The organism is Mannheimia haemolytica (assembly GCF_004342115.1).
Classification (GTDB): Bacteria; Pseudomonadota; Gammaproteobacteria; order Enterobacterales; family Pasteurellaceae; genus Mannheimia; species Mannheimia haemolytica.
Window position 1 is genome coordinate 1 of sequence record NZ_SMAC01000004.1, and the last position, 57,671, is coordinate 57,671.

Sequence of the window (57,671 nt, forward strand, 5' to 3'; positions counted from 1 at the left end):
ATCTGAGCCATGATCAAACTCTTCAATTCAAAAAGTTTAATCGCTCAATACTGCTGACATAAAATCGCACTTCCAAATTTAAACCTAATTAAAATCAGGTTAAAAGAAAGTAATGAATTTCTAGTTAGCACCTATTAAGACTTCAAAATTAAAAAAATATTTTTCAATCAAGTCAATCAACAAGTGCCCACACAGATTGTCTGATAAATTGTTAAAGAACAAAAAGAAACGACGCACTGGAAATCAATTTTAAATCGTTCACAACAGTGCGTCGTTGTGTGCTGCGTATTATAGGGAAAAACAAAAACAACGCAAGCGGTTTTTGTAAAAAATTTGAAAAAAAATGACCGCTTGCTTGTTTTTATAACAAAGCGCTAATTTTATGTTCAAAATATGGCTAAATTTAATCTCAATTCAATAATTTTCTGTCAATCAGATCAAAATAAACATTCGCAATTTTTGGTTACAAGCGGTAAAATTTTATCCAACTTTTACCAATTAAGGAGTAGATTATGGAACACTTTATCGGTTTAGGCGTGGCCGGCAATTTTGCTGGACATTTAGAACAAGCCGGAGAGGCGGCGGATTTTGCGAAAGTGGAAGCAGTGCAGCCAAAGGCGATTTTCCCGTTTTATGTGCCGGCGGAAAATTTGGGGGATTATCAGTTTTTATCCACCTATCCGCTTTCAAATACTGCGATTAATTTCCCGAGTGATGCTGATAATCTGCAAATTGAGCCTGAAGTGGCGTTAATTTGTGAAATTGGCTACCAAGATCAGCAAGTGGTTTCGCTCACGCCAACCCATTTTGCGGCTTACAATGACTGCTCTATCCGCCGTCCGAATGCGAATAAAATCTGTGAAAAGAAAAACTGGGGGGCTTCGTCTAAAGGGCTTTCGGCAATTCATCTTCCATTAGATAACTTCAACAAAGGCGGCACGCTGGATAATTACAACATCGCTTGTTTCCATAAACGTAATGGCGAGCTGAATACCTACGGCATCGACAGCCCTGCGGTGGAGTACAGCTATTTCCATCAAAAATTGCTCGATTGGATTGTAGAGAGAATGAATAATCAGCCCGATGAAGGTCCGATGAACAACATTTCCGAAATGTTAAAACAGGCAAACTACCCAACTAAAGCGATTATCAGCATTGGGGCAACACGCTACACGCCTTTTGGCGAAAGTAATTTATTGCAAGTAGGTGATGTAAGTATGGTGGTCGTTTACAATGTGAAGAAATATTCTCATAGCCAAATTGAAGAAATGGCGAAGTTGGAAACCTTTAGCGAGGATATTTCTGCTTTAATTCAAACAGTACGTTAAATTTCTCACTCAAGCGATCAGTTTTTCGGAAAATTTTGCGATCTGCGTCGAAAAATTGAGATTCATTTCTGACTGTTTGCACGCTTTCCTTTATAGTGCCTTGCATATTCGGAGGCACTATTTCGGAGAGACTATGAAAAAACTGCTCTTATTCCTACTCTTCATTGGTAACCCTATTTTTGCCAAATCGCCCGAGTTAATGCTCGTTGGGCAATATCAAGATCAAGACATCAGTGGCTGGGTAATGTCAGAAAAACTCGATGGCGTGCGAGGTTTTTGGGACGGTCAACAGCTCATCAGCCGCCAAGGTTATCCGCTCAATCCACCCGACTATTTTATTCAAGATTTCCCTCCTTTTGCGATTGACGGCGAACTGTTTAGCGAACGGGGCAAATTTGAGGAAATTTCAAGCATTGTGCGTTCCGCTCAGCCCAAAGGTTGGCACAAGCTGAAATTACAGGTGTTCGATGTGCCAAATGCACAAGGGAATTTGATTGAACGGCTGGCGACCTTAGAGAATTATCTGAAGCAACATCCAACGCTCCATATCGCTATTATTGAGCAAATTCCGATTAAAGATAAAGCCCACCTTCAACAATTTTACCAATCTGTGCTGGAACAAGGTGGCGAAGGGGTTATCGTTCGCAACCCGAATGCAGGCTATATTCAAGGTCGTTCTGCCCAAATTTTGAAAATCAAACCGGTTTTAGATGAGGAATGCACTGTGGTTGCCCATCATAAAGGCAAAGGGAAATATACCGATAAACTCGGGGCAATCACTTGTGAAAATCAACGTGGACGTTTTCGGATTGGCAGCGGTTTTAAAGATAAAGAACGAGAAAATCCGCCACCGATTGGCTCAATCATTACCTATAAATATCGAGGTGTCACAGAATCAGGCAAGCCCAGATTTGCAACGTTTTGGCGAATAAGAAATGATCAAATTTCTGAAAATTAAGAGCTATTTCACATTTTCAACAAAATAAAATTGACAGTCTGGATATATCAGCGTAAAAAGTTGTTACCTTTTTGTAACAATTTGAGGGCAATTATGCTGACGATTCATCATACCAGCGAACATTCCCTGCTCTGCTTAGCCGAACCGCCTGCAGAGCTTGCCAAACAGCAACAGATTTGGCGGGTGGCAGAACAGGCAAGAGCCTTAGATGGCGTGTTGGAAGTGGTGGTAGGAATGAACAATTTTACCCTATTTCACGCCATTGGCACCGATAGCACACGCCTTATCCAAGCGGTTCAACAACTCTGGGAAAACGACCAAGCCCAAGCCGCACAATCCCCACGCCTGATTGAAATCCCTGTCCATTACGGCGGTGAATTTGGCGAAGATCTGTTTGAAGTCGCCCAATTCCACAATACCACTCCCGAAGAGATTATCCGCCGTCATACCGAACCGACTTACACCGTGTTTATGATCGGCTTTCAACCCGGCTTTCCTTACCTCAACGGCTTACCGCAAAATTTACACACCCCACGCCGAAACGTGCCTCGCACCAAAGTCCCTGCCGGTTCGGTCGGCATCGGCGGTAGTCAAACAGGCATTTATCCCTTTACCTCACCAGGTGGCTGGCAACTGTTAGGACGAACCGAGTTACCGTTGTTTGATATTCAACACAATCCGCCAACGCTACTTACAGCCGGCGATAATGTTAGATTTGTGGCGGAGAGTATAACGCTATGATTTATATCGAAAAAATACAGGGTTTTGCCCACATTCAAGATTTAGGGCGTTATGGTTATCGCCATTTAGGCGTGAGCCACGGCGGTGCGATGGACAGCCTTGCCTTACAAGCGGGTAATTTATTGTTAAAAAATGCAAATAATGCACCTGCGATTGAACTTACCCTTGGCGGAATGCGGATTACCTTTGATTGCGACACGCCATTTTGCCTCACCGGTGCATTGGTGGAGGCGGAGCTGGACGGCACGCCGGTTTTTTCCTATTACCGCTACACTGCCAACGCCCGTCAAACGCTGACGATAAAACGGATTGTTCTCGGCAATTACGCCTATTTATGCGTGGCAGGCGGTTTTCTGGTGCCGCAGGTGTTAGGTTCGGCAAGTACCGATCTCAAAGCTCAATTTGGCGGTTTTCAAGGCAGAATGTTAAAAGCCGGCGATAACATCGCCACAGGCCGCAGAGACAGCCGACTTTCTTTGATGTCGATTGAGCCGATTGATTTCACCTCACACATTCGGGCAACCGCTTCGAGCGAATATGAAGCCTTTACCGCAGATAGCCGTGAACGCTTTTGGCAACAAGGGTGGCAACTGCAAAACAACAGCAACCGTATGGGCTACCGTTTTGCAGAAAAAGCGTTGGAATTGACCGCTTCCCTTGAAATGCTCTCCTACTCAGCCCCGAGTGGTACGGTGCAAGTGCCGCCGGACGGCCAGCCGATTGTGCTGATGGCAGATGCCCAAACCACCGGTGGTTATCCGAAAATTGCCTGCATTATTCAGGCCGATCTCGGGCGGTTGGCACAAAATCCGTTCGGCTCAACGGTGCAATTTGAGCAAGTAAGCCGTGAACAAGCGGTCGAAATTTATCAAAAAGATCAAAATTATTTGGAAACAATTCGGAGAAAAGCGAATGAATCACGTTGATTTAAATGTCGATCTTGCCGAAGGTTGTGGCAACGATCATTCATTATTACAGCTCGTTACTTCGGCGAATGTCTGCTGTGGCTTGCACGCCGGTGATTACAATGAAATGCGTAAAGCGATTAACTGGGCGAAGGAAAACAGCGTGCGAGTTGGCGCTCACCCGAGTTTTCCAGATAGGGAAAACTTTGGGCGTACCAATATGCAACTGCCCGATGATGAACTTAAAGCCTGTCTGCTCTACCAACTGGGAGCCGCCAAAGCCTTATGTGATGCGGAAAATATGCCGATGAGCTACGTTAAACCGCACGGCGCTTTATACAATATGGCCGCCAAAGACCCTCACCTTGCCACCCTTATCGCCAATACGGTCAAACAGTTCGATCCCAACCTCAAACTGATGGGCTTATCCGGCAGCCTGATGTTGAGCATTGCCGAGCAGCACGGTTTGGAAACCATTTCCGAAGTCTTTGCCGACCGCCACTATTTAGCTGACGGCTCGCTCGTGCCTCGCACCCGTGATGATGCAATGGTAGAAAGCGATGATGAAGCGATCAGCCAAGTCTTGCAAATGGTGTTAGACGGCACTGTACCAACCGTTGATGGTGGTAATGTGGCGATTAAAGCCGACAGCATTTGCTTACACGGTGACAGCGAACACGCCGTGGTATTTGCCGAGCGAATTAAAAAAGAGTTACAGGCAAAGGGGATTTTGGTGAAAGCCTGATCCTGTTTTAGTCAAAATGGACGGAAAACCAGAAATAAAACTCTTGGAGATCGAACTCCCCTCTTTAGAAAAGAGGGGCTGGGGGAGATTTGACAGAAGCGATTTACGGAGAAAATAAGTAATTTCAAGAGGTTAAATTGAGCATTATTAACTCTCTCACTTCGATGAGTTCTACTGCCAAATCTCCCCTAACCCCTCTTTGCTAAAGAGGGGAATATTACCATGATAAATCCACGAATAATGACTCATTAACAACAAAAAAGGAACCAACACAATGTCAAACAACAACCGTAGCGCCCTACTCGGGGCAGCATTTTTAATGGCGACCTCCGCCATCGGGCCGGGGTTCTTAACCCAAACAGCCACCTTCACCCAAACCCTACTTGCCAGCTTCGGCTTTGTGATCTTACTCTCGATCTTGCTTGATATCGGTGCTCAACTGAATATTTGGCGAATTGTAGCAGTATCGGAAAAGAAAGCTCAAGACATCGCCAATGCCGTATTGCCGGGGGCAGGTTACTTTCTGGCTCTGCTTATCGTGATGGGCGGTTTAGCCTTTAATATCGGCAACGTGGGCGGTGCAGGTTTAGGGCTAAACATTCTCACCGGACTTTCCCCTGAAATGGGTGCGGTGGTCAGCGGTGCGATTGCCGTGGGCGTGTTCCTGTTCCGTGAAGCTGGTAAAGTGATGGACAGATTTGCACAAATTATGGGCTTTGTGATGATTGCTTTAACCATCTTCGTTGCCGTAAAAGCCAATCCGCCAATCGACGATGCGGTGGTGCATACCTTTGTGCCGGAAAAATTAGACGTGATTGCGATTGTCACGCTAGTGGGCGGAACTGTTGGTGGATACATCACCTTTGCTGGTGCGCACCGTTTGCTTGATGCAGGCATTAAAGGCAAAGAGAATTTAAAAGAGGTGAGCAAAAGCTCGGTGTCAGCCATTTTAATCGCCTCAATTATGCGTGTGGTACTGTTTTTAGCGGTGCTGGGCGTGGTGTCAATGGGCGTGCAACTTGATCCGAAAAACCCTGCGGCTACCCCATTTGCCCACGTTGCCGGCGATGTCGGTTTGATGATCTTCGGCGTGGTGATTTGGGCAGCCTCCATTACCTCTGTGATTGGGGCGGCTTATACCTCGGTTTCCTTCATTACTTCATTCTCGCCATTTATCGAAAAACACAAAAACTGTTTCATTGTCGCCTTTATTGTGGTTTCAACCGCCGTGCTGGCAACCATCGGCAGACCGGCACAAGTCTTGGTGTTTGTAGGGACGCTTAACGGCTTAATTCTACCGATTTCCCTCGGGTTAATTCTGCTGGCAGCTCACAAAACCAAGATTGTGGGCGACTACAAACACCCTGTGTGGATGACCGTTTCAGGGGCGATTGTGGTGATTCTAATGGCGGTGCTAAGTGCAATGACCCTTTCAAAATATATTTCGGGGCTAATGGCATAACGACTTAGCTTCAAGCTAACCTAAGGTCAGGTTTTGCAAATTTTAACTACTCTTGTAAAAAATTTGTAAAATCTGACCGCTTGCGTTTAAAGTTTGTGATCTACCACTCATTTTGAGGCTAAATAATTTGAAATAAATCTGAATTTTTTCTACATTTTCTTCATCATTTCTACATTTTAAGGATAAATTATGGCACCTGCAGAACTCTTTGCGGAAGGTATAAATTTAATGGTAGCCGGAATGGGATTTGTTATGCTGTTCCTGCTGGTTTTAATTTATGCCATCAGCTTTATTTCCAAGATTATCAATCAATATTTCCCCGAACCTGTTTCTATTCCAGCCTCTAAAACTGTGCCTCAATCTCCCCCAGATGATTTAGAGCGTTTACGCCCTGTGATTGCCGCTGCGATTGCTCATCATCGTCGAATTAACGGGCAACATTAACAAGATTTCAAAAATAAAATAATTAGAAGGAATTTGATTATGACAACTCAACCGAAAAAAATTGCGATTACCGATGTGGTTTTGCGTGATGCACACCAATCCCTTTTTGCGACTCGTTTACGCTTAGACGATATGTTACCGATTGCCTCCGAGCTGGATAATATCGGCTATTGGTCGTTAGAAACTTGGGGCGGGGCAACTTTTGACAGTTGTATTCGTTTTTTAGGCGAAGATCCGTGGGTGCGTTTGCGTGAGCTGAAAAAAGCAATGCCGAAAACCCCAATGCAAATGCTGCTACGTGGGCAAAACTTATTGGGTTATCGTCATTATGCCGACGATGTGGTAGATAAATTTGTCGAGCGTTCGGTGGCAAACGGTATGAGTGTGTTCCGTGTATTTGATGCCCTCAACGACCCTCGCAATATGCAAGCCGCATTACAAGCGGTCAAAAAACACGGCGGGCACGCACAAGGTACTTTGAGTTACACCACCAGCCCTGTTCATACCCTACAAACGTGGTTGGATGTAACCGAGCAATTATTGGAAATTGGCGTGGATTCGTTGGTGATCAAAGATATGTCGGGCATTTTAACCCCAATGGCAGCCTATGAATTAGTCAGCGAAATTAAAAAACGCTACGACGTTGAGCTACATCTCCATTGCCATTCAACCACCGGTATGGCTGAAATGGCGTTGCTCAAAGCGATTGAAGCCGGTGTCGATGGTGTCGATACCTCCATTTCATCAATGTCCGGCACTTACGGTCACCCGGCAACCGAGTCTATTGTCGCCACACTTCAAGGCACGCCGTATGAAACCGGCTTGAGCATTCCAGCTCTGGAGAAAATCTCTGCCTACTTCCGTAACGTGCGTAAAAAATATGCAAAATTTGAAGGACAGCTCCGTGGTATAGATAGCCGTATTTTGGTTGCCCAAGTGCCGGGTGGCATGCTGACCAACCTCGAAAGCCAACTCAAGCAACAAAATGCGTCGGATAAATTAGACTTGGTTTTACAAGAAATTCCTCGTGTGCGTGAAGATTTAGGCAATATTCCGTTGGTGACACCAACCTCACAAATTGTCGGCACACAAGCGGTGATGAACGTATTAATGGGCGAACGTTATAAAACTATCGCCAAAGAAACTGCAGGTATTTTAAAAGGCGAATATGGTCGCACACCGGCACCGGTAAACAAAGCCTTGCAAGACAGAGTGCTTGAGGGAGCAGAGCCGATTACCGACCGCCCAGCCGATCATCTTCCGCCGGAACTGGAAAAATTAGTGGCAGAAGTGACTGCAAGTGCAAAAGAAAAAGGCATTACGCTATCTGAAAACATGATTGATGATGTATTGATTGTGGCACTCTTCCAACAAGTGGGCTGGAAATATTTGGAAAACCGCAATAATCCGTCTGCCTTTGAGCCAGTGCCAAGTGCTGATGAAGCAAAACCGGCACAAGCCTCCGCTGCTTCTGCACCAAAAGCCCAAACACAATCCGGTTCAGCCATTTATACCGTTGAGCTTGAAGGCAAAGCCTTTGTGGTGAAGGTGAGTGAAGGTGGCGATATAACCAATATCGCTCCAACACCAGCAACACCGGCTCCGCAAGCGGTCGATTCTGCACCAAAATCTGCAAATACGCTATCAGCCAATGCCGAACCGGTGAATGCTCCAATGGCAGGGAACATTTTGAAAGTGGAAGTGAAAGAGGGGCAACAAGTTGCTGAAGGCGATGTGTTACTGATTCTTGAAGCAATGAAAATGGAAACCCAAATTTGTGCGGCAAAATCCGGCACGATTCAAGGCATTAATGTCAAACAAGGCGATGTTGTGGCGGTAAATGATACTTTAATGAGTATTGCCTAGGAGTCCGGTATGGAAAGTATTATTGCACTTTTTAAAGGTATGGGGCTAATGCATTTAGAACTGGGGCAAGCGATTATGATTGTCATCAGTTTAGTGTTGCTTTGGCTTGCCATCGCCCGAAAATTCGAACCGCTTTTACTACTGCCTATTGGCTTTGGTGGTTTGATGTCAAACATTCCGGAAGCAGGTATGGCAATGACGGCATTAGACAATTTACTCCACAGCGGTTCTGCCGAGCAACTGGCAATTATTGCTGCTAAGGTAAATAGTACAAGCCTTGATCTGCATTCGATTAAAGATGCCATCGCACTGGCTGCTCCCTCTGTTCAAAATGAGCTTGAAGTAATGGCTGGCGATATGGGCTATACCGCCGGTGTGTTGGCATTATTCTATAAAGTTGCTATCGGCTACGGCGTTGCTCCGCTTATTATCTTTATGGGTGTCGGGGCGATGACTGATTTCGGCCCTTTACTTGCCAACCCTCGAATGTTAATGCTTGGGGCTGCGGCTCAATTTGGGATTTTTGCTACCGTACTGGGTGCATTAGGGCTAAACTGGTTAGGCATTATCGACTTCACATTGCCACAAGCCGCTGCGATTGGGATTATCGGCGGGGCAGATGGCCCGACCGCGATTTATCTTGCCAGCAAACTTGCCCCTGAATTATTAGGTGCGATTGCGGTAGCGGCTTATTCTTATATGGCGTTAGTGCCACTGATTCAGCCGCCGATTATGAAAGCCTTAACCACCGAGCAAGAACGTAAAATCCGAATGGTTCAGCTCCGTAATGTAAGCAACCGTGAGAAAATTATTTTCCCTATCGTGTTGCTATTATTAGTGGCACTCTTACTGCCGGATGCTGCACCGTTATTGGGAATGTTCTGCTTTGGCAACTTACTGCGAACCAGTGGCGTAGTAGAACGCTTAAACGACACCGCCCAAAATGCGTTAATCAATATCGTGACGATTTTCTTAGGGTTATCGGTGGGGGCAAAATTGGTCGCAGACAAATTCTTACAACCGCAAACACTAGGCATTTTAGTATTGGGCGTGATTGCCTTTGGGATCGGCACTGCAAGCGGTGTGATTATGGCGAAAATAATGAACCGCTTTAGTCAGCACAAAATCAACCCACTTATCGGCTCAGCGGGTGTTTCTGCCGTGCCGATGGCTGCACGGGTATCAAACAAAGTCGGACAAGAGTACGATAAACAAAACTTCTTGTTAATGCACGCAATGGGCCCAAACGTTGCCGGCGTGATTGGCTCTGCGATTGCAGCGGGGGTGATGTTGAAATACATTTCAACGATGTAAATCCTCATTTGCAAAAAACCTCCGAAAAATAACCGCTCTCGGAGGTTTTTTCTAAAAATACCGCTTACCAACACTCTTACAATACGAAAATTCCGCTGTACATTCTTCACTAATTGCCGTAGTATCCATCTTACTTAATTGATGAGAATAATTCTTATTGAAAATTTTCAAAAAAAGTATTGACTTAACAGATGATAATCATTATCATTAAATCACTTCAAAAATAATAGGTAATCACTCCAACTCTTTACGCCGTATTCCCCCACAAAATACGGCGTTTTTTTTCGCCTATAGCCTATCAATTTCAATTCATACCGCTATAATAGATCCATTTTTTATATTCAAGACTAAAAGGAAGATAAATGACTCAAGCTATCGAATCAGTCCTTGCCGAACTTAAACGTGGCGTGGAAAATATTTATTCAGAAGAAGATTTAATCACCAAATTAAAAGAAAACCGCCCATTGCGTATTAAATTAGGGGCAGACCCAACTGCACCGGATATTCACTTAGGTCATACTGTTGTGCTGAACAAACTTCGTCAATTCCAACAATTCGGGCACGAAGTCTATTTCTTAATCGGTGATTTCACCGGTATGGTAGGCGATCCATCAGGAAAAAACTCTACCCGTCCGCCACTTAGCCGTGAAGACGTGTTACGCAATGCCGAAACCTATAAAGAGCAGATCTTCAAAATTTTAGATCCACAAAAAACCAAGATCGTATTCAACTCCGAATGGTTAGGCAAGTTAGGTACGGAAGGTATGATCCGCTTAGCCTCCAACTACACCGTTGCTCGAATGTTAGAACGTGAAGATTTCAAAAACCGTTTCACGAACCAACAACCGATCGCAATCCACGAATTTATTTATCCGCTACTACAAGGTCACGACTCGGTAGAACTGAAAGCTGACGTGGAATTAGGTGGTACAGACCAAACCTTTAACTTGTTAGTTGGACGTGAGTTACAAAAATCAGCCGGTCAAAAACCACAAGTGGCAATGACACTCCCACTACTTGTCGGCTTAGACGGCGAGAAAAAAATGTCGAAATCTCTCGGCAACTACATTGGTGTAACTGAAGCTCCAAGCGAAATGTTCGGCAAAATTATGTCGATTTCAGACGATTTAATGTGGGATTGGTACAACCTGCTCTCATTCCGTCCATTAGACGAAATTGCACAATTAAAAGCGGATGTTGAAAATGGCAAAAACCCGCGTGATGTGAAAATTCTACTGGCAAAAGAAATTATCGCTCGTTTCCACGATGAAGCGGCAGCAGATGCAGCAGAGCAAGAGTTTGTCAACCGTTTCCAAAAAGGGGCAATTCCTGATGAAGTGCCTGAATTTACCTTTGAGGGTGAAATCGGCCTAGCGGCTCTACTGAAAGAAGCCGGCTTAGTACCGTCCACTTCAGAGGCAATTCGCTCAGCCCAACAAGGCGGGGTTAAAATTGATGGTGAAAAAGTGGAAGATGTGAAACAAACTGCTCAAAAAGGCACTTTTGTTTACCAAGTCGGCAAACGCAAATTTGCACGCATTACCGTGAAATAAGCCTCTTAAACACAAGCAGTCATTATTTGCAAAAATTTTGCAGATAATGACCGCTTGTTATTTTTCACTAGTGCAATCTTATTTAACAATCGGCTCTAAACTTAAAGATAAATCTTGCTCAATTACCCTAAATAATAGATCAATATTCGGGTGCTTACCCACATTATTTTTCGCATCTTCAACGTGTTCGGCAAACCATTCCAACCCTTGTTTTGCTGCACTAGCGGTTAATTTCCCATCAAATTTCGCAAACAGTGCATTGTAAAGTTTTAGTGAACCTAATTTACCTTCAATCGCAGGAATATGTTGAATCACTTCACCGCTATTTATCACGTTTAAGCCGGCTAGATGATCAATAGTTGGAAAAGTGGCTAAGTAATCTTTAAATTGCATGTTATTCTCCCTATAAATAAAAGGCAGACACAATGCCTGCCTTTGGATTATATGCTGTTATGCTTAGAATTTGTAGCAAAATTAATGCCACTGTAATTGCCCGTTTACAGCAGTCGCTTTTACTTCAAATTGATTATCGAAAATCGCAAGGTTGGCAATTTTGCCGGCTTCAAGTGAGCCGAGTGTTTCCTCTACCCCAATCGCTTTTGCCGGGTAAAGGGTACTCATTCGGATTGCTTCATTCAGGCTAATATCGCAATGTTGCACTACGTTGCGAATGGATTCGATCATCGTGATTGCCGCACCGCCCAATGCTCCGAATTCATCGTAGCATTTGCCATCTTTCACCGTGACTTTTTTACCGACAAAAATAAACGACTCAATATCACTTCCTGCGGCAGCAACAGCATCGCTGACAATCACTAATTTATCGCCTTTGGCTTTTTTGGCAATGCGAATGTTGCCCCATTCAACGTGCAAGCCATCGCAAATAATGCCGGTGTAAATATCGCTATCCAACACCGCCCCTACTACACCGCCTTCACGCCCGTTGCTGACCGGCGACATTGCATTGTGTAAATGCGTAGCAAACGCTGCCCCTTCGGCAATTCGCTGTTTGGTTTGAGCAAAAGTGGCATTGGAATGCCCGATAGATACAATAATTCCTGCATCATTAAAGCGTTTGATATGGTCTGCGGTCGGGTTTTCTGCTGCAATCGTGATTTTCGTAATTACATCGCCGTTATCGCATAAGAAATCTAACATTTCAGGGCTGATTTCACGGATAAATTCCGGACGGTGTACTCCTTTCTTTGCCACACTTAGATAAGGTCCTTCCAAATGCAAGCCGAGTGCTTGGTTTTTGTGTTTCGACAAATACTCACGCATTACCGCCACCGCTTGTTTCACTCCCTCATCAGGCGAGGTAATAAAAGTCGGTAAATAGCTGGTTGTGCCTGAACGCAGATTGGTTTCCTGCATAATTTCTAAAGTGCGGGTAGTGATTTCTTCATTAAACATCACCCCACCGCAGCCGTTCAGTTGCAAGTCAATAAAACCGGCTGAAAGATTCGCTCCTTTTAGGTCGATTTTTTGCAGATCCAGCGGTAAATTTTCTTCCAAAACAATGGAGTCGATTTTATCTTCTTTCACCACTAATGCGTGTTGGTAAAGCACTTGTTCACCGGTGTAAATCACACAGTTTGTTAAGGCATAATGGTTCATTTTCTCTCTTCTCTTTAAATGCTAACAGGCGGTCGTTTTTGTAAAAAATATTACAAAATTAACCGCTTGTAAAATCAGAATTAGCGAGCTACGTTTTTCTCTAACTCTTTGAAATACTTAACTGTTTTAACTTTCAGCTCTTGGGTTGCCGGCTCATCACACACCACTATACCACGGCGATGTAATTGTAAGCAACTGATGGTCCAAAGATGATTTACCGCCCCTTCCACACACGCCTGTAATGCTAAGGCTTTGTTATGGCCGGTCACTAAGATCATCACTTCTTCGGCATCAAGCAACGTACCAACCCCAACGGTTAAAGCAAATTTCGGCACTTGGCTTACGTCATTGTTAAAGAAACGTGAGTTTGCAATGCGAGTATCTTCGGTAAGCGTTTTAATTCGAGTGCGGGAAGAAAGCGAAGATGCAGGCTCATTAAACGCAATATGCCCATCCACACCGACCCCGCCCATAAACAGATGGATTTTACCATAAAAACGGATTTTTTCTTCATAACGTTCGCATTCTGCATTCACGTCTTCCGCCATACCGTTGAGGATATTGATATTCTCAAGCGGAATATCAACGTGGTCAAAAAAGTGCTTGAACATAAAACTGTGGTAGCTTTCAGGGTGTTCCTTAGGTAAGCCGACGTATTCGTCCATATTGAAAGTCACCACATTTTTAAAGCTCACTTCACCAGCTTGATATAATTTAATTAATTCTTTATAGGTTTTTTCAGGCGTACCGCCGGTTGGTAAGCCAAGCACAAAAGGTTTTTCTTTGGTTGGTTGGAATGCATTGATACGATCAACAATATAACGAGCAGCCCAAACACTCACATCGTGATCAGTTTCTAACGGAATTAAACGCATAGTCTCTCCTTAAATATCAATTCTGAATAAATCACTTCATTTTTTATTATTTTAATGAAATACAACTTCAATTTCTATTTTTTCTGCTATTTTTGTGATCCTGATCACAGAAAATTTATCGATTGAAAAATCAATACCCAAAAATCATTTTTGGGATCGAGATCGAAAAAATCACTTTTGCTACTTGCTGAAAAGCTGACAACTGTTATACTTTTCTTGTTTTTATATACAGTATTTTTATTATGCAAGAAATTAAACTTTTTGAACAGAAATCTGTACGCAGTCATTACGATGAAGAAAAAGATAAATGGTATTTTTCTATTATTGATGTGATTGCTATTTTAACCGAAAGCCTAGATCCCTCTGCTTATTGGCGTAAGCTAAAACAGAGGCTAAAGGCAGAAGGCAATGAAACCGTGACAAATTGTCACGGGTTGAAAATGCCCTCTGCTGACGGAAAAATGCGTTTGACTGATGTAGCAGATACCGAACAACTTTTCCGACTTATTCAATCTATCCCTAGTCCGAAAGCAGAGCCCTTCAAACAATGGTTAGCAAAAGTAGGTTATGAACGCTTACAGGAAATAAACGATCCAAGTCAAAGTCTAGATCGAGCAAGGGAGAATTGGCAGAAGATAGGACGAAGTGAAAAATGGATTCAGCAAAGAATGATGGGACAAGAAACCCGAAATAAACTGACCGATTATTGGAAATCGTCAGGGGTTGAACAGCCACAAGATTTTGCATTTTTAACCAATGTGATTCATCAAGAATGGAGCGGACTATCTGTACAAAAGCATAAATCGCTTAAAGGTTTAAAAAGCCAAAATCTGCGAGATCATATGAGCGAAGCTGAATTGTTATTTACAGCACTTGCTGAACTTTCCAGTCGGCAAATTGCAGAAAGTATGCAGGCAGTTGGGGTTGATGAAAATGCCCAAGCAGGAAAACAAGGTGGCAATATTGCCAAAAATGCCCGTCAGGAATTGGAGAATAAAACAGGTAAATCAGTTGTTACCGGAGAGAATTTTTTACCTCCAGCTAAAAATGAAGAAGAATAGACACAATAGATGTTCTTAATTAGTCAAGGTCGAGCCTCCCCCAACCTTGACCACAAACTTGCAAAAAATAGCCAAAATCACACCGCTTGCAAGTTAAATAGATTGTGCCGCTACCGCATTTTGGTAGCCGAATTGTCGCCACGCCTCATACACAACCACCGCCACCGAGTTAGATAAATTCATACTGCGGCTGTCTTTGCACATCGGAATGCGGATTTTTTGCGACATCGGCATTTCCGCTAATAATGGCTTTGGAATGCCTCTGCTTTCCGGCCCGAACATTAAAAAATCGCCAAGTTCATATTTCACATCACTGTGGTTCTGCTCCCCTCTGGTGGTTAAGGCGAACAAGCGTTTAGGCTTAGCACGCTCAAGGAAATCTTCAAAATTTTTATATTTTTGAATATCCACAAATTCGTGATAATCCAGCCCCGAACGGCGGAGCTTTTTATCGTCCCAACCAAAGCCGAACGGTTCAATCATATGCAAACGAAAGCCACAGTTGGCACAAAGGCGGATAATATTTCCGCTGTTTTGCGGAATTTCAGGTTCGTATAAAACAATATCTAACATTTTTTAGCCTTACTCTCTCCCCTTGTGGGAGAGAGACCGAAAAATATTTCGTTCAGAAATATTTTTCAGAGAGAGGGGGAAATAACTCTTTCATCAGTAACTTCTTACCCTCTCCCTGATTTTTCTTCTGAACGAAGAAAAATCTATCCCTCTCCCACAAGGGTCGAGGGTATTATCTATACATTCTTCACAATCCAACAATTATGGATTTGCGGATTGCGTTCAAAATCCAACGGTAAGGTTTTATGCGAAATATTTTCCGCCGTTAAGCCTAATGCTGCCAAACCGTCAAAATCCATTTTAAAGCCACGCTTATTGTTCGAGAACACAATGGTACCATCAGCGGTTAAAATACGTTTAAGCTGTTTCATTAACTCAATATGGTCTCGTTGCACGTCCCAACTGTTTTCCATTCGTTTTGAGTTGGAGAAAGTCGGCGGATCGACAAAAATCAGCTCAAATCGCTCACGGCATTCTGCCAGCCATTGCAAGCAATCGGCTTGGAACAAACGATGATGGCGAAGTGATAAATTATTCAGCTCTAAATTTTGCTCCGCCCAGTTCAAATAGGTGTTCGACATATCCACTGTAGTGGTCGATTTTGCCCCATTAAGAGCAGCGTGAACCGTAGCTGAACCCGTGTAGGCAAACAGATTCAGGAATGTTTTGCCTTTTGCCATTTCGCCCACCATTTTACGGGTTAAGCGATGGTCTAGGAACAAACCCGTATCCAAGTAATCGGTTAAATTCACCCACAGTTTCGCCCCATACTCGTTCACATAGAAATACTCGCCTTTATTGGCAAGTTTTTCGTACTGATTCGTGCCTTTTTGTTTTTGGCGAACTTTCAACACTAATTTATTAGTTTCAACACCTGTCACATAAAGCGTAGCAGAGACTGCATCTAACAAGCGTTGGCGGGCTTTTTGCTCATCAATATTTTTCGGGGCTTGGTATTCCTGCACAACAATGTGGTCGCCATATCTGTCCACCGCTAAATTATATTCAGGCAGATCGGCATCGTATAAACGGTAGGCATCAATGCCTTGTTGTTTCGCCCATTTTTCGATCTTTTTGATATTTTTGGTTAAGCGATTTGCAAAATCCGGAGCGACTTGAGCATTCTGTTCAAATTGTAAATTTTCATCTAAATCTGACCGCTTGTTATGCTCGCTGATGGAGTAATTTTTCTGCACACAATCCAACGGACCGTTTTTCGCTTTGAATTGACGGGCTGAACGTAAACGCAGGCAATTTAACAATTCAGGCTCGCCGCTAAAAATTGAGGCATTCCAACCGGCAAATTGCTGTTTTAGGCGTTGCCCGAACACCGAATAAAGAGCAATTAACGCCGGCGTTGTGCCTAAACGTTCACCATAAGGGGGGTTACACACCACCGTGCCGATTTTTTCCGGAATCGGATTTTTTAACGCAGCCACATCACCTTGTTGCCATTGAATGAGATGATCTACCCCTGCATTTTTCGCATTTTGCTTTGCTTTAGTCAGCACACGATGATCGAGATCAAAACCGAAGAACATTTTTTGTAGGGACGAATTGCAATTCTCCCCTACCGCACCCAATTCAACATTTCGGAATGCCTCATCTAACACGGCTTTCCACATCGCTTGTTGATGCCCTTTCCACGCATTAAAGCCCCAATGTTTACGGTGAAGTTGAGGGGCAATATTCGCTGCCATTTGTGCTGCTTCAATCAGTAACGTGCCTGAACCACACATCGGATCAACCAATGGCGTGCCGACTTTCCAGCCGGAACGCAAAATAATGGCTGCCGCCAATGTTTCACGCAACGGAGCTTTACCGGTTTCTTCCCGATAGCCCCGAATATGTAAGGCATCTCCACTTAAATCAAGCGAAACCACAACATTTTCACGATCCAAATAAACATGAATGCGAACATCCGGATTATCTTTATCTACTGTTGGGCGGGCAAAACCTTTGCGTTCAAAGTAATCCACAATGCCGTCTTTCACTCGCATTGCCCCAAATTGGGTGTTGCGGATTTCTCGGTTAGTGCCGCTGAAATCAATGTAAAAGGTATCACGGGGATCGAATAAATCCGCCCAGTTAAATGACACGATGGAAGCATATAAATCGCTATCACTAAAAATTTTGGTGCTGATGAGCGGCAGTAAGATCCGAGAGGCTAAACGGCTGTGTAATAATGCCTGATAAGCCCCTTTTTGCGTGGTGGTAAAATGCACACCGCCTTGAGCGACTTTGCATTCTGCCGCACAAATCTGCTCCAGTTCGGTTTTTAGTATTTCCTCAAAACCACGGGCTGCCGTGGCAAAATAGGTTGTTTGATTTGTCATTCTTTTCACACTTGAAATAAAAATTGGCAGTAATTATAGCCGAACAAGCGGTCTTTTTCTTGCAAAGTTTTGCAATTTCTTTTTTAGTTAAAAATTAGCTAAGATCAAAAAAGCGGCATTTAGTAAATCCCTAAACTTGCTATTTTGAATTAATAATTGCAAAATTAACCGATTAAGAGAAAGGAAAGGAGAAATAAATGACAGCTCCAACTCAAATTTTACTCATTGACGACCACCCATTAATGCGTCAGGGAATGCGTCAACTATTGGAATTAGATCACCAATTTAGTGTAGTGGGTGAAGCAAGCAACGGCACCGACGGTATCAAACTTGCATTACGACTTGAGCCGGATGTGATTATTCTGGATTTAAATATGAAAGGGCTTTCAGGGCTAGATACTTTACGCTCATTGCGCGCTCAAGGTATAGATGCCAGAATCATTGTTTTAACAGTGTCAGACGAGCAATCCGATGTATTTGCATTAATGGATGCTGGTGTGGACGGCTATTTATTAAAAGATACCGACACCCCGGAACTACTAGATAATATCCGTAAAGCGGCTGCCGGTGAAGTGGTATTAAGCGAAACCGTTCGCCAACATTTACTCAACCGCCAGCCAGAAAATGATCCTTTAAGTTGCTTAACAGATCGTGAACTGGATGTTTTACAATGGCTCGCAACCGGTATGTCGAACAAACAAATTGCGGCTCAGCTCTTTATTTCCGAAGAAACCGTAAAAGTGCATATCCGCAATTTACTGCGTAAATTAAACGTGCATTCCCGAGTTGCCGCCACCGTGCTTTATTTGGAACAGCAAAAAGGCTAATTGAAATCGGATAAAAAACGCTGAATAACTTCACATTATTCAGCGTTTTTGTTTATTGTTTGGATTGAATGCCTTAAAACTAATTCAGGTTCAAGCATTATGGTTTGAAAATCAGTGGATTTAAAACGAATTCGTTTTAGCAAAGTTTCCACCGCAAGCCGCCCGAGTTCCGCTTTGGGCTGGCTAATGGTACTCAGCGGTGGGGAAAGGTATTTTGCCAGTTCAATATCGTCATAGCCGATAATCGAAATATCTTGCGGTATTCGTAAACCTTGTTGCCAGATTGCTTGGTAAGCCCCTAGAGCAATGGTGTCGCTACAGGCAAATACCGCTGTCGGCTTTTCGCTTTGGGCAAGCAAAGCATTCATTCCATTAACCCCGCCGGCAAAATCAAAATGGCTTTCGAACACCCAGTTTGGATTGAGTGGAATATTCGCCTCGGCAAGTGCTTTTTTGTAGCCTTCTAAACGATTTTTTGCCAATGATTTTTTTAGGTTTCCAGTAATAATCGCAATCTTAGAATGCCCTGCTTCAATTAAGGTTTTTGTTGCGAGATAGCCGCCGGATATTGAATTTTCAAAGATTTTATCTGCATTGAGCTCGGTAAACCACCAGTCTAACACCACCAATGGCAGCGGAATATTCAAGCTCTCATCGGCATTCAATCTGGTATCGCCACACATCAGTAACAAGCCATCTACTTTTCGTTGCATCAGCATTTGCAAATGGTGTTGCAAACGCTCGGTGTCACCGTTGGTAGTGGCAATAATCAGGTTATATTGATGTTGCTGGCAATATTGCTCCACCCCCGCCATCACCTCCGCAAAAAACGGATTGCCGGTTGCCGTTACCAGCATTCCGATGGTTTTAGTTTCATTCACTTTGAGGCTACGAGCCAATGCAGAAGGCGTGTAATTCAGTTCTTTCACCACCCTCTGCACTCTTTCCCGAATTTCCTCGCTGACAAATCGGCTATTGTTGATAACGTGAGAAACGGTCGAGGTGGAAACCTGTGCAAGCCGTGCAATATCCTTCATTGTTGCCATTTGCAAAATTTTCCTAAAAACTCACCGCTTGTTGGCTTAGAAAATCCAGTGTTTCCTGACGGGTCGGAATAGAAGGTTGAGCCCCTTTGCGAGTCACACTAATCGCTGCCGCTGCGTGAGCAAAACGAATGGCTTGATCCAGCGGTTTATCTTCTAACATTGCAGTCACTAATGCTCCGTTAAAAGTATCCCCTGCGGCAGTGGTATCCACCGCTTGAACACGGAAGCCTGCAACGATTTTGCCTACACCGTTTTCGCTTACAAATACCCCTTTTGAGCCAAGTGTAATCAACACTTTTTCGATGCCCTTTTGGTGAAACACTTGTGCGGCTTGAATCGCACTGGCTTCATCAACAACTTTCACGCCGGTTAATATTTCCGCTTCCGTTTCATTTGGGGTAATCATATCCAGTAAGTTTAACAGTTCATCGGGTAACGCTCGAGCAGGCGCAGGGTTTAATATTACTTTCGTGCCGTTTTGCTGAGCCAATTTTGCTGCTTGCACAATCGCCGGCAACGGTGTTTCTAGCTGCATTAGCAAATAATCCGCCTGTGTGATTTCGGCTGCACACTTTGCCACAACCGTTTCATCCAAATGACCGTTCGCTCCGGCTGAAATCACAATACTGTTCTCGCCCGATTCCGCCACTTGAATCATTGCAATGCCGGTCATTTCATTCGGAATCGTTTTAATCGAGCGAGTGTCAATGCCATCTTGCTCAAAGGCTGATTTCATTGCTTTGCCGATGTCATCACTGCCAATACAACCGATGAAAGAAACCTTAGCTCCCAAACGTGCTGCCGCCACCGCCTGATTTGCCCCTTTACCGCCATAAGCAATGTGGCAGCTATGTCCGGTGAGCGTTTCCCCCGGTTTGGCAAAATAGGGAACGGAAATCACGTGATCAGCGTTAATGCTACCGAGAACGGTGAGTTTTTTCATATTAAGCCCTCAAATTACCTAGTACAACAAAACTAGGATTCTGATAGCACTAGTCTCTGACGAGTGCTATTTTATTAATTCAAAGCGTTCGTCAGAGACGAACGCTATCTTCAAGTATAATTATTTTGAAATAACCTTTAAATCAACCGGAATTTTTGCTTCCACTTTTTCGCCTTTTAGCACTTTATCGGCAGTTTCTACGCCTAATGAGCCAATCAGTTCAGGTTGTTGAGCAATCGTTGCGGCAAGTTTACCGCTTTCAACGGCTTTTACGCCATCATCTGTGCCGTCAAAGCCCACAATTACAACCTCTTTCTTCGCTGAACTCACTGCACGCAAAGCTCCTAGTGCCATTTCATCATTTTGAGCAAAAATAGCTTGTACGTCCCCTTTGCTTGAGAGCAAGTTTTCAGTCACATTTAAGCCTTTAGTGCGGTCAAAATCAGCCGGTTGACTGGCTAATACATTGAATTTATGTGCTTCAATCGCTTGTTTAAAGCCTTCACCACGTTCACGAGCGGCGGAAGTGCCGGCAATGCCTTCTAATTGAATCACTTTCGCCCCTGAGCCTAATTTCTGAGCAATGAAATCTCCCGCCATTTTGCCGCCGGCAACGTTATCGGAAGCGATATGGCTAACCACTTCGCCTTTTGCTGCACCACGGTCAAGTGTAATAACCGGAATTTTGTTGCGATTTGCAATAGCCACCGCATTTCCGCCCGCTTCCGAATCGGTTAGGTTAATCAATAACACTTTTGCCCCACGCACCGTTAAGTCTTCCACATTGGAAAGCTCTTTAGCCGGGTCATTTTGGGAATCAAGCACCACTAATTTGTAGCCTAATTCATCTGCTTTTTTCTGTGCACCGTCTTTAAGGCTCACAAAGAATGGGTTATCTAAAGTCGATACTGCAAGAGCGATAGTCTCTTTTGCCGAAGCAGTGGCTGCAACCGATAAACTTAACATAACCGCTGATGCAATCGTAGTTAATTTTTTCATAGAAATCTCCTTTAAAGATAGATTAAACTTTTTTAGTGCCTAGATAATTATCAGCTAATACAGCTGCTAAAATAACCAACGCTTTAGCAATCATCTGATAATATGAAGAAATATCCAATAAATTAAGGGCATTGTTTAAGAAACCGATAATTAATGCCCCGACAAGCGTTCCCATTACACGCCCTTTACCGCCCATTAGACTGGTTCCACCAACAACTACCGCTGCAATTGCGTCTAACTCATAGGACACACCTGCCGTTGGCTGAGCAGAAGAGAGACGTGAAGTCACAATTAATCCGGCAAGAGCAGATAAAAAACCACTCACGGCAAATACGAAGATCTTAATTTTATTCACATTGATGCCTGAAAGCTGGGTTGCCGATTCGTTGCCACCTAAAGCGTAAATGTAACGCCCAATCGGGGTGTGTTTCAAAATATACCAAGCTAACCCAAACACTACCGCCATAATCCAAATCGGCACAGGAATACCAAATAAATAGCCTGTCCCAATAAACGCAAAGGCGTCTGCTTGGTCAGAAAAGCCGGTGCTAATCGGTCTGCCATCGGTATAAACCATCGTAATCCCACGCAATAAGGTCATTGTGACCAAAGTCGCAATAAATGCCTGCACTTTACCTTTAGCAACAATCGCCCCACTAATACCACCAAATGCCGTCCCTAATAATAAAACCAGCGGAATCACCAACAAAATCGGCAATTCAGAACCGACTAAGGTCGCTGCAACCGCACCGGTTAAGGCTAAAACCGAACCGACCGATAAATCAATGCCTGCAATTAAAATCACAAAGGTCATTCCGACCGCAATAATCGCATTCACCGAGGTTTGGCGTAGAATATTTAAAATATTATCCACGCTGAAAAAATCAGGGTTAATCATTGAAACAATGACAATTAAAATAAATAACGCTACAAAAGAACGTTGCTCGATTAAAAATCTGCCAAGTTGAAACTGCTTTGTTTGAGTTGCCATAAACACACCTTAATTTAATCCTGTACTTTTGCCAATAGCTTCTGCCAGTAGCTTTTCTTGTGTCGCTTCTGCTCGTGAAAATTCTGCACTGATTTGCCCTTCGTGCATCACTAAAATGCGGTCGCTCATTCCCAACACTTCCGGCATATCGGACGAAACCATCAAAATACTAAGCCCATCTTTTTTAAATTCATTAATTAATTGATAGATCTCTTTTTTCGCCCCCACATCAACACCCCGTGTCGGCTCGTCTAAAATCAGCACATTCGGGCGGGTCATCAACCCTTTAGCGATCGCCACTTTTTGCTGATTACCACCGGAAAGCAGCCCGATTTGTTGCTCCCGACTTGGGGTTTTAATGTTAAACATCTCAATAAAATCATCGACCGCCAATTTTTCTGCATCGTGGCGAATACTGCCGGCTTTGGAGAAATGATCGAGAGAGGTCAAAGACATATTTTCTTTTACCGACATTCCCAAAATCAGACCATCGCCTTTACGATCTTCTGAAATATACACAATGCCGTTATTCAACCCATCTTGCGGACAATGGTTGGAAATCGCTTTTCCATTTAACTCTATCGAGCCGGCTGTTTTCGGCAATGCACCATAAAGCACCTTCATTAATTCTGTACGCCCTGCCCCCATTAAGCCGGAAATACCCACAATTTCACCTTTGTGTAATTGGAATGACACATTATTCACCCCACTTCCACTTAAATTCTTCACTTCAAGTAATAACTCGCCACGCTCTTGGTGTAAATGCGGATATTGCTCTTCTAAACGGCGACCAACCATCATTTCAATTAACTGATCTTCATCAATATCGGCAATTACTCGCTCGCCGATAAATTGCCCGTCTCTTAGCACCGTCACATCATCACAAATTTCAAAAATCTCTTTTAAACGATGGGAAATATAAACAATGCCTCGATTTTCCGCTTTTAACTCTCGAATAACTTTAAACAACGATGCTGTTTCTGTATCGGTTAAAGCATCGGTCGGTTCGTCCATAATAATTACTTGAGACTCAAAACTCAGGGCTTTCGCAATTTCCACCATTTGCTGCTCGCCAATGGATAACTCCGCACAAAGCTGATGGCTACTGTGTTTTACCCCAAGTCGGGCAAGCAGTTTATCCGCCTCGGCATACATTTTTTTCCAATCAATAGCTCCCCAAGCGGTTTTGAACTCACGGCCCAAAAAAATATTTTCAGCAATGGCTAAATTACCGACTAAATTCAGCTCTTGGTGAATAATGCTAATACCGGCTTCTTGTGAATCTTTCGGGCCTTTAAAGGTAACTTCTTTGCCTAAATAGCTAATAGAGCCGGCATCTTTGCTATAAATCCCCGTCAATACTTTCATCAAGGTGGATTTACCTGCCCCATTTTCGCCCATTAATGCCATTACTCGCCCACCGTAAACAGATAAGCACGCATTGCTCAAGGCTTTCACGCCGGGAAATTCTTTATCTATCCCGCTCATTTTTAATAAGGTTTCCATCATTCCACCCTAAAACGGCACGCCCGAATATAAAATAATATTGGCATACGGTGAACACTCACCCGAACGCACAACAGCTTTACTGTAATGTGTCTGCTCTTTAAAGATTTCGTGGTTCACATAATCAATTTGAATTTTATTCTGTTGAGCTTGTTCTAATTGGGTTAAACGCTCCAAAAGAGCTGCTAACACTTGCGGATTTTTATGTTTAATTTCTTCAGCAAGTAGCACTCGTTCAACAAATAATTCACTAACTACTACATCAAATGTTTGTAAAAAACTTGGCACACCGGCGGTTAAAGCCAAATCGATCCGCTCTATTGTGTTTGGAATCGGCAAACCGGCATCGCAAACCGTTAAACTATCGGTATGCCCGAGTGTCGCAATACTGTGCGAAAGTTGTGCATTTAGATTTAGCGTTTTTTTCATACTAACCCCTTTATTTTCGCTCCATCACGTTGGAAAATACTCCATCGAAACGTTTCGATGGCATCATAAAAAATTTTCTTAATCGGATAAACAACCAAATTGCAAAAATGTGAAGTAGTTCAAATTATTTTGCTTTATAATAGGTAGCATTTAATGACAAGCGGTAAGATTTGCAAATTTTTTTGCAAAATCGACCGCTTGTTTAATTTTTATTTTCTCAATATAAACTATGGCTTTATTAATTACCCACAAATGTACCAACTGTGATATGTGCTTGCCGGAATGCCCGAACGAGGCGATTTCGGTGGGCGATGATATTTATATCATCGATCCGGTGTTATGTACCGAATGTGTCGGGCATTATGAAAAGCCGACTTGCCAGAAAGTTTGCCCGATTACCAACTGCATTATCAAAGATCCTGATAATATCGAAACCGAAGAGCAGTTGTGGGAACGTTTTGTGATGATTCATCACCCTGATCAGATATAAAAAAACGGTCATACTCTGATGACCGTTCGTTTTACTCATTTTCTGCCAAACTATAAGGTAACTCGACCATTTCCAACGCTACACCATTGGCTCTAAACTTGGTGTTAGGTTCAACATCTTTATTCAGCACCACTTGCACCCACAGGGTATTTTCATCAGTCGCACTGGTCAACACAGTGCCGGTTGCTCGCCAATTTTCGCCCAGTTGCATTTCAATCGCAGAAGCAACTTCCGGTAAGCTGATTTCGCTTTCAAAGTTGCCGGCAAGGGTAAATAAAGCACGTTTATTCGCCCCACGATATTTCGCTCTCGCTACCGTTTCTTGCCCGATGTAGCAACCTTTGGTGAATGAAATCGCAGATTCAAGTGCCTGTAAATTGGTTGCCTGTGGAATCAGCTCAAACTGGTTTTGTTGCAAGAGAACAGGAATGCCGTCTTGAATATCCATTAATGTCCAGAGCTGTTCATCGGCAGTCGTTTCAAGCTCTTCGCCCCAAACAATGGCCCGAGGCTGTCCTGTGGTTAAACGCAAAGCGGTCATATTTTCGCTTAATTTTGCAAATGCTGCTTCACCTGCCATACCATAAAGTGGGATGTCTAATTCCGTGAAGGTCACTTTTGAAAAAACCGCATATTTTTTAAGTTGCGTCAGGGCTTCAGGCAATAAGCTGCGGTGAATGATCGCCATAAATTTCTCATTTTCTGCACGATACAAACGCAGTAACGCACTCATTTTGCCTTTCGGATCACAATGGCTGGTTAGCGTATGTTCGCCCACCGAAATTTTTGCCACATCGCAGGTTAATTGCCCTTGAAGATATTTCTCAGCATCTACCCCTGCGATTTCAATTAAACAATACTGAGAAAGCGGCACGCAGAGATTTGGATAGCTCTGGCTCACTTGCTTGAAATTCATTGCCATAATCTGTCCTATTCTAAATTCTGAATTTGTTCACGCATCTGTTCGATCAACACTTTCAGCTCCACCGCCGAATTGGTCACGTCCGCATTAATCGATTTTGAGGCGAGCGTGTTGGATTCACGGTTTAGTTCTTGCATCATAAAATCCAGTTTACGCCCAACCGCACCGCCTTTTTTCAGGATATTGGTGGTTTCTTTAACGTGTAATTGCAAGCGGTCTAATTCCTCCGCCACATCAACACGTTGGGCAAGTAACACCATTTCTTGTTCTAAGCGTTGTGGATCAAGCTGTAAATTCAGTTCATCGAACCGTTGTTGTAAACGATCTTTCTGCCATTGCAGAATTTCCGGCATTTGGGCTTGTACCTTTGCAGCCTCAACTGAAATTGCTTCTAAACGTTGTAAGATCAGGGCTTGCACGTTCTCGCCCTCTCTGGCTCGCATTGCGATAAAATCTGCCAGAATTTGTTCAAAGCCGGCTAATAAATCTTGAGCAATTTGGTCTAAATCTTGGCTTTCATTATCCACCACGCCCGGGAAACGTAGCACATCAACAAGGTTGATTTCGCCTTCATTTGCGGTTTCTTTTAACCATTTTAATGATTGAACCACCTGTGCGGCATATTCTTTGTTTAACGCAATTTCACTGTTTTGGGTTTTGCTTAAATCAATGCGTAAGCTACACTCTACTTTGCCTCGTGTCAGTGCAGAACGTAAACGCTCACGCAAGGTCATTTCTAGGTTGCGAAACTGCTCCGGCAAACGAAAATAGGTTTCTAAAAAGCGTTGATTTACCGAGCGAATTTCCCACACCGCATTGCCCCACTCTTTTTTCATTTCTAAATGGGCAAATGCTGTCATACTATAAATCATTGGTATTCCTTGTGTTGGTATTCCTGTGTTTTTATAAGTAAAGCTCTCTCCCCTTGAGGGAGAGAGACCGAAAAATATTTCGTTCAGAAATATTTTTCAGAGAGAGGGAGGAATTTGTAAAATTTGAGATAAAAATAACCGCTTACCCCTCTCCCTGATTTTTCTTCTGAACGAAGAAAAATCCGTCCCTCTCCCACAAGGGGCGAGGGCTATGTAAATTCTTTGCTAAAGAAAAATCACATTTTACTGTGTTCTTTGCTAAAATGGTAAAAATTTTAGCAAAAGGAAAAGAAAATGCGTCCAAATAATCGAGCAAACAACCAAGTTAGAGAAATTAAAATTACCCGTAACTACACTCGCTATGCCGAAGGCTCGGTATTAATTGAGTTTGGCGAAACCAAAGTATTGTGTAACGCTACGGTAGAAGAAAGCGTGCCACGCTTTTTAAAAGGTCAGCAACAAGGTTGGGTTACCGCAGAATATGGTATGTTGCCACGAGCCACCCACTCTCGCACTCAGCGTGAAGCGGCAAAAGGCAAACAAGGCGGACGCACAATGGAAATCCAACGCTTGATTGCCCGTTCTCTGCGTGCGGTGGTAGATTTAAAAGCCTTAGGCGAACGTACCGTTACCGTAGATTGTGATGTTATTCAAGCCGATGGAGGCACTCGCACCGCCTCAATTACCGGTGCGTGCGTAGCATTGTACGATGCAATGAATAAGTTAGTAGCTGATGGAACACTAAAAACTAACCCAATGAAAGGTTTAGTCGCAGCAATTTCTGTCGGTATTGTAGCAGGCGAAGCGGTGTGCGATTTAGAATATCTGGAAGATTCCAACGCTGAAACTGATATGAACGTGGTGATGGTCGAAGATGGTCGTTTAGTGGAAGTACAAGGCACGGCAGAAGGCGAACCGTTCTCGCACCAAGAATTACTGACATTGCTAGATTTAGCGAAGCAAGGCATTAGCCAGCTAGTTGAAGCTCAACGTAAAGCGTTAGCTGAATAATTCACTTCTCTTTTTGATTTTCTTTTTAAATAAAATCTACATCTGACAAAACAGAATAACCGTTCTGATTCAGATGTAGATTTTTTTATTTCCCTTTTCAAAATACACTCAATCATAAAATAACAATTATTTTTTTATGGAAATATTGCACTTCTTACAAAATATCTGTAAATTTCATTGCCATTATTTTTTTATGGCTATTTATTCTAGAAGGACTCTAAACGTGTTAAAGAAAAATTATCTCACTGTATCAATTCTCCTTGCCATTAGTGGAGTAGGCTACGCTAATGAAATCTCTTTAGAGACTATTACTGTTGATGGAAATACGCCTTCAACCAAAGGGAAATTACTAGGTGGTGAACTAAATAGCAATGAATCTGTTGTTGATGAAAAAAATTAAAACAAGGTAGTATTACATTAGGTAACGCTTTATCTGGTGAATTAGGCATTCATTCAAGCCAGTTCGGAGGCGGTGCAAGTACCCCAATTATTCGTGGGCAAGAGAGTAAACGTGCAAAAATCTTACAAAATAATGGCGAAAACTTAGATATGTCGGGAATGTCTCCTGATCATGCAGTAACCGTAGATGCGCTACTTGCTAAACGTATTGAAATTTTACGTGATCCAACCACTTTACTTTACAGTGCAGGTAATACGGCAGGTGTAATTAATGTGGTAGACAATAAAATTCCAACCGCTATTCCCGAAAAAGGCTATGAGGGGCAATTTGGTGTGCGTTTTGGCTCAGCCAGTAAAGAGCGTTTAACCTATGCAGGCTCAACCTTTGCCCTTGGAAATCATTTAGCCTTGCGGGTACAGGGAATGTATAACAAAGCTTCCGAATACTATGCTCCACACTTTACGATTGAAGGCAAACCTTACCACCGCGTACCAGATAGCGATGTACAATCACAAACCGGCACAGTAGGCCTTTCTTGGATTGGAGAGCGAGGACATCTTGGTATTGCTTACACTGATCGCCGTGATAAATATGGATTAATTGGTCACACACACAAATACGATCACTATACTATTAGTATTATTCGCCAAGCCGTTATGTTTGCAAAAGGTTATTTACGTTTTTATCCGCACCTTGCAGAAGAAGGAGATATTGACTATAACAACCCTGGTATCCGTTTACTGCATACTCATATTCCGGGAGGCTCACATTATGGACAAGATACTCACGAGCACGGCAAACCTTGGATTGATATGCACTCCAAGCGGTATGATATTGATGGAAGTTTGCAAAATCCACTTCCTGGTTTTGAAGAAGCCAAAATATCAGCTAACTATGTAGATTACTATCATGATGAAAAAGATGGAAAAAGAGTTGAAAATTACTTCAAGAACAAAGGAAAAAATCTACGTTTCGAATTGGTTCACAAAGAGTGGAAAGGGCTAAAAGGAGCTATTGGTGTGCAATATACCAACCAATCTACCTCAGCACTTGCACTTGAAGCTTCACGAGCTGCAAAAGTATTTAATAAACAGCCTTTACTCAATAATCCAAAAACAAAATTATGGAGTCTCTTTGCGATTGAACGCCTTAATTTAGGTGACTTTACCTTTGAGTTAAGTGGGCGGGCAGAACGTCAAAAAATAGCAATGGATTATGATGTGAAATTAATTGATCGCTGGCTAGGCTTTAATACACCTATGCCAAACTTGGACCCACATAAAGACAAAGGTTATTCTTATAGCTTTGCAACTCATTGGTATTTCGCACCAAACCATAAGTTAACATTAAATGCTGCACATCAAGAACGTTTACCTAATGCTCAGGAACTCTATGCTCATGGTAAACACATTGCTTTAAATGCATTTGAGGCTGGCAATAAAAATCTAGAAAAAGAGCGTTCTAACCAAATTGAGCTATCGTTAGCTTATGTTGGCGACAAATGGGATTATAAATTAAATCTCTACCACACCCGCTATGGCAACTATATTTACCCATTAACTCTTAATGATAATCGTGGACCTAAATCTTTTACCGATGAATATAACTTGAAAGTGAATAGATATTATCAAGGCGAAGCTCGTTTTAGTGGGGCAGAAGGCGAAATTGGTTATCTATTTACACCAAATTATCGCTTAGCCGTATTCGGAGACTATGTCCGTGGAAAGTTAGTCAACTTACCTAATATTGCAATGAGTTATAACATTTGGACAGGTGAAGTTGACAAATGGGCTTCTCAGCCAGACATTTCTGCACCTCGTATACCACCACTACGTTTAGGAGCAAGATTTAATGCTGACTTCAACCTAAACTGGTCTGGAATGTTAGAATATTACCGAGTATTTGCTCAGAAAAAAGTCTCGAAATACGAACAAGTTACCCCTGGCCATCATCAAGTAAACCTTGGCGTAACCTATAGTAATCATTTTAATCAAACAGAATACCAAGTATTCCTTAAAGTGGATAACTTGCTTAATCAGAAAATGTACCAACATGCCTCATATCTACCACATATTCCACAAATGGGTAGAAATGCAATGCTTGGAATGAATATCAGTTTTTAATTTGTAAATCTCTACAAAAATATAACCGCTTGTAAATTTCTATCTACAAGCGGTTACTTTCAGTGGATTTTTTGCAATTAGAGATCGTCAATTACCAAGTAAATTTTATTTACCGGGCCGTGAACGCCAACTACTTTAATCAACTCAATATCCGCAGTCGCCGATGGGCCTGAGATGATATTCACACAAGATGGCATTCTTTCACCTCGTTGGGCTTTTTCGTGCAGAATTTGTGCAAGCTGTGCCACACGAGGTAACACTGTACTTTTGCGTAACACAACCACCGATTTTTCGGGCAATAAGCTCACTGAACGCCCAAATTCTTTATCGGAAAACAGTACAATACCGCCAGACTCTGCCAAGCCATATTCACCGTAAACCACACCGATATTAGCAGTTCTGGCTTTTTCAAAGTTGGTTTCAGCTTGGTTGAAATCCCACACATAGCTGTCTTCGTATTTTGCTTGAATGGCTGCGGTAATCCCAAGATCTTTTAAACGTTGATCGTTATTCACGATCACACTCGCCCCGCCATATTTTTCACAAATATCAATAATGGCTTGTGGTAAATCCGCCTCTTTTGCCTCTACTACATCTGCCATCATCACTCGGGCAAAATCGATAAACTCTTGGCAAAGTTGTGGTTGAGGGCGATCGGTTAAACGGGTAATCGCGTGGTTGTTTTCCAACACAGGAATTGGCTCAGGCACATTTTGGCGTGGTCTGCCCATACGCTGTGCCAATTTATTTAAGAAATTTTCACGATTTTGTAAATCCATTTTCTTATCCTCTGTTATTAAACCATTCACGGAAACTTTCGCCTTCGGCAGTCGGTAAATCACGGGCTTTCGTCCATTCACCTAACGCCCCAAAATTCACCGGTGCTTTGCCGTTTTTAATCAATTTGCTTGCCACTTTCGCCCCCACTTTTACGCCGACTTTCCAAAGGGTTGGGTGTGAGTTAGCGAAGTTAAAGCCAAAAATAGACAAGCGTTCTGCCATTGGCGTTAAGCCGGCATCCGCAATTTTCTCACGGTGTTTTAAGATAAGCTGTGCCAGTGGAATTTTCACTGGACAAACACTGTTACAAGCGGTACAAAGTGAGCAAGCATACGGCAATTCTTTAAACTCTTCGTAGCCACCGAGCAATGGCGAAATAACTGAACCAATCGGGCCCGGATAGATTGAACCATAGCCGTGACCGCCAATTTGGCGATACGCCGGGCAAGTGTTCAAACATGCACCACAGCGGATACAACGCAACACTTCTTGGAATTCGCTTTCTAAGATTTTAGAACGACCGTTATCGACAATGACCAAGTGGAACTCTTCCGGACCATCGGTTTCGCCTTCAAGTCTAGGACCTGTCAGCCAAGTGTTGTAAGCGGTGAGTTTTGCCCCTACCGCACTGCGAGCCAGCATGGTAATTAATACATCAACCTCTTTAAAGGTTGGGGCGATACGTTCCATACCCATTACTGCAATATGCGTTTTCGGCACAGTTGTTGCCATACGCAGATTACCTTCGTTGGTCACTAAACAAACCGAGCCGGTTTCCGGCACCGCAAAGTTACAGCCTGAAATACCGATGTCTGCCTCTAAGAAATCTTCACGGATTTTTTGGCGGACGAATGCAGTCATCTCTTCAGGTGTTTCCGAACCTTGATAACCTAGCACATCGTGCATTTCTTGGCGGATTCTGTGGCGATCTTTGTGGATTGCAGGTACAACAATATGAGAAGGTTTATCGCCCACAATTTGCAATAAATATTCGCCCAAATCGGTTTCAACCACTTTAATGCCTTCTGCTTCTAAAACGTGGTTCATCCCAATCTCTTCGGTTACCATCGACTTCGATTTTACGATTTTCTTCGCATTTTTAGCTTTCGCCACGTTTTTGATGTAATCAGTGGCTTCTTCGGCGGTTTCGGCAAAGAAAACGTGTCCGCCGTTTTGGGTGACTTTTTCGCTTAATTGGTAGAGATAAGCGTCTAAATTGGCTAAAACGTGGTTACGAATTGCTTTCGCATCATCACGCCACTCTTCCCAGTTGCCCAGCTCATCCACCATACGCTGACGGTTTGCACCGATTGTTTCCTGAGCCTTAACTAAGGCTTTACGCACAATCTCGTTATTAACTTGCTGCTCAACACGTTGTTTAAACGGCAGGGTGTTAGTTTGTAAATAAGACATCTTATTTTCCTCCCTGCATTAACACTTCGGCAATGTGCATCACTTTGATTGGCTTACCTTCACGGCTTAAACGACCGCCAATGTTCATCAAGCAGCTTACATCTGCCCCGATTAAATAATCCGGCTCATCGGTATCTACATTTGCGACTTTCTCTTTTACCATCTCGCCGGAAATTTCTGCCATTTTGACCGAGAATGTGCCACCAAAACCACAGCAAGTTTCTTGGTTTTTGATTGGTAATAACTCTAACCCTTTAACGTGCTGTAATAAAGCAATAGGCTCATCTTTAATCCCCAGCTTACGGAATAAGCTGCAAGACGGGTGATAAACTGCTTTGCCCGGTAAATAAGCCCCAACATCTTTCACGCCCAGTTTGTTCACAATAAAATCGGTTAAATCATAGAAACGATCAGCCACTTTCTTCGCACGTTCTGCCCATTCTTTTTCGCCAAAGCGTTCAAAATGATCCGGATAGGTTTTGATCGCATATACACAAGAACCTGCCGGGGCGACAATCGGGTAATCATTAGCTTCAAAGGTTTCAACCAAGTTTTTCATACCTGCTAAAGCTTGCTTAGTGTAACCGCTGTTGATCGCAGGTTGTCCACAGCAACCTTGTTTTTCTAAGAAAGTGATTTTACAACCTAATTTTTCCAATAAAAGCACGGTATTTTTTGCAACCCCTGCTTTCATTACATCTGCAATGCAGGTTACGTAAAAATTAACGTTCATAAAGAACTCCCACAGTAAATATAAATAAGAATTAAACTCAAAAAATGCCGTTCTAAGACGGCGAAAGGAAGAGGTGGATTTGCAAAAAATTTGCTAAATCTCACCGCTTCCTTTCTAAATCAAGTAAGCTGATTATTAACTTATTATAGGTTATAGAACATAGGTACTATAAACAATGCCGAAATCGCAGCAATAACGCCATACACGAACATTGGCACGGCTGTTTTCTTAATAATATTGCCTTCTTGTTTCTCAATGCCGGTAACAGAACACACAGCCACGATGTTGTTAATACACACCATATTCCCCATTGCACCACCAACTGATTGCAATGCAAGAATTAAGGTAACAGATAACCCGACTTGCTGTGCCGTTGCATATTGTACTGTTCCGAAGGTTAAGTTAGATACCGTATTTGACCCTGAGAAGAACGCACCAATTGCACCTAAGAACGAGGCAAATAATGTCCAAGATTGACCGGTAAATTCTGCGAAGTTTTTACCAATGATCTGAACCATTGAGTCTACACCACCAATTAACATTAATTTTACCATCACAATGGCACCTAAAAGTGCTAAGAATGGTTTTTTCACTTGTTTAAATGAAGTGCCAAAAATCTCTTGAGTATTTTTACCTGATACCGAGAAAATCGGTAAGCAAATTAATACGGTCACAACAAATGGAATCAACGCAGGAACATACAGTAATTTATAGCTAGTTGCTACATTCGTACCTAAAATATTTTTCAGTGCAAAAATTAAGCCTTGGCTAATTTCAAAGTTAGCGAAACCAAGCGAACTGACAATCCAAGCTGTTGCATCATTTAGCATTGCTTTTAATGGAAGTTGCTGAATACGGGTGATTACCAAAATGAAGATCAGTAACCCTGTTGGTAATAATGCTTTTGCCACTTCACCAAAGGTCGCTTTATCGCCGTCAAGGTGGTTCTCGCTTTTCGCTAAACCAATACCCATATTTGCTACCCAGACTGACACCAATAAACCAATCGCCCCGGCAACTAATGATGGGAATTCGTAGTTAAATTGAGCAATAATGAAGTAAGGAATGACACAGGCAAAAATGCTGATATAAATAAACACGATATTTTGACGAATTTCTTTCCAGCTCACAATTAAACGCAATGCCATAACTGGAATAATAAACGCAGCAATAGAGTGGATCAGTGCAGTAATAGAACCAATTTCAAGCACTTGTGCATCGGTTAGTAAACCATCTTTTAATAATGGTCCCATACCAAACCAAGTTGGTGTGCCAACCGCACCAAATGACACCGGCACAGAGTTCATTACTAAGGCTAACATTGCCACTTGTAACGGTTTAAAGCCTAAACCAACCAGAATTGGAGCTGCAATTGCCGCCGGCGTACCGAAACCTGATGCGCCTTCAATCATAAATGCAAATGCCCAACCGATAATCATCAACTGTGCCACCGGATTCGGGTTAATTGTCCCTAACCATTTACGCATAGTGTTGGTTGCACCTGAAACTTCAGAGAAACGGTTAAATAAAATCGCCCCGAAAATAACGGTAATTGGGGTTAATACATCACCTAAACCGGCAATAATATTGGCAAAGATTAACGTGGTATCATTACCAAAATAGGTAAGCTGAAGCACAAAAATTAATAACGCCGTAAGTGGTAAAGCCACATAAGACGGTAACGCGTTACGTTTTACCATTAAATAAATGAGCAAAACAATTGGAAATACGCTCAGGAATAGAGCCATACTGCACCTCTTTATATGATTATAAAATGACCTAACTGGTCGGATAGGTGCGAATTGTACTCTTAAAAAAAAACTAATGTAACTAGGTTGTTACAATTTTGTGATCTAACTCGCATTTTTAATGATTGTATGGTTAAAAAAGAGCCATATTTATTTTCATTTAATACTTAATAGTTAGCCCTATTTAAGACATTTTTACCGAATCGAGCAATATGCAATTAATTAACAAAAAAAGGCCGCTTGCAGATCACAGATCAACAAGCGGTCTTTTTTAGGCAAAAATTTGCAAATTAAACATTGAAACGGAAGTGCATTACATCGCCGTCTTGAACAATATAATCTTTACCTTCCAAACGCCATTTACCCGCTTCTTTTGCACCGGCTTCACCTTTATTGTCTATGAAGTCTTGGTAAGCAATTACTTCCGCACGAATAAAGCCTTTCTCAAAGTCAGTGTGAATCACGGCTGCTGCTTTTGGAGCGGTTGCACCTACCGAAACCGTCCACGCACGCACTTCTTTTACCCCTGCGGTAAAGTAGGTTTGTAAGTTAAGTAAACGGTAGCCTGCACGAATAACACGGTTTAAGCCCGGCTCTTCAATGCCTAAATCTTGTAGAAATTCCACTTTTTCTTCGTCATCAAGCTCGGCAATTTCCGATTCAATCGCTGCACACACCGGTACAACCACCGCCCCTTCTTTTTCGGCAATTTCACGCACACGGTCAAGATAAGGGTTATTTTCAAAACCGTCTTCGTTCACGTTGGCAATATACATTGTCGGTTTTAAAGTTAAGAAGTTGTAGCCCTTAATAGCGTGCAGTTCATCCTTATCTAAATCTACCGAACGAATCATACCGGCATTTTCAAGCACAGGTAGGATTTTTTCCATAATCGATAATTCAAATTTTGCGTCTTTATCGCCACCTTTCGCACGTTTTTGTAAACGCTGAATGGCACGCTCGCAACTGTCTAAATCGGCAAGTGCCAATTCGGTATTGATGATTTCAATATCATCAGCTGGGTCAATTTTCCCCGCAACGTGAACGATGTCATCATTTTCAAAACAACGCACAACGTGGCCAATCGCATCAGTTTCACGAATATTGGCTAAGAATTTATTACCTAAACCTTCGCCTTTGCTTGCACCTGCCACTAAGCCGGCAATATCCACAAATTCCATTGTAGTTGGTAACACTCGCTCAGGTTTCACAATTTCCGCCAACGCATCTAAGCGAGGGTCAGGCATTGGTACCACACCGGTATTTGGCTCAATCGTACAGAACGGATAGTTTGCTGCCTCAATACCTGCTTTAGTTAATGCATTGAAAAGGGTCGATTTACCGACATTTGGTAAACCCACAATACCACATTTAAATCCCATTTTTTGTTCCTTAGAATTCCCCTCTCCCCTTGCGGGAGAGGGATAAATTTGAGCTTCGTTCAGAAGCGAAAATGAGGGAGAGGGCGAAATTGCAATAATTTCCTCAAATATGACCGCTCCCCTCTCTCTGAAAAATACTTCTGAACGAAGTATTTTTCGGTCTCTCTCCCACAAGGGAGAGAGTTTTAATTTGCTTTAAAACTATTTAAACGGTTAGTTGCCTTAACCATTCCGTCTTTAAATAAAACTTCTACGCAACGTGCGGCTTCATCAACCGCACTATTCAGTAATGTCTGATCGCTTGGTGAAGGCTTGCCCAGCACATAATTCGCCACTAAGTCTTTATGCCCCGGGTGTCCAATACCAATTCGCACACGGTAAAACTCTTTATTATTGCCAAGGGCGGCAATAATATCTTTCAAGCCGTTATGACCACCGTGTCCGCCGCCTTTTTTCAATTTCACCGAACCGGGTGGTAAATCCAATTCATCGTGAGCGACCAAAATTTCTTCCGGTTTAATCCGATAAAAATTGGCTAACGCTCCCACTGCTTTACCACTTAAATTCATAAAAGTAGTCGGCACTAATAAACGGACTTCGCCTTGAGCGGTATTAATTTTTGCTACTTTGCCAAAATATTTCGGCTCTTCTTTTAGGCTAACGTTATATATTCGGGCAAGTTCGTTAATCAGCCACTCGCCTGCATTATGGCGGGTTTCTTCATATTTTACCCCCGGGTTCGCCAGCCCGACAATTAATTTAATTTCTGACACAATCTTGTCTCAATTCATTTAATTTAAAAGGCAGTATTTTAGAGAAAAACCGCTATTTTCTCAAGGCAACCATTAATCATATTGTCTATACGGATTTGGTACGCATTGATACTTCGCTAACATCGATTCAGTGAAATCGGTGCGTGAAGCAGCGTTATCATTGTTTAAACTAACCACACCAATTCGCTTGCCTCTGCAATCCCCTTTAGCAATAAAGGCAAGATTATAACCCGCCTCACGGGTATAACCTGTCTTACTCACTAATGCCTGATAGGATTGGGAACGAACCATACTGTTGGTGTTTTTCATAGAGAAATAACGACCACCTGCATAAACACTCACTAATGGCGAATTAGACAATTGCTGAATTTCAGGCTTACTTGCCGCATAGCCTGCCAATTTAGCAAGATCAACCACCGTTGAAACATTATCCGAAGATAAGCCTGAGCTATCGCCAAAGTAGGTTTGAGTCATACCGATTTCACGGGCTTTGCTGTTCATTCGAGCCAAAAATTGGGCTTTATTCAAATGTGTTGCGTGGGCAAGGGCGTGAGCGGCATAGTTATCGGAGCGAACTAGCATCGCTTTTAACAATTCACTACAGGCAATGTTAAGATTTTTCGGCAATGGGCTGGTCGTGCCTTTTAAGAAATCAGCATCTGACGGCAAAATTTGGGTTTGGCAACTCGCCCCATAGCGGTTTTCTTCTAAGAAAACGACTGCTGTCATTAATTTTGTGACCGAAGCAATCGGGCGAACTAAATTGAAATTCTTACCTTCCAAAAATTTCTTTTGGTTTAAGTCAAACACCACATAAGCGGAATTTTCGGTTGGAATATAAGCAGCGGTTGCTTTAATCCGTGGTGTGCTTTTCCTTTTTGCCGGCTGGGAGGAACAGGCGCTTAACACCAGAGCCGCAATCATAACAGGAATAAATTTTTTCATCATAATAGATTCATCGATAATACATCGATAATAAAGTCAAAGCTGGTTATTCTACCCTGTTTCCAAAATTGTGCCAAAGCAAGCGGTCGATTTTTACAAAATTTTTGCAAATCTAGCCGATTTTGCAAAATTTCCGCCAAATTTAACCGCTTGCCCTCTCGCCTCAAATCAGCGAAAATAACGCTTAATTTTTTGGCGGACTTTCCGCCCTTTTTATTTTAATTGGTTGAGAAAAATGTCATACCCACAAGAAGTTAATAAACGTCGCACCTTTGCGATTATTTCCCACCCCGATGCGGGTAAAACCACCATTACCGAAAAAGTATTGCTCTACGGAAATGCAATCCAAACTGCCGGCTCGGTAAAAGGCAAAGGCTCGGCACAACACGCTAAATCCGACTGGATGGAGATGGAAAAACAACGTGGAATTTCGATTACCACCTCCGTGATGCAGTTCCCGTACAATGATTGCTTGGTAAACTTACTCGATACACCGGGGCACGAAGACTTCTCGGAAGATACTTATCGTACTTTGACTGCGGTAGATAGCTGCTTAATGGTTATCGACTCGGCAAAAGGGGTTGAGGAACGCACCATTAAATTAATGGAAGTGACCCGCTTGCGTGATACGCCAATCCTAACCTTTATGAACAAGCTAGACCGTGATATTCGTGACCCGATGGAGCTGTTAGATGAAGTGGAAAGCGTGCTGAAAATCAAATGTGCGCCGATCACTTGGCCGATTGGTTGCGGAAAATTGTTTAAAGGGGTATATCACCTTTACAAGGACGAAACCTACTTATACCAAACCGGACAAGGTCATACCATTCAAGAAGTACGAGTGGTTAAAGGCTTAAATAATCCGGAACTGGATCAAGCCGTTGGCGATGATTTAGCCCAGCAGTTGCGTGATGAATTAGAGCTGGTACAAGGCGCTTCGCACGAATTCGATCACGCCGAATTTATCAAAGGCGAGCTGACACCGGTTTTCTTTGGCACTGCACTGGGTAACTTCGGGGTCAATCATTTCCTTGACGGTTTAACCGAATGGGCACCGGCACCACAAGCCCGTCAATCGGACGAACGTGAAGTTTCACCAAGCGAGGAAAAATTCAGCGGTTTCGTATTTAAAATTCAAGCGAATATGGATCCGAAACACCGAGATCGAGTTGCTTTTATGCGTGTCGTTTCAGGTAAATATGAAAAAGGAATGAAGCTTAAACACGTCCGTATCGGCAAAGATGTGGTGATCTCCGATGCCTTAACCTTTATGGCGGGCGACCGTTCACAAGCCGAAGAAGCCTACGCCGGCGATATTATCGGCTTGCACAATCACGGCACGATCCAAATTGGTGATACTTTCACCCAAGGCGAAAATTTCAAATTCACCGGTATTCCGAACTTCGCCCCTGAGCTGTTCCGCCGAATCCGCCTGCGTGATCCGCTCAAACAGAAACAACTGCTCAAAGGCTTGGTACAACTTTCCGAAGAGGGTGCGGTGCAAGTATTCCGTCCGTTAATCAACAACGATTTGATCGTGGGAGCGGTTGGGGTGCTACAGTTTGATGTGGTGGTTTCACGGCTGAAAACCGAATACGGTGTAGAGGCAATTTATGAAACCGTAAACGTTGCCACAGCCCGTTGGGTCGAAGGCAAAGATGCCAAAAAATTTGAAGAGTTCAAACGCAAAAACGAGGCAAACCTTGCCCTAGACGGCGGAGACAACCTCACCTACATTGCTCCGACAATGGTGAACTTAAACCTCGCCCAAGAACGTTACCCTGACGTACAGTTCTTTAAAACGAGAGAGCACTAAAACCAATAGGGGCGAAAAATCTTTCGCCCCTACAAATAAAGCACAAGCGGTCAATTTTTTTCCGAATTTTACAATACTAGGCATTCTGTTCCTCAAATAACCTAAATATTCCCCTATCAACAATCCTTATCTTGAGATTATTCTGCCTATTAATTAACCACTCAAAAATACCCTCGCAGAAAACTCTACTTTTTTTATGGAAATATGCTAAAGTTCGCCAATATTCATAGCCCTGATTTTTTTATGGAGAAAATAAAATGAAAAAATGGTTGATTCCATTAACTGTCGCTGCGTTCTGTGTTTCTGCTTGCGATGATAAGAACAGCACTCAAGCAACCGCAGAAAAACCGCAAGTAGAGAATACTCAATCGCAAAAAAATGCGGAAATATTACCGCTTGCAACCGTGGTTGCCCCATGGGAAATCAATAGCCTTGACCCGAATCAATCAGGCGTAATTTTCCAGCGTATGAACTTAGCGGAAACATTGGTCGAAGCTGATCTTAACGGGAATTTAATTCCGGCATTGGCCACTGACTGGCGCAGTAACGAAGAGGGAACAATCTGGCGTTTTACCTTGCGTGAAGGGGTAAAATTCCATAACGATCAAGTACTTACCGCACAAGCAGTGGTAAATAGTTTGAATATCGCAAAAAGCAAACCGGGTGTGTTAGCAAAAGCCTTTATCAAGGAAATTCGAGCGGTAGATAACAAAGTGGAAATTGAGCTAACTAAAGCTTTTGTGCCGTTTCCTTCCTTTTTAACACACTACACCGCCTTAATTTTGGCACCTGAAAGCTATAATGAAAAAGGCGAAGTGACCCAAATTATCGGTACAGGTGCGTTTAAACCCACAAAAATTGAAGCTCCGCAGAAATTGGAAGCGGTGCAATTTGAGGGCTATTGGGGCAAAAAACCGCAAGTTCAGCAAGCCAATTATTTAGCCAGCAGCCGTAGCGAAACCCGTATGTTAATGGCACAAAGCGAGCCGTCATCACTGGTATTTAATTTAGATACCGCCAGTGTAGCAAGGCTGAAAGCCGATCCTAACCTGCAATTAGTCAGCGGATCTATTGCCCGTACTATTCAGTTGAAAATGGACGTGGCAAAGCCGTTTTTTAACGACTTAGCGATTCGCCAAGCCTTATCGCAAGCGATTAATCGCAAGGCGATTGCTGAGCAGGTCTTAAAAATTGAGAACGGAGCTGCCGATCAAATTTTACCGAAAGCCTTTGCCGACTGGCGTGTTGATACCGCAGAACAAGTGGTCGATATTGCAAAAATTAAACAAAATCTGACCGCTTCCGGCTATACCTTTGATGAACAAGGTCGCTTAACCAAAGACGGCAAACCGTTTAGCTTTACCATGCGCACCTTCTCAGATCGTCCTGAATTACCGGTGATTGCTACTATCTTACAAGCTCAATGGAAACAAATTGGCGTGGAAGTGAATGTTTCGGTGGGTAATTTCAGCGAAATTCCGGCGGGGCATCAAGACGGCAGTTTAGAAATGGCTCTTTATGCCTTAAATTATGGCAAAACCTTAGATCCATATGGCGTAATTGCCTCCGACTTCGCCAATGGTGGCAGTGATTGGGGGGTAATGAATTGGCAAAATACTGAGGTAGACAATGCAGTCAAATCGCTCGAAACCGAGCGTGACCCGCAAAAAGCGAAAGCATTAAAGCAAACGGTTAGCAAAATTATTTACAATGAGTTGCCAATCATTCCAGTGGTTTATTACCAACAAAATGTGGTGGCACATAAAGAAGTGAAAAATGTGACGCTAGATCCATTTGAAAGACGCTTCTTTTTGGAGTTATTAAGTAAGTAGTTTAATTCAAAATACTCCTCGCTTTAGAAAAGGGAAGGTAGGATTTTTCAGTAGTAATTTGCGCTCTTAGGTGAATAAATAGTGACAGAATTATCGTTTTTTCTCATTTTTCACCTATTTTCTCCGCTTATTTCTTCTGCCAAATCTTCCCTTCCCCTCTTTGCTAAAGAGGGGGATCAGAACGCATAAAATCATCTTTTTAATAAATGAAATAATACAATGCACAAAATTCTCTTCCGCCGTCTTATCCAAATTCTACTGGTGATTTGGTCGGTTGGCACACTCACATTTATCCTCACCCGCCAACTTTCGGGTGATATGGCATACCGCATTGCTGCCAGCCGCTATGGTTATGATCAAGCAGATAGTGCTGCTGCTGAGGCTGTGCGTGCCGAGCTGGGATTAGACCAACCTTGGTGGCAAAGCTACTTCAGCTGGCTAAGTGACTTGGCTCAATTTAATTTAGGCAAATCATTGGTGACCGGTGATCCGGTCTGGTCTGAAATTCAGCACCAATTCGGGCATACCTTAAGCCTTGCGATTGTGGCACTTATCTTAGCAATCCTTATCGGGCCTCCGCTCGGTTTGTTAGCCGCCCGTAAGCCAAACGGCTTTTTTGACCGCTTGACACTGGTATTCAGTACCCTGTTTCGCTCCGTGCCGGCATTTATTATTGCGATTGGCTTGATTACGCTGTTTTCCGCTCAACTAAAATGGCTACCTGCCGGCGGATACGGCAGTTGGCAACATTTTATCTTGCCTGCCTTAACGCTTGCGATTGGCTTGAGTACGGTTTCGGTACGAGTCACCCGTTCTGCAATGGTTCAGGTAAAAGGCTCAGAATTTTACCAATTTTCACAATTAAAAGGCTTAAGCCGTTGGCATACCTTTTTACGTCACGGTTTGCCGAATATTGCCGTGCCGGTCATTGCCTACCACGCAGTACAATTAGTTTATTTAATTGAAGGCGTTGTGGTGGTCGAAAGCCTATTTGCTTGGCCCGGCAGCGGACACGCACTGGTTCACGCCATCATTGCCCGTGATGTGCCGATGATTCAAGGTACAACGCTCGTGATGGGCGGATTGTTTGTTGTATTAAACACCATTGCCGATCTATTAAGTGCTTGGATTGACCCACGAATTAAGCGATAGGACATCAAGATGAAAATTTCAATTTCACAATACTTAGGCGGCACTATTCTCCTTGCAATGTTGGGATTTGCCTTTTTACAGCCTTATTTTTACCCGATGGATATTGGCTTTCAAGATTTAACCAATATCCTTTCCAATCCAAATGAAATCGCTTGGTTCGGCACCGATCATCTCGGGCGGGATATGCTTGCCCGTCTTGCCTCTGCTATTCGTCTTTCGTTTGGCTTATCACTGTTTAGCGTGATTTGTGCCTTAATTGCAGGCTTAATTACCGGCATTATGGCAGGCTTTTTCGGTGGCTGGATTGACCGCATTTTCAGCTTTATTTGTGATCTAGTGATGGCACTCCCCGGCTTACTTTTAGTATTGCTCTTTGCCGCCCTTTCTCCCGGCTCATTTTGGACGCTCTATTTAGGGATTTCATTGGTAATGTGGGTGGAATTTTTCCGTGTGATCCGCTCTATCAGCTCAACAATGGCAAACAGCTCGGAAATTCAAGCCTCACGCCTAATGGGAATGGGCTGGTTTTATAGCTTCAAACGCCACTTATTGCCCCGTTTATTACCGATGATTGCCACTTTATCGGCATTCTCGCTCGGCAATGCGATTTTAGCTCTCGCCACACTTGGCTTTGTCAGCGTAGGGCTTCGCCCGCCTACAGCAGAATTAGGCTTGATGATGACCGAACTATTCCCTTACTACTACGAAGCACCGCTGATATTTTTGCAACCAGTGGTTGCCGTTTTCTTAATGGTACTCAGCTTACAATTATTGTCTAGAAAAATTAAATAATGCGTAGGGGCAGGTCCTGTGCCTGCCCAAAATTCTTATTATATTTATGGGCGGGCACAGGGCCCGCCCCTACAGTAATAAAATGAAGATGAAATTACTCAATATCCAAAACCTATCTGTTGAAACCGAAAACAGATTACAGCTGGTCGAACCGATTAGCCTACAATTAAAGGCAGGAAAAAATATTACTATCTTAGGCGAAACCGGCTCAGGCAAAAGCCTGCTGATTCAAGCGATTATGGGGGCGTTACCCGACGGCTTAATCGCAAGCGGTGAAATTTCGGTAAAAAATTGCAAAATTTCCACCGAATCCGACCGCTTGCAAACATTGTGGGGTAAAACCTTGGTAATGCTGCCACAAGAGCCTCGCCGCTCGCTTAATCCGATTATGGCAATCGGCAAGCAGTTGTGGGAAAGTTTTCACTATGTGGCAGGCAAACCATCATCTCAAGCCAAAACGGAAAGCAAAGCCTATTTAGCCAAACTTGGGCTGGGCGAATCGGTTGAAAACTACCCACACCAGCTTTCCGGTGGAATGGCTCAACGTGCCTCTTTTGCGATTGCAACTGCCGCCGGTGGCAAAATTTTACTTGCCGATGAGCCGACCAAAGGGCTTGACCCAACCAGTAAAGGCAAAGTGATTGAACTGTTAAAATCCGCCTACCAAAACGGCGGAGGCTTGCTCACCATTACTCACGATATTGAAGTTGCCGAGCAACTCGGTGGCACTATTTTAGTGATGAAAAAAGGCGAACTGTTGGAGCAAGGTGAGGCAAAAGCGTTGTTAAATAACCCACAACACCCTTACACCAAAGCACTTATCAGTGCCGATCCAAAACATTGGCAACCATTGCAAGATCTGCAAAATTTAAGCCAAAAACAACCGCTTGTTTCGGTTAAAAATTTGAGTATTGCCCGTGGTAAGAAAACGCTGTTTAGCAACCTTTCCTTTGACTTACACAAAGGCGAAGTGCTTGGGATTGTCGGGCATAGTGGGATTGGCAAAAGCTCGCTTGCCGATGTACTTTGTGGTTTGCTTAAGCCGAAATCGGGCGAAGTTGTGTGGCACAGCCACAGCCATAAAAAACACCAAGTGTTGAAGCTTTACCAAGACCCACCGGAAGCCTTTGCTCCGAATGTCAGTCTAAAAACCTTGCTTGATGATGTGATTAACAAGCACCAATTAGATCGACTGCCGATTCCAAGTTTACTGCAACAACTTTCGCTCAACCCAGAAATTTTGCAACGCAATGCGGAAAATGTCTCCGGCGGCGAGCTACAACGAGTAGCAATTTTGCGAGCCTTGCTCTTAGAACCGGTACTACTGTTTGCCGATGAAGTCACTTCTCGGCTTGACCCAATCACACAACAAGAAACGATAGAATTGCTGATCAACCAGTGCCGAGCGAGAAATTGCAGTCTGATTTTGGTCAGTCACGATCCTTATCTAATTGAGAAATCGTGCGATAAAGTGATTAATTTGGAAGAGTATGTGGGCTAACAAGCGGTTCAATTTCTGAGATTTTTTGCGGCTCTAAAAACAAAAATGCGAAGACATCAGTTCTTCGCATTTTTCTTACTTATTCCTTATTGCCCAGCCAGCTTCTGCCGTACAATTTCAAACAGACAGACCCCGGTTGCAACTGAGACATTCAAAGAAGATACTGAGCCCGCCATTGGAATGCTGATAAGCTGGTCGCAATGCTCACGGGTAAGGCGACGCATTCCGTCACCTTCTGCCCCCATAACTAACGCAATCGAGCCGGTTAATTTTGCTTCATAAATGCCCGATTCCGCCTCACCTGCCGTGCCGACAATCCAGACATTATGCCGTTCTTGTAAATCTCGCATTGTGCGAGCCAGATTGGTAACTCGAATCAGTGGCATCACTTCCGCTGCCCCACAGGCGACTTTGCGAGCGGTTGGTGTAAGCTGAGCAGATTTATCTTTCGGCACAATAACCGCATCAACCCCTGCCGCATCAGCGGTACGCAAACAAGCCCCTAGGTTGTGAGGGTCGGTCACGCCATCTAAAATCAACAAGAGTGGATTTTTCTTTTGGCTTAAGATCGCCTCTAAATCGTGTTCATTCAGCTCTTTTTGTGGCACGACTCTGGCAATAATCCCTTGATGCACTTCACCTTGCGATTTGTTATCTAAGGTTTGGCGGTTCACTTGTTGAATTGCCACCCCTAAACGTTGTAATTCATTTAATAGTGGCATTAAGCGTTTATCTTCACGCCCTTTTAGCACCAGCACTTCAATTAAACGCTCAGGTGCATTATCCCAAAAGGCTTTCACTGCGTGAATGCCATAAATTTGTTCGCTCATATTTTATCCTTAATAATTGGGCGAACCCATCAGCTCGCCCATATAAATACCTAACTAAAGCAACATCTTCACAATTTTATCCAACTTAACCCTGCCGAATTTTTTCAGCAATTTACGCACATTTTCAGGGTAATCGGTTAAAACTTCCAAATCACTGTAGTGAGTTAAAATCTGCGTATGTTGGCAAATTTGGTTTAACTCCGTTTCTGCTTTTTCACTTAATTGATGTTGAGGATCGGAAATTAAAATTGCATTTTCGGCATCTAACCGCCACGCTCTTGGGTTAAGGTTATTGCCGGTCAGCAAAATATAGCGGTTATCCACCCAAACCCCTTTTAAGTGGTAGCTGTTTTCGCCATCTTTCCATAAGCGAATGGTTAACTGTTTATTTTGTACATAACCGTCCAACCGTTTTGCAAAGGCTCGTAAGTTCTTTTCATACAAATAAGGCAGAGCCGATGCCATCGTGAATTTTTCGTCCGGCTTGGTGTAGAAATCATTAGCGGTTTTATCCCCCACAATAATTTCAACCGATTTGCCGTTTGCCAATAGCCATTCAATACGGGTTCTCAGAGAATGCGGAAAATTAAAATACGGAGTGCAAATCGTTAATTTCTGCTCAGTTTGATAAAACAACGCTTCAATCACTTTATTTAACTGATTCTTACGTCGCCCTAAGCCTACTAAAGGAGAAACCGCTAAGCGACCATTTTCAGCAACACCGTTAAATAAATACGCTTCCCGACTTAATTGTTTGCGGAAATGCTTAATTTGCGCACGAATTTCAGCCGTTTTCGGGCGATTTTCCGTATCTAAACGTTTTACCGCTTCATTGGTTAAAAGATGCTGTTGAATAAACGTCACCCAGCTATCGGCAAGAACTTTATTTTCAATGACGTGGTAACGGTCATAACGGTAACGTTCAAATTGATGCAAATACACATTATTAATGCTTGCTCCGCTATACAAAATCGTATCGTCAAATACGAAGCCTTTCAAATGCAATACACCAAACACTTCTCGTCCGTTAATCGACACACCGTAAAAGGCAATCTCTTGCCCTGCCGGTAAACCTTGTTCGTATTTAACTTTTGCATACCAGTCGGCGTTAGATAAATTCTCTGCCTCACCAATACGCCCACGTTGGGCTCGGTGCCAATCAACCAAAATGTTAATTTCCAGTTCAGGATTATTTCGCTTCGCTTGATATAAAGCAGCTAATACTTCCTGCCCGGCTTCATCTTTTTCAAAGTAAAGAGCGGTTATATAAATACGCTTTTTTGCCGTTTGAATCAGCTGTAAAATTTGTTGTTTAAACGCTTTGCTCGAGGCGAGAAACTGAACCTGCTCTGCCACTTGTGGTAAGTATGGCAGGCTTTTCAATAGGTATTCAGCTTTACGTTGTTTGTTCAAAATTAACATCATTGATTCCAAAATTTTCAATCGTTGCCTGCTATTTTACACTGAAATCGCCAATAAAGCGATTTTCGCTTAACGGCATTGATAGCTGGTCAAACGATTAGGATCTTCTCCGGTTTGATAAATTGCGACTTTCGGATAAGCACAAAGCGGGATCTGCTTGGCTTTATTAGGGTAAAGCTCACCGGCTTTGGCGGCAATACTTTCCGGCTCCAGTCCTTTCTCAACCCAATTTTCAAGGGCAGTGAGCATATCAAAATCATTCACCGTTGCCCCTCGCCCACAATGGTTCATTGCCGACACGAAAAACAATTTTGCAAAATGTTGCGGATTTTCGACCGCTTGTTGTAGGCTTTGATACCAATTTTTGAGATCAACTGCCGAAAAAATCGGGTCTGAAACGCCTTGATAAATCAGCATTTTGCCACCGTTCTGCTTAAAAGCGGATAAATCAACTTGATCTGCATCGTGAATGCTCCCTACCGCTTTCACTTGTTCGCTGGCTTGATCCAAATCTACGCTGAGTGGATCTCGGCTCGGCACTCTGGGGGCTAAATAGTAATGGGTCAAACTTTTCAATCCCATTTTAAAACTAATGCTGTTGGGCTGAGCGGTTTGGCTATCACCTAATTTCCAATCCCGCCAGCCTTTAGCGTTAATGCCGGAATCATACGCCCAAGGGCTATAAATCAGCTCGCCTCGACTGTTTTTCGCCCCCTCGAAAATCGTTTTGATTAAAGCGACTTTTTTCTGCCCCAGTTGCTTTGCCACCATTTCCGGCTGGAAATCACACTGTTCCCACGCATTAATTAAACCGTCTGCTAAGCCGTCTAACTTATCGCAACGTGTTAATACACCATTGGCAATCACATCTAAATCTTGTTGAGTGAGGGCTTGGGATAAAATTTTGTCGCCATCACCATTCTTCGGAGCAACTGCCAACAAGGCTCGATTATCCCATACTTCCGCCAAGACTGAACGGGAAACCCGAAAGCCGGGGCTGCCTGCAATCACACCGTCAAATTCCTGTGGATAACGCATTGCCGCCATCATCGCCTCACGACCACCATTCGAGCAGCCCATAATGTAATTGTGCTTGCTCGGTTTTCGGTAAAATTCGGCAATCAACTGCTTGGCAACCGTGGTCACTTTGCCGATAGAGGCATAGGCATAATTTGAGCGAGCTTCGGGATCTGCGGTAAACACTAAATCTCGAGTGGCGTGACCACTGTCGTTACTCACTACTGCATAGCCTCTGTTTAAGCCATTTGCACCACTCGCCCCGTGCGGATAGAGCTTACCAATGGCAGGGAAAATCACCCCACCTACACCGCCCGCCCCCTGAAATAAGAATTTTTCATTCCATTGTTCGGGTAAACGTAGCTCAAATTGAATACCGTAAGGAACATTATCCACCCCCACCCGTTTTCCAATTTCACCTTGTACTAAACAGTAAGCCGGCAACTCAGCAGATTTCTCAACCCATTCAGCTTTATAAATAGCCGTTTTTTCCGGCGAGTTAGATTTTAACGCGACACATTGTTCAGCCATAGAATTAGCCAAAGCAGTGTGAGAAAAAACGGAGAGAAAAATAAAAAGAAAAGCGATTATTTTCATCATTTACATCAATACAAGCGGTTATTTTTCCGAAAATTTTTGCAAATTTTAAACTGAGTGTCTATCTATCGCTGGAAAAGCTAAGGCAGAGTTTCCTCTGCCTTAGAAAGATGAATTGAATTACATTTTAAGCAAACAAGCGTTTTTCGCCTTCGCCGGCTACGTTTTCCACACAACGTCCGCAAACTTCTTCGTGGCCAGAGTGCGAGCCGATGTCGGTAGCATAATGCCAGCAACGAGGGCATTTCTCACCATCTGCATTTTCCACTTTTACTGCGAGTCCGGCTAATTCGCCTTCCGCAATATCTGCTTCCGCCAGTGGTTTAACAATCGCTTGTGAGGTAATCAGCACAAAGCGTAATTCATTGCCAAGTTGTTCTAATAACGGGCGAATTTCATCATTGGCGAATACCGTCACCTTGGCTTCTAAGCCAGCACCAATTACTTTGTCTTTACGGGCTTGTTCCAGCACACGGTTGACTTCCGCACGCACTTTTAAGATTTGTTGCCAGTAAGCATCATCTAATTTATCTTGCTCGGTTAAGCCGAATAATCCGGTGTAGAATTCTTCGGTAAAGACAAATTCACTTCTGCCTTCCACCTGCGGTAAGTAGCCCCAAATTTCATCGGCTGTGAAGGATAAAATCGGTGCAATCCAACGTACTAACGCTTCTGCAATATGCCATAACGCTGTTTGGCAGCTACGGCGGGCAAGGCTGTCGGCTTTGGTGGTGTATTGGCGGTCTTTGATAATATCTAAGTAGAAAGACCCCATTTCAATCGAGCAGAAACGCATTAAACGCTGTACTACCGTGTGGAATTGGTAGTTATCATAGGCTTCTTTGATGTCGTTTTGAGCCTCTAAAGCACAAGCCACCGCCCAGCGGTCTAAGGCGATCATCTCTTGCGGTTGAACTAAATCACTTTTTGGATCGAAACCGTTCAAGTTCGCCAATAAGAAACGGGCTGTGTTACGAATACGGCGGTATGATTCCCCGGCACTGTTTAAAATATTGTGCGAAACGGTAATCTCACCGGTATAGTCGGTGGAGGCAACCCATAAGCGTAAAATATCTGCACCGTTTTTGTTCCACACTTCACTTGGCACAATTACGTTGCCAAGCGATTTGGACATTTTTCTGCCTTTCTCATCTACGGTAAAACCGTGAGTTAGCACTTGTTTGTATGGTGCTTTGCCGTTAGTAGCAGTGGAAAGCATTAAAGATGACATAAACCAACCACGATGTTGGTCTGAACCTTCTAAATACATATCCGCTAAATTGCCGTTAAATTCAGGGCGTTGTTCTACAACAGAGGCATAGGTCGATCCTGAATCAAACCACACGTCTAAGGTATCCGGCACTTTGCGGTAATCTTTGGCTTCTTCACCGAGCAATTCCGCAGGATCTAAATCCCACCACGCTTGAATGCCTTTTTCTTCTACACGTTTCGCCACTTCTTCAATTAATTCTAAAGTGCGAGGATGTAATTCTTCGGTTTCATTATGCACAAACATCGCCATTGGCACGCCCCAAGTACGTTGGCGTGAAATACACCAGTCTGGGCGGTTTGCCACCATCGTATCAATACGAGCTTCACCCCAGCTTGGGATCCAACGCACCGATTTGATTTCTCCTAGTGCTTGCTGGCGTAAGCCTTGGGTTTCCATTCCGATAAACCATTGTGGGGTAGCACGGAAGATAATCGGGGTTTTGTGTCTCCAACAGTGCGGATAACTATGCTTGATGCGGGATAATTTTAATAATGCTCCCACTTCTTGTAATTTTTCGACTACTTTATCGTTGGATTCAAACACACCTAAGCCGGCAAAGAACGGGGTGTCTGCTTTGAATTTACCGTCATTGGAAATTAGCCCTGCCATTTCAATGTTATATTTGCGAGCGACCACGAAGTCGTCCGCACCGTGATCCGGTGCAGTATGCACTAACCCTGTACCACCGTCTGTGGTAACGTGGTCGCCAAAAATAAATGGCACGCTGTAATCATAGAATGGGTGGTTAAAGCGTAATAATTCTAAGTTTTCGCCTTTGGTGGTTGCTAAAATCTCAGCAGATTCAACGCCTGCTGCTTTTGCAACATCTTCGACTAAATCGACCGCTAGTAACACACGCTCATCACCTAATTGGACTAAGGCATAGTCTAATTCAGGGTTGATCGCAATCGCACGGTTAGACGGAATAGTCCAAGGGGTAGTTGTCCAAATAACCGCAGATAATGCCCCTCTACCTTTACCCTGTGCGTTGAATTTTTCTTCTACCGCATTTACGTCCACAGCATTAAAACGCACATAAATAGAGGGAGAAACTTTATCTTCATATTCCACTTCAGCTTCCGCTAACGAAGATCCACAATCTAAGCACCAATGTACCGGTTTTGAACCTTTGTATAAATGCCCGTTCGCAATCACTTTGCCGAGCGTGCGAATAATATTCGCCTCAGTGTTAAAATTCATTGTTAGGTATGGGTTATCCCAATCACCTAAAATACCCATACGGATAAAATCGGCTTTCTGACCTTCTACTTGTTCTTTCGCATAGTCACGGCACGCTTGGCGAAACTCGGCAGCCGAAATTTTCTCATTTGGTTTACCAACAATCCCTTCTACTTTCAGCTCAATCGGCAAACCGTGACAGTCCCAGCCCGGCACATAAGGGGTATCGAAACCTAATGCGGTTTTCGATTTCAAAATCATATCTTTTAAAATTTTATTCACTGCGTGACCTAAGTGAATATTACCGTTAGCATACGGAGGACCATCATGCAAAATAAAGGTTTTCTTGCCTTTCGAGGCAGTACGAATTTTTTGGTATAAATTTTTGTCATACCAATTTTTTAACATATCGGGTTCACGTTTCGCGAGATCCCCACGCATAGGAAAGCCTGTTTCAGGCAAGTTTAAGGTGTTTTTGTAGTCAATAGTCATTTTTTTATTTCTCGTTAAAATTATCTGTTTTATGCCTAGCACGGCATAGCCGTACTAGGTTAAGCATAGCTCAGCCCCTCTGGGGCTGGAAACTAGAAAGGCTCACCTTGCAAATTCCTTAAAAAATTCAACCGCTTGCAAGCGATCTTTCTCAATCTGGGCTTTTAGTGCTTCAAAGTCGGGAAATTTTATTTCATTGCGTAATTTTTTTAAAAAGATCACTTCAATCGCCTCACCGTAAATAGAGGCATTGAAATCAAAAATATGCACTTCTAATAACGGCTTAGTACCGTTAATGGTCGGGCGGTTGCCGACATTGGCGATTCCGTTAAAACTGCCCTGTTTGGTCTTCACTTTTACCACAAATACCTCTTGAATCGGCGTAACCAAACGATTGAGCATAATATTTGCGGTAGGAAAACCAATGGTTCTGCCGAGTTTATTACCGTGTGCAACGCGTCCCAGAATCGAATAAGGCTTGCCGAGTAATTTCTCTGCCAAATCTAACTCATTGTTTTGTAAGGCTTCTCGCACTAATGAGCTGCTAATTCTTTCTTCGTTTAAGCTATGGGTATGGCTTTCTTCCACCGCAAAGCGATATTTTAAGCCGGCATTGCGTAAAGTTTCAAAACTGCCCGCCCGTTTTGCCCCAAAGCGAAAATCATCGCCTACACTTAAATAGCGTACTTTCAGTCTTTTAGCGAGCAAATCGCTGATGAAATCGTCTGCCGAAATTTGAGCAAATTTTTCACTAAAACGCACGCATAGCACAAAATCCACACCGGCTTCTTCCAAATATTTTAGCTTATCTCGCAGGCGCATTAAGCGGGCGGGCGGGTTACAAGCAGTTGAATTTCCACTTTTTTTTGCAAAAAACTCTCGAGGTTGTGGCTCAAATAACATCACAACTGAGGGCAATCCTAAATCTAAAGCTCTATCACAAAGACGAGCCAAAATATTTTGATGCCCAAGATGCACACCATCGAAATTCCCGATAGAGAGAACACAGCCTTGATTTAAAGCGATGTGTTTGTCTAAATTGTGGAAACCTCGAATAAGTTGCATAAAAGATAAACCATTTTATAAGTGAAAATTGCTGTGATTATAACGAGAAATCTACAAAAAAGGAAAAAAATTCAATCTGTTATATTTTTTTAGTGCTGAAAGTGGTCGTGTAGCTAATTATTAAAGCAAAGATATGCTATAAAACTGCTATTTATACAATAAAAATATATTCAAATGCTACATTTTACTATATGATAATCATCAAAAAATCGAGGGAATCATTATGACAGATTTTGCTTATCTTCAACAAAAGCGCAAACAGCTTAAACTCAAAGTGAATGATATTTGTGAACAAGCTGGGGTAACCCGAGCTTATTTTAATCAGTTAGTAAGCGGAAAAATCAAAAATCCAAGCGCCAATAAGCTTAAAGCCTTGCATTCCGTTTTAGATATCGTAGAAGATAGCAACCAGCGTTCCGGGGTTATTTTTGGCAAATTCTATCCTATTCACACAGGTCATATTAATATGATCTATGAAGCATTTAGTAAAGTAGATGTTTTACATGTTATTGTTTGTACCGATTCTGAACGGGATTTACGTCTTTTCCAGGAAAGTAAAATGAAACGAATGCCGACAAATGAAGATCGGCTACGCTGGGTACAGCAAATTTTTAAATACCAACAAAAACAGATCTTTATTCACCATTTAGTTGAAGACGGTATTCCGAGCTATCCAAATGGCTGGGAAGATTGGTCTGGTCGTGTTAAAGCGCTATTTGAAGAAAAAAGCATTAATCCTACTATTGTTTTTAGTAGTGAAATTCAAGATAAAGAACCTTATGAAAAATATTTGCATCTAGAAGTTCAACTTGTCGATCCTACTCGTGAATCCTTTAATATTTCAGCAACACAAATTCGTAATAATCCTTTTCAATACTGGCGCTTTATTCCGAAAGAAGTTCGTCCTTTCTTTGTTAAAACTATTGCGATTTTAGGTGGTGAAAGCAGTGGTAAATCAGTGTTGGTGAGCAAATTAGCGAATGTATTTAACACTACCTCTGCTTGGGAATATGGGCGCGAGTTTGTGTTTGAGCAACTTGGCGGCAATGAACAAGCAATGCAATATTCCGACTATCCGCAAATGGTACTTGGACATCAACGCTACGTTGATTATGCCATGAAACATGCTCATAAAGTGGCTATTATTGATACCGATTACATCACAACTCAAGCGTTCTGTATTCAGTATGAAGGGAAGGCTCACCCGTTTCTGGATTCAATGATCCGCGAATATCCTTTTGATGTGACGATTTTACTTTCTAACAATACAAAATGGGTAGCCGATGGTTTACGCAGTTTAGGATCGAAAAAACAGCGTCAACAGTTTCAACACCTACTGAAAAAACTACTAGAAAAACACCATATTCCTTATATTAAAATTGAATCTCCAAGTTATTTGGATCGCTACAATCAAGCCAAAGAGGTGGTAGAAGCTATTTTAAATGAAGAACCAATCCCATTACAGTTTAAGCAATATAATATTCACGAATTTGAATAACTGCCACAGGAAATAACATGATACTTTTTGCAGGCGATCCACACGGTAGCTACGAGCATCTTTATCCGATTCTACAACAGCAGACGGAGGAGGTAGCTTTAGTTATTCTAGGCGATCTTCAATTGACTACTCCTGATGAATTAGATCGGCTTTCGCAGTATTGTGATATTTGGTTTATTCATGGTAACCATGACAGTAAAACCGTTGCTGCCTTTGATTCTATTTGGAATAGTAGCTGGAAAGAACGCAATATTCACGGTAAAGTAGTTGACATTCAAGGAATAAAAATTGCAGGTATTGGAGGGGTCTTCCGAGGTCATATTTGGATGCCGCCCAATCGTCCAATGTTTTTTGATCCCATCCATTTTTGCCAATACTCTGCTCCGGAAAAAATTTGGCGTGGTGGTATTCCATTAAGGCACCGCTCTTCGATCTTCCCTTCTGATTTTGAAGCATTGGAAAATGAAAAAGCCGATATTTTAATTACACACGAAGCACCAAAGCCACACCCTCAAGGCTTCTCTGTAATCAACCAGCTAGCAAGAAAATTAGGGGCGAGCAAAATTTTCCATGGCCACTACCATGATAATTTTAATTATGGCAATCTAAATGTCAGCAGAGAATGTGCTATTTATAATATCGGCTTTCGTAGCCTAGCGGATATTAATGGAAATTATCTAATTTTAGGTGTTGATGATCGAGAGAAATAGCCAAAAATTTGACTGAATTAAACAAATTGTCATTTTACCCTTCCCATTCATAAATTTATAAGTAAAATGCGAGAAATTTGTAACATAAACGTTATTAAACAGAATTTATAAATTAAATCAGAGGTTTAAAAGATGAAGATCCCACAAATCTTAATTGTTGAGGATGAGTTAGTAACAAGGAATATGCTGAAAAGCATTTTTGAAGGAGAAGGATATCAGGTATTTCAAGCATCTAACGGCGAGGAAATGCACTCTGTTCTGAGTACAAATGAAATCAATCTTGTGCTAATGGACATTAACTTACCGGGAAAAAATGGATTAATTCTCGCCCGAGAAATTCGAGAGAATATGAAGCTACCATTAATGTTTTTAACCGGTCGCGACAATGAAATTGATAAGATCCTCGGTTTAGAAATAGGTGCCGATGACTATATCACTAAACCGTTTAATCCTCGAGAATTGACTATCCGAGCGAGAAATTTATTGCAACGAACGATGATAGATAAAGAAAACGACGTTGTAAAAGAGCAATCTGAAATTGAAAGCTATCGCTTTAACGGTTGGATCTTAGACATTAACAGTCATAGTTTAATCTCACCAGAAGGTGAGGTAAATAAATTACCACGTAGTGAATTTAGGGCTTTATTACATTTTTGCCAACATCCTGGAAAAATTCAAACACGTGAAGATTTATTGAAAAAAATGACCGGGCGGGAACTAAAACCTCATGATAGAACCGTTGATGTTACTATTCGCCGTATTCGTAAACATTTTGAAGACCACCCCAATACCCCAGAAATTATTGTCACCATTCACGGTGAAGGCTACCGTTTCTGTGGTAACATCGAACCTTAATCAAGATAGGAGTAATTTTATGAAAAAATTAACTATTGTCGCATTAACTTGCTTATTTTCTACCCATCTATTAGCCGCTCCTGTCGGAAATACATTTACTGGCATCGGTGTCGGTGTAGATGTAACTACAACAAAATACAAAGTTGAAGGAGTAAAAGGCAAGGATTCCACAGGTCCGGCATTAGTTGTCGATTATGGTATTGAGCAAGGCAATAACTTTGTAGGCGTTGTACAAGGAAAAGCAAAAGTAGGTAGTACAAAAGTATTTAGCGATGTAAAACAAAAAAATAAATATACTATAGCTTATCAACAAGGTTATCGTGTTGGATCCGATTTATTACCTTATGTAAAAGTAGATGCCAGCTCAAGCAAAATCGGTAATGAAACCTATCGTGGCTTTGGTTTCGGTGCTGGTGCAAAATATGCAGTTTCAAGCGATGTTGAATTAGGTGCAGAATACACTCGCGATAATTTAAAACGTAGCGGCACAAAATTAAAAGGTAACGCTTTCACCGCGAATGCAACTTATCGTTTCTAATCTTAGCGGTAAAGTTTTCTGAAAAAATAACCGCTTGTAACACAAAAGAGCCTGAAGTGATTCAGGCTCTTTGCCTTTTAATATAATACTCGGGCTCGAATCGTGCCTTCGATCGCTTTTAAACGTTGTAATGCTTCATCAACATTGTCGCTCTCTACATCAATTACAACATAACCGATAGCTGCATCGGTTTGTAAATATTGAGCGGCAATATTCACATTTGATTCCACAAAAATCTGGTTAATTTGATTTAACATACCTGGGCGATTCTCGTGAATATGTAATAAACGTTTGGTATTAGTATGAAGCGGTAAGGATACTTCAGGGAAATTCACTGCCGTCACGGTTGAACCGTTATCTGAATATTTCACAAATTTATTGGCAACTTCGGTGCCGATATTTGCCTGAGCTTCAGAGGTTGAACCACCAATATGTGGCGTTAAAATCACGTTATCAAACTTGCACAATGGTGACACGAACGGGTCATTAATTGATGCCGGTTCTTCCGGAAATACGTCAATCGCCGCACCACGCAATGAGCCGTCTTCAATCCGAGCGGCTAATGCGTCTAAATCGACCACTGTACCACGAGCGGCATTAATTAACACCGAGCCTTCTTTTAATTGAGCAATGCGTTCTGCACTCATTAGGTTTTTAGTCGAGTCGATTTCCGGAACGTGTAGTGAAATCATATCGCAGGTTGAAAGCAAATGCTCTAATGTCGGCACTTGCTGTGCATTACCGAGTGGTAGTTTGTTTTCAACATCATAGAAATAAACCTGCATACCAATGGCTTCGGCAAGAATACTAAGCTGTGAACCGATATGACCATATCCCACAATACCTAATTTCTTGCCACGTACTTCGTTTGCACCTGCTGCCGATTTATTCCACACCCCACGATGCACTTCCGCATTTGCAGTCGGGACTTTACGCATTAATAAAATCATCTCTGCCAGCACTAATTCTGCCACCGAGCGGGTATTTGAGA

At 42.7% G+C, this 57,671-nt stretch carries 51 protein-coding genes (1 of these 51 running past the window's edge); 25 read left to right on the forward strand and 26 right to left on the reverse strand.

Translation table 11 applies throughout. The annotated features are described in order from the left end of the window. Positions 1-512 precede the first annotated feature (512 nt). From EDC41_RS01905 to tyrS, 10 genes are all read left to right on the forward strand, one after another. Entirely contained in the window at positions 513-1,328 is an 816-nt protein-coding gene (locus EDC41_RS01905; RefSeq protein WP_020831112.1) for a DUF5718 family protein, read from the forward strand. A gap of 133 nt (positions 1,329-1,461) precedes the next feature. Next, the gene (locus EDC41_RS01910) at positions 1,462-2,286 is read left to right on the forward strand and encodes a DNA ligase (protein ID WP_006250480.1); all 825 of its coding nucleotides are present in this window, start codon (positions 1,462-1,464) and stop codon (positions 2,284-2,286) included. A gap of 93 nt (positions 2,287-2,379) precedes the next feature. After that, positions 2,380-3,027, forward strand: coding sequence for a 5-oxoprolinase subunit PxpB (pxpB, locus tag EDC41_RS01915; protein WP_006250479.1), 648 nt, complete (start codon positions 2,380-2,382; stop codon positions 3,025-3,027). After that, the gene (locus EDC41_RS01920) at positions 3,024-3,953 is read left to right on the forward strand and encodes a 5-oxoprolinase subunit C family protein (RefSeq protein WP_006250478.1); all 930 of its coding nucleotides are present in this window, start codon (positions 3,024-3,026) and stop codon (positions 3,951-3,953) included. The genes pxpB and EDC41_RS01920 overlap by 4 nt, the downstream gene beginning before the upstream one ends. Continuing rightward, positions 3,940-4,677 carry a 5-oxoprolinase subunit PxpA gene (gene pxpA, locus EDC41_RS01925; protein WP_006250477.1) on the forward strand — a complete coding sequence of 246 codons (738 nt, stop codon included), beginning with the start codon at positions 3,940-3,942 and terminating at the stop codon, positions 4,675-4,677. The genes EDC41_RS01920 and pxpA overlap by 14 nt, the downstream gene beginning before the upstream one ends. A 274-nt stretch (positions 4,678-4,951) precedes the next feature. Further along, positions 4,952-6,139, forward strand: coding sequence for an NRAMP family divalent metal transporter (locus tag EDC41_RS01930; RefSeq protein WP_006250476.1), 1,188 nt, complete (start codon positions 4,952-4,954; stop codon positions 6,137-6,139). Between the two features lie 189 nt (positions 6,140-6,328). Continuing rightward, positions 6,329-6,583 (forward strand): oxaloacetate decarboxylase subunit gamma, encoded by a 255-nt coding sequence (locus EDC41_RS01935; RefSeq protein WP_006250475.1) that lies wholly within the window; start codon positions 6,329-6,331, stop codon positions 6,581-6,583. A 39-nt stretch (positions 6,584-6,622) separates the two neighbouring features. Continuing rightward, a complete protein-coding gene (gene oadA / locus EDC41_RS01940) occupies positions 6,623-8,449 on the forward strand; it encodes a sodium-extruding oxaloacetate decarboxylase subunit alpha (protein ID WP_006249870.1) in 1,827 nt (608 codons plus the stop codon). Between the two features lie 9 nt (positions 8,450-8,458). Continuing rightward, positions 8,459-9,763 (forward strand): sodium ion-translocating decarboxylase subunit beta, encoded by a 1,305-nt coding sequence (locus tag EDC41_RS01945; protein WP_006249869.1) that lies wholly within the window; start codon positions 8,459-8,461, stop codon positions 9,761-9,763. Positions 9,764-10,125: 362 nt separating this feature from the next. Continuing rightward, complete coding sequence (gene tyrS / locus EDC41_RS01950; protein WP_006250474.1) at positions 10,126-11,316, forward strand: tyrosine--tRNA ligase; 1,191 nt, start codon at positions 10,126-10,128, stop codon at positions 11,314-11,316. Between the two features lie 78 nt (positions 11,317-11,394). Here the strand turns inward: tyrS and EDC41_RS01955 are convergent, their stop codons facing one another. The 3 genes from EDC41_RS01955 to nagB all read right to left on the reverse strand — a co-directional run bounded on the left by EDC41_RS01955 (position 11,395) and on the right by nagB (position 13,808). Beyond that, positions 11,395-11,709, reverse strand: a complete 315-nt coding sequence (locus EDC41_RS01955) for a DUF2322 family protein (protein ID WP_006250473.1) — start codon at positions 11,707-11,709, stop codon at positions 11,395-11,397. 81 nt (positions 11,710-11,790) lie between these two features. After that, a complete protein-coding gene (gene nagA / locus EDC41_RS01960; RefSeq protein WP_006250472.1) occupies positions 11,791-12,933 on the reverse strand; it encodes an N-acetylglucosamine-6-phosphate deacetylase in 1,143 nt (380 codons plus the stop codon). An 80-nt stretch (positions 12,934-13,013) separates the two neighbouring features. Continuing rightward, positions 13,014-13,808 carry a glucosamine-6-phosphate deaminase gene (nagB, locus tag EDC41_RS01965; RefSeq protein WP_006250130.1) on the reverse strand — a complete coding sequence of 265 codons (795 nt, stop codon included), beginning with the start codon at positions 13,806-13,808 and terminating at the stop codon, positions 13,014-13,016. A gap of 242 nt (positions 13,809-14,050) precedes the next feature. Here nagB and EDC41_RS01970 point away from each other — a divergent pair, with 242 nt between their 5' ends. Further along, positions 14,051-14,869: a BRO-N domain-containing protein gene (locus tag EDC41_RS01970; protein ID WP_006250471.1), complete on the forward strand. Its 819-nt coding sequence runs from the start codon at positions 14,051-14,053 to the stop codon at positions 14,867-14,869. Between the two features lie 93 nt (positions 14,870-14,962). On the opposite strand, the gene trmL is transcribed toward EDC41_RS01970, so the two are convergent. Together trmL and rlmKL are read right to left on the reverse strand one after the other, a co-directional pair. Further along, positions 14,963-15,442: a tRNA (uridine(34)/cytosine(34)/5-carboxymethylaminomethyluridine(34)-2'-O)-methyltransferase TrmL gene (trmL, locus tag EDC41_RS01975; RefSeq protein WP_006249846.1), complete on the reverse strand. Its 480-nt coding sequence runs from the start codon at positions 15,440-15,442 to the stop codon at positions 14,963-14,965. A 176-nt stretch (positions 15,443-15,618) separates the two neighbouring features. Then, complete coding sequence (rlmKL, locus tag EDC41_RS01980; protein ID WP_006249847.1) at positions 15,619-17,778, reverse strand: bifunctional 23S rRNA (guanine(2069)-N(7))-methyltransferase RlmK/23S rRNA (guanine(2445)-N(2))-methyltransferase RlmL; 2,160 nt, start codon at positions 17,776-17,778, stop codon at positions 15,619-15,621. A 197-nt stretch (positions 17,779-17,975) separates the two neighbouring features. On the opposite strand from rlmKL, the gene EDC41_RS01985 reads away from it, so the two are divergent. Beyond that, positions 17,976-18,605 carry a response regulator gene (locus tag EDC41_RS01985; protein ID WP_006249849.1) on the forward strand — a complete coding sequence of 210 codons (630 nt, stop codon included), beginning with the start codon at positions 17,976-17,978 and terminating at the stop codon, positions 18,603-18,605. A gap of 35 nt (positions 18,606-18,640) precedes the next feature. Here EDC41_RS01985 and EDC41_RS01990 read toward each other — a convergent pair whose 3' ends face one another. From EDC41_RS01990 to rbsD, 6 genes are all read right to left on the reverse strand, one after another. After that, entirely contained in the window at positions 18,641-19,651 is a 1,011-nt protein-coding gene (locus EDC41_RS01990) for a substrate-binding domain-containing protein (RefSeq protein ID WP_006249850.1), read from the reverse strand. Positions 19,652-19,664: 13 nt separating this feature from the next. Then, complete coding sequence (rbsK, locus tag EDC41_RS01995; RefSeq protein ID WP_006249851.1) at positions 19,665-20,594, reverse strand: ribokinase; 930 nt, start codon at positions 20,592-20,594, stop codon at positions 19,665-19,667. A gap of 120 nt (positions 20,595-20,714) precedes the next feature. Further along, positions 20,715-21,593, reverse strand: coding sequence for a ribose ABC transporter substrate-binding protein RbsB (gene rbsB, locus EDC41_RS02000; RefSeq protein ID WP_020831110.1), 879 nt, complete (start codon positions 21,591-21,593; stop codon positions 20,715-20,717). A 22-nt stretch (positions 21,594-21,615) separates the two neighbouring features. Beyond that, positions 21,616-22,584 (reverse strand): ribose ABC transporter permease, encoded by a 969-nt coding sequence (gene rbsC, locus EDC41_RS02005; RefSeq protein ID WP_020831109.1) that lies wholly within the window; start codon positions 22,582-22,584, stop codon positions 21,616-21,618. Between the two features lie 9 nt (positions 22,585-22,593). Continuing rightward, positions 22,594-24,090, reverse strand: coding sequence for a ribose ABC transporter ATP-binding protein RbsA (gene rbsA / locus EDC41_RS02010; RefSeq protein ID WP_020831108.1), 1,497 nt, complete (start codon positions 24,088-24,090; stop codon positions 22,594-22,596). 9 nt (positions 24,091-24,099) lie between these two features. Continuing rightward, the gene (gene rbsD / locus EDC41_RS02015) at positions 24,100-24,519 is read right to left on the reverse strand and encodes a D-ribose pyranase (protein WP_006250464.1); all 420 of its coding nucleotides are present in this window, start codon (positions 24,517-24,519) and stop codon (positions 24,100-24,102) included. A 229-nt stretch (positions 24,520-24,748) separates the two neighbouring features. Between rbsD and EDC41_RS02020 the strand changes: the two genes are divergently transcribed. Next, positions 24,749-25,009: a YfhL family 4Fe-4S dicluster ferredoxin gene (locus tag EDC41_RS02020; protein WP_006249318.1), complete on the forward strand. Its 261-nt coding sequence runs from the start codon at positions 24,749-24,751 to the stop codon at positions 25,007-25,009. A 31-nt stretch (positions 25,010-25,040) separates the two neighbouring features. Here the strand turns inward: EDC41_RS02020 and ygfZ are convergent, their stop codons facing one another. Then, positions 25,041-25,931, reverse strand: coding sequence for a CAF17-like 4Fe-4S cluster assembly/insertion protein YgfZ (gene ygfZ / locus EDC41_RS02025; protein ID WP_020831103.1), 891 nt, complete (start codon positions 25,929-25,931; stop codon positions 25,041-25,043). An 8-nt stretch (positions 25,932-25,939) separates the two neighbouring features. Next, positions 25,940-26,803, reverse strand: a complete 864-nt coding sequence (locus EDC41_RS02030) for a YicC/YloC family endoribonuclease (protein ID WP_006249316.1) — start codon at positions 26,801-26,803, stop codon at positions 25,940-25,942. 294 nt (positions 26,804-27,097) lie between these two features. Here EDC41_RS02030 and rph point away from each other — a divergent pair, with 294 nt between their 5' ends. The 3 genes from rph to EDC41_RS02040 all read left to right on the forward strand — a co-directional run bounded on the left by rph (position 27,098) and on the right by EDC41_RS02040 (position 30,337). Further along, positions 27,098-27,814, forward strand: a complete 717-nt coding sequence (gene rph, locus EDC41_RS02035; protein ID WP_006250463.1) for a ribonuclease PH — start codon at positions 27,098-27,100, stop codon at positions 27,812-27,814. Between the two features lie 223 nt (positions 27,815-28,037). Then, positions 28,038-28,214 carry a hypothetical protein gene (locus EDC41_RS13780; RefSeq protein ID WP_006250462.1) on the forward strand — a complete coding sequence of 59 codons (177 nt, stop codon included), beginning with the start codon at positions 28,038-28,040 and terminating at the stop codon, positions 28,212-28,214. Positions 28,215-28,261: 47 nt separating this feature from the next. After that, entirely contained in the window at positions 28,262-30,337 is a 2,076-nt protein-coding gene (locus EDC41_RS02040; protein WP_235658937.1) for a TonB-dependent receptor, read from the forward strand. Positions 30,338-30,414: 77 nt separating this feature from the next. Here the strand turns inward: EDC41_RS02040 and EDC41_RS02045 are convergent, their stop codons facing one another. From EDC41_RS02045 to EDC41_RS02075, 7 genes are all read right to left on the reverse strand, one after another. After that, a complete protein-coding gene (locus EDC41_RS02045; protein ID WP_006249314.1) occupies positions 30,415-31,116 on the reverse strand; it encodes a LutC/YkgG family protein in 702 nt (233 codons plus the stop codon). 4 nt (positions 31,117-31,120) lie between these two features. Then, positions 31,121-32,530: a LutB/LldF family L-lactate oxidation iron-sulfur protein gene (locus tag EDC41_RS02050; protein ID WP_006249313.1), complete on the reverse strand. Its 1,410-nt coding sequence runs from the start codon at positions 32,528-32,530 to the stop codon at positions 31,121-31,123. A gap of 1 nt (position 32,531) precedes the next feature. Next, on the reverse strand, positions 32,532-33,263 hold the full coding sequence (locus EDC41_RS02055) for a (Fe-S)-binding protein (protein ID WP_006249312.1): 732 nt from the start codon (positions 33,261-33,263) through the stop codon (positions 32,532-32,534). A gap of 143 nt (positions 33,264-33,406) precedes the next feature. After that, a complete protein-coding gene (locus EDC41_RS02060) occupies positions 33,407-35,011 on the reverse strand; it encodes an L-lactate permease (protein ID WP_006250460.1) in 1,605 nt (534 codons plus the stop codon). A 290-nt stretch (positions 35,012-35,301) separates the two neighbouring features. Beyond that, positions 35,302-36,393, reverse strand: coding sequence for a redox-regulated ATPase YchF (gene ychF, locus EDC41_RS02065; protein ID WP_006249875.1), 1,092 nt, complete (start codon positions 36,391-36,393; stop codon positions 35,302-35,304). A 185-nt stretch (positions 36,394-36,578) separates the two neighbouring features. Continuing rightward, positions 36,579-37,166, reverse strand: a complete 588-nt coding sequence (pth, locus tag EDC41_RS02070; protein ID WP_006249876.1) for an aminoacyl-tRNA hydrolase — start codon at positions 37,164-37,166, stop codon at positions 36,579-36,581. A gap of 72 nt (positions 37,167-37,238) precedes the next feature. Further along, positions 37,239-38,114: a D-alanyl-D-alanine carboxypeptidase family protein gene (locus EDC41_RS02075; protein WP_006249877.1), complete on the reverse strand. Its 876-nt coding sequence runs from the start codon at positions 38,112-38,114 to the stop codon at positions 37,239-37,241. A 232-nt stretch (positions 38,115-38,346) separates the two neighbouring features. Between EDC41_RS02075 and prfC the strand changes: the two genes are divergently transcribed. The 5 genes from prfC to EDC41_RS02100 all read left to right on the forward strand — a co-directional run bounded on the left by prfC (position 38,347) and on the right by EDC41_RS02100 (position 45,204). Further along, positions 38,347-39,927, forward strand: coding sequence for a peptide chain release factor 3 (gene prfC / locus EDC41_RS02080; RefSeq protein WP_006252306.1), 1,581 nt, complete (start codon positions 38,347-38,349; stop codon positions 39,925-39,927). Positions 39,928-40,184: 257 nt separating this feature from the next. Beyond that, positions 40,185-41,759 (forward strand): ABC transporter substrate-binding protein, encoded by a 1,575-nt coding sequence (locus EDC41_RS02085; RefSeq protein ID WP_006252305.1) that lies wholly within the window; start codon positions 40,185-40,187, stop codon positions 41,757-41,759. A gap of 219 nt (positions 41,760-41,978) precedes the next feature. After that, a complete protein-coding gene (locus EDC41_RS02090; protein ID WP_006252304.1) occupies positions 41,979-42,911 on the forward strand; it encodes an ABC transporter permease in 933 nt (310 codons plus the stop codon). 9 nt (positions 42,912-42,920) lie between these two features. Further along, positions 42,921-43,703 carry an ABC transporter permease gene (locus EDC41_RS02095; RefSeq protein ID WP_006249882.1) on the forward strand — a complete coding sequence of 261 codons (783 nt, stop codon included), beginning with the start codon at positions 42,921-42,923 and terminating at the stop codon, positions 43,701-43,703. Between the two features lie 88 nt (positions 43,704-43,791). After that, positions 43,792-45,204 (forward strand): ABC transporter ATP-binding protein, encoded by a 1,413-nt coding sequence (locus tag EDC41_RS02100; protein ID WP_020831098.1) that lies wholly within the window; start codon positions 43,792-43,794, stop codon positions 45,202-45,204. Between the two features lie 86 nt (positions 45,205-45,290). On the opposite strand, the gene rlmB is transcribed toward EDC41_RS02100, so the two are convergent. The 5 genes from rlmB to ribF all read right to left on the reverse strand — a co-directional run bounded on the left by rlmB (position 45,291) and on the right by ribF (position 53,079). Beyond that, the gene (gene rlmB, locus EDC41_RS02105) at positions 45,291-46,034 is read right to left on the reverse strand and encodes a 23S rRNA (guanosine(2251)-2'-O)-methyltransferase RlmB (protein ID WP_006252302.1); all 744 of its coding nucleotides are present in this window, start codon (positions 46,032-46,034) and stop codon (positions 45,291-45,293) included. A gap of 54 nt (positions 46,035-46,088) precedes the next feature. Continuing rightward, positions 46,089-47,456: a CDP-diacylglycerol--serine O-phosphatidyltransferase gene (gene pssA / locus EDC41_RS02110; protein WP_006249886.1), complete on the reverse strand. Its 1,368-nt coding sequence runs from the start codon at positions 47,454-47,456 to the stop codon at positions 46,089-46,091. A gap of 69 nt (positions 47,457-47,525) precedes the next feature. After that, a complete protein-coding gene (locus EDC41_RS02115) occupies positions 47,526-49,004 on the reverse strand; it encodes a tannase/feruloyl esterase family alpha/beta hydrolase (protein ID WP_020831097.1) in 1,479 nt (492 codons plus the stop codon). A 193-nt stretch (positions 49,005-49,197) separates the two neighbouring features. Beyond that, positions 49,198-52,014, reverse strand: coding sequence for an isoleucine--tRNA ligase (ileS, locus tag EDC41_RS02125; protein ID WP_006252299.1), 2,817 nt, complete (start codon positions 52,012-52,014; stop codon positions 49,198-49,200). 102 nt (positions 52,015-52,116) lie between these two features. After that, complete coding sequence (ribF, locus tag EDC41_RS02130; RefSeq protein ID WP_006252298.1) at positions 52,117-53,079, reverse strand: bifunctional riboflavin kinase/FAD synthetase; 963 nt, start codon at positions 53,077-53,079, stop codon at positions 52,117-52,119. A gap of 223 nt (positions 53,080-53,302) precedes the next feature. Between ribF and nadR the strand changes: the two genes are divergently transcribed. From nadR to EDC41_RS02150, 4 genes are all read left to right on the forward strand, one after another. Then, positions 53,303-54,577, forward strand: coding sequence for a multifunctional transcriptional regulator/nicotinamide-nucleotide adenylyltransferase/ribosylnicotinamide kinase NadR (gene nadR / locus EDC41_RS02135; protein WP_006252297.1), 1,275 nt, complete (start codon positions 53,303-53,305; stop codon positions 54,575-54,577). A gap of 17 nt (positions 54,578-54,594) precedes the next feature. After that, positions 54,595-55,287, forward strand: coding sequence for a metallophosphoesterase family protein (locus tag EDC41_RS02140; protein ID WP_006252296.1), 693 nt, complete (start codon positions 54,595-54,597; stop codon positions 55,285-55,287). A 132-nt stretch (positions 55,288-55,419) separates the two neighbouring features. Beyond that, positions 55,420-56,142: a two-component system response regulator ArcA gene (arcA, locus tag EDC41_RS02145; protein WP_006249892.1), complete on the forward strand. Its 723-nt coding sequence runs from the start codon at positions 55,420-55,422 to the stop codon at positions 56,140-56,142. Continuing rightward, positions 56,123-56,680, forward strand: a complete 558-nt coding sequence (locus EDC41_RS02150; protein ID WP_015484438.1) for a porin family protein — start codon at positions 56,123-56,125, stop codon at positions 56,678-56,680. The genes arcA and EDC41_RS02150 overlap by 20 nt, the downstream gene beginning before the upstream one ends. 77 nt (positions 56,681-56,757) lie before the next feature. On the opposite strand, the gene serA is transcribed toward EDC41_RS02150, so the two are convergent. Further along, positions 56,758-57,671, reverse strand: partial view of a phosphoglycerate dehydrogenase gene (gene serA / locus EDC41_RS02155; protein WP_006249894.1) — the 3' portion only. It continues 316 nt past the right edge of the window; the window shows 914 of its 1,230 coding nt (coding positions 317-1,230); the start codon falls outside the window, past its right edge; its stop codon occupies positions 56,758-56,760.

Coding starts and splice junctions, on each gene's coding strand:
- EDC41_RS01905 (WP_020831112.1), top strand. CDS start 513: ATGGAACACTTTATCGGTTTAGGCGTGGCCGGCAATTTTGCTGGACAT.
- EDC41_RS01910 (WP_006250480.1), top strand. CDS start 1,462: ATGAAAAAACTGCTCTTATTCCTACTCTTCATTGGTAACCCTATTTTT.
- pxpB (WP_006250479.1), top strand. CDS start 2,380: ATGCTGACGATTCATCATACCAGCGAACATTCCCTGCTCTGCTTAGCC.
- EDC41_RS01920 (WP_006250478.1), top strand. CDS start 3,024: ATGATTTATATCGAAAAAATACAGGGTTTTGCCCACATTCAAGATTTA.
- pxpA (WP_006250477.1), top strand. CDS start 3,940: ATGAATCACGTTGATTTAAATGTCGATCTTGCCGAAGGTTGTGGCAAC.
- EDC41_RS01930 (WP_006250476.1), top strand. CDS start 4,952: ATGTCAAACAACAACCGTAGCGCCCTACTCGGGGCAGCATTTTTAATG.
- EDC41_RS01935 (WP_006250475.1), top strand. CDS start 6,329: ATGGCACCTGCAGAACTCTTTGCGGAAGGTATAAATTTAATGGTAGCC.
- oadA (WP_006249870.1), top strand. CDS start 6,623: ATGACAACTCAACCGAAAAAAATTGCGATTACCGATGTGGTTTTGCGT.
- EDC41_RS01945 (WP_006249869.1), top strand. CDS start 8,459: ATGGAAAGTATTATTGCACTTTTTAAAGGTATGGGGCTAATGCATTTA.
- tyrS (WP_006250474.1), top strand. CDS start 10,126: ATGACTCAAGCTATCGAATCAGTCCTTGCCGAACTTAAACGTGGCGTG.
- EDC41_RS01955 (WP_006250473.1), bottom strand. CDS start 11,709: ATGCAATTTAAAGATTACTTAGCCACTTTTCCAACTATTGATCATCTA.
- nagA (WP_006250472.1), bottom strand. CDS start 12,933: ATGAACCATTATGCCTTAACAAACTGTGTGATTTACACCGGTGAACAA.
- nagB (WP_006250130.1), bottom strand. CDS start 13,808: ATGCGTTTAATTCCGTTAGAAACTGATCACGATGTGAGTGTTTGGGCT.
- EDC41_RS01970 (WP_006250471.1), top strand. CDS start 14,051: ATGCAAGAAATTAAACTTTTTGAACAGAAATCTGTACGCAGTCATTAC.
- trmL (WP_006249846.1), bottom strand. CDS start 15,442: ATGTTAGATATTGTTTTATACGAACCTGAAATTCCGCAAAACAGCGGA.
- rlmKL (WP_006249847.1), bottom strand. CDS start 17,778: ATGACAAATCAAACAACCTATTTTGCCACGGCAGCCCGTGGTTTTGAG.
- EDC41_RS01985 (WP_006249849.1), top strand. CDS start 17,976: ATGACAGCTCCAACTCAAATTTTACTCATTGACGACCACCCATTAATG.
- EDC41_RS01990 (WP_006249850.1), bottom strand. CDS start 19,651: ATGGCAACAATGAAGGATATTGCACGGCTTGCACAGGTTTCCACCTCG.
- rbsK (WP_006249851.1), bottom strand. CDS start 20,594: ATGAAAAAACTCACCGTTCTCGGTAGCATTAACGCTGATCACGTGATT.
- rbsB (WP_020831110.1), bottom strand. CDS start 21,593: ATGAAAAAATTAACTACGATTGCATCAGCGGTTATGTTAAGTTTATCG.
- rbsC (WP_020831109.1), bottom strand. CDS start 22,584: ATGGCAACTCAAACAAAGCAGTTTCAACTTGGCAGATTTTTAATCGAG.
- rbsA (WP_020831108.1), bottom strand. CDS start 24,090: ATGGAAACCTTATTAAAAATGAGCGGGATAGATAAAGAATTTCCCGGC.
- rbsD (WP_006250464.1), bottom strand. CDS start 24,519: ATGAAAAAAACGCTAAATCTAAATGCACAACTTTCGCACAGTATTGCG.
- EDC41_RS02020 (WP_006249318.1), top strand. CDS start 24,749: ATGGCTTTATTAATTACCCACAAATGTACCAACTGTGATATGTGCTTG.
- ygfZ (WP_020831103.1), bottom strand. CDS start 25,931: ATGGCAATGAATTTCAAGCAAGTGAGCCAGAGCTATCCAAATCTCTGC.
- EDC41_RS02030 (WP_006249316.1), bottom strand. CDS start 26,803: ATGATTTATAGTATGACAGCATTTGCCCATTTAGAAATGAAAAAAGAG.
- rph (WP_006250463.1), top strand. CDS start 27,098: ATGCGTCCAAATAATCGAGCAAACAACCAAGTTAGAGAAATTAAAATT.
- EDC41_RS02045 (WP_006249314.1), bottom strand. CDS start 31,116: ATGGATTTACAAAATCGTGAAAATTTCTTAAATAAATTGGCACAGCGT.
- EDC41_RS02050 (WP_006249313.1), bottom strand. CDS start 32,530: ATGTCTTATTTACAAACTAACACCCTGCCGTTTAAACAACGTGTTGAG.
- EDC41_RS02055 (WP_006249312.1), bottom strand. CDS start 33,263: ATGAACGTTAATTTTTACGTAACCTGCATTGCAGATGTAATGAAAGCA.
- EDC41_RS02060 (WP_006250460.1), bottom strand. CDS start 35,011: ATGGCTCTATTCCTGAGCGTATTTCCAATTGTTTTGCTCATTTATTTA.
- ychF (WP_006249875.1), bottom strand. CDS start 36,393: ATGGGATTTAAATGTGGTATTGTGGGTTTACCAAATGTCGGTAAATCG.
- EDC41_RS02075 (WP_006249877.1), bottom strand. CDS start 38,114: ATGATGAAAAAATTTATTCCTGTTATGATTGCGGCTCTGGTGTTAAGC.
- prfC (WP_006252306.1), top strand. CDS start 38,347: ATGTCATACCCACAAGAAGTTAATAAACGTCGCACCTTTGCGATTATT.
- EDC41_RS02085 (WP_006252305.1), top strand. CDS start 40,185: ATGAAAAAATGGTTGATTCCATTAACTGTCGCTGCGTTCTGTGTTTCT.
- EDC41_RS02090 (WP_006252304.1), top strand. CDS start 41,979: ATGCACAAAATTCTCTTCCGCCGTCTTATCCAAATTCTACTGGTGATT.
- EDC41_RS02095 (WP_006249882.1), top strand. CDS start 42,921: ATGAAAATTTCAATTTCACAATACTTAGGCGGCACTATTCTCCTTGCA.
- EDC41_RS02100 (WP_020831098.1), top strand. CDS start 43,792: ATGAAATTACTCAATATCCAAAACCTATCTGTTGAAACCGAAAACAGA.
- rlmB (WP_006252302.1), bottom strand. CDS start 46,034: ATGAGCGAACAAATTTATGGCATTCACGCAGTGAAAGCCTTTTGGGAT.
- pssA (WP_006249886.1), bottom strand. CDS start 47,456: ATGTTAATTTTGAACAAACAACGTAAAGCTGAATACCTATTGAAAAGC.
- EDC41_RS02115 (WP_020831097.1), bottom strand. CDS start 49,004: ATGGCTGAACAATGTGTCGCGTTAAAATCTAACTCGCCGGAAAAAACG.
- ileS (WP_006252299.1), bottom strand. CDS start 52,014: ATGACTATTGACTACAAAAACACCTTAAACTTGCCTGAAACAGGCTTT.
- ribF (WP_006252298.1), bottom strand. CDS start 53,079: ATGCAACTTATTCGAGGTTTCCACAATTTAGACAAACACATCGCTTTA.
- nadR (WP_006252297.1), top strand. CDS start 53,303: ATGACAGATTTTGCTTATCTTCAACAAAAGCGCAAACAGCTTAAACTC.
- EDC41_RS02140 (WP_006252296.1), top strand. CDS start 54,595: ATGATACTTTTTGCAGGCGATCCACACGGTAGCTACGAGCATCTTTAT.
- arcA (WP_006249892.1), top strand. CDS start 55,420: ATGAAGATCCCACAAATCTTAATTGTTGAGGATGAGTTAGTAACAAGG.